The sequence below is a fragment of the Kribbella sp. NPDC004536 genome, from assembly GCF_042873835.1.
GTDB lineage: Bacteria > Actinomycetota > Actinomycetes > Propionibacteriales > Kribbellaceae > Kribbella.
In genome coordinates this window covers 1,010,803-1,066,331 of record NZ_JBIALY010000001.1, presented here as the reverse complement: position 1 = coordinate 1,066,331, position 55,529 = coordinate 1,010,803, and the positions used below count along the sequence as shown (strand labels likewise).

Sequence of the window (55,529 nt, the reverse complement as noted above, 5' to 3'; positions counted from 1 at the left end):
AATTCCTCGGACTCGCATCCTCGTCCCCGCCGCGTTGCTCGCGGTCGGCGCGCTCGTCGCTGTGCCGATCGTCGTCCACGCGAACAAGCAGCAGTCGGTCGCGACGGCGGACGCCGCCGACACCGCGACGGCCGCGCTGCCGAACGTCGGCCGCGTCGAGACCTGCGTGCTCGACAAGTACTCGGGATGTACGGTCCTGCACGGTTTCGGTCAGAAGCCGGTCGCGATCACCGCGACCGCGTCCGGTCCCGCGATCGTCTCGATCGACACCAGCCGTACGACCGACAAGTCGTACCGGCTGCGCGCGCTCCGGTACGACGGCAAGCCGTACGCCGCCGGCACCAAGCTCACGTACACCGTGCACTACGACTTCTCCCCGGTAGCGGGACAGCCCACCACACCGGCGCCCACGCCGACCCAGACGCCCACGCAGACTCCGACGCAGACGCAGTCGGCTCCACCGGTCACCACTACGCCGTCGCAGCCGCCCACGACGCCGACCAAGCCGCCGACGTCGACGCCGACCTCCACGAGCACGCCGACGAGCACCGGTAGCCCGAGCACCACCTGCACCAACCCCTCGTTCGTCACCACGTCCACCGACAACCAGGGCGAGGGCACGGACATGGGCGCGTACTACGTGCACAACAACATGTGGAACAACAGCAACGGCACGTACACGCTGTCGGCCTGCAACTACAACAACTGGTACGAGGACGTGACGCAGCCGCTTCCGGGCGACAACGGCGTGCAGGCGTACCCGAATGTGCACAAGGACTACAGCAACGTTCCGCTGAGCAAGATCAAGTCGGCGAACTTCGCCCACACCACGCCGGCGAACTGCCCCGCGTGCATCTACGACGTCGCGTTCGACGTCTGGATCGGTGACGGGCTGAACAACGAGCTGATGATCTGGACCGACAACAAGGGCCAGACCCCGTCCGGCGACAAGGTCGGCACGGTCACCTTCGGCGGCTTCAAGTACGACGTGTGGCACCAGAACGGCTACACCGCGTACGTGTCCCAGGTGACGCAGAAGTCCGGCACGATGCCGCTGGCCAGCTTCTTCAACGACATGACGACCCGCGGCTGGGTACCGAAGTCGACCACCTGGCAGGTCGACTACGGCGTCGAGGTCGTGTCCACCGGCGGCACCAAGCAGCGCTTCACCTTCAACGACTTCTCCATCGCGGAGAACTGACCCCCACACCCAAGGCGGCCATCGCAGCGATGCGGTGGCCGCTTAGGGTTTCGGTGTGACCGGACTGGTGATCTTCGACAACGACGGCGTGCTGGTGGATTCCGAGCGGCTGGCGAACACGATTCTTTCGGAGTTGCTGACCGAGGCCGGGCTGCCGTACACGTTCGAGGAGACGGTGCGGGACTTCATGGGCGGATCGATGGAGTCGATGCGCAAGAAGACCGAGGCCAAGCTCGGGCGGCCGTTGCCGGCCGACCTCGAGGACCGGTACCACCAGCGGTTGTTCGAAGGGTTCGCGCAACTCCGGGCGATCGAGGGCGTTGAGGCTGTCCTCGATCACCTGGACGAGCGCGGCGTCCCGTACTGCCTGGCCTCGTCCGGTACGCATCGCCGGATCCGTACCGCGCTGACCGCGGTCGGCTTCCTGGACCGGTTCGAGGGGCGGATCTTCAGCGCCGAGGACGTCGCGCACGGCAAGCCCGCGCCGGACCTGTTCCTGCACGCGGCCGCGACGATGGAGGTGAAGCCGGCCGACTGCCTGGTGATCGAGGACAGTCCGCTCGGCGTCGCTGCCGCGGTCGCCGCCGGGATGAAGGTCTTCGGGTACGCGGGCATGACCGACCCCGCGAAACTTGAAGATGCGGACACGGTTTTCCACAACATGGCGGCCCTGCCCGACCTCATCGACGGAGCCTGAGACACTGGAACGACCATGTCTACTCTCCAGTCACACCCGGTGCGGGCCGAGGCGGTCGTCGATCTGGCGGCGATTCGCCACAACGTGAGCACGCTGCGTGCTCGTGCCCACGGAGCGCAGTTGATGACCGTGGTGAAGGCGGACGGGTACGGGCACGGGATGGTCCCGGTCGCGCGGGCGGCCCGGGAGGCGGGCGCCGACTGGATCGGGGCCGCGGTGCTCGAGGAAGCGCTCGGGCTGCGGGCGGCCGGGGACACCGGGCCGATCTTCTGCTGGCTGACCACGCCGGGTGAGCCGCTCACCGACGCGATCGAGGCCGGCATCGACCTGTCCGCCGGCGCGCCGTGGGAGATCGACGAGCTGGCGGCCGCGGTGCAGGACCGCCCGGCGCGGGTGCATCTCAAGATCGACACCGGGATGTCGCGCGGCGGCGCCGTACCGGAGGAGTGGCCGGCGCTGATCCGGGCCGCGGTCCGCGAGCAGGCGACCGGGCGGATCGAGATCAAGGGCATCTGGTCGCACCTGGCGTCGTCGGACGAGCCGAAGAGCCCGGTGAACGAGACTCAGCTGGCCACATTCACCGAGGCGATCGAGGTGGCCGAGTCGTTCGGCATCGAGGCCGAGTTCAAGCACCTGGCGAACTCCGGCGCCACCCTCGCGCTGCCCGAGACACATTTCGACCTGGTCCGGCCGGGCGTCGCGACGTACGGGCTCTCGCCGTTCGGGCACGCGCTGCCGTCGGCCGAGCTCGGGCTGATCCCGGCGATGACGCTGAAGGCCCGGCTCGCGATGGTGAAGCGGGTGCCCGCGGGCGCCGGCGTCTCGTACGGGCTGACCTGGACCGCGCCACGGCCGTCGACGCTCGGCCTCATCCCGCTCGGGTACGGCGACGGCCTGCCGCGGCACGCCTCGAACGGCGGACCGGTCCAGGCCGGCGGACAGCGCCGTACGATCGTCGGCCGGATCTGCATGGACCAGTGCGTGCTGAACCTGGAGGACGACGAGGCGGCCGCGGGTGACGAGGTCGTGCTGTTCGGCCCTGGGACGGCGGGCGAGCCGACCGCGGACGACTGGGCCGATGCGGCCGGCACCATCAACTACGAGATCGTCACCCGCTTAGGTGCAAGGATTCCCCGCAGGTACATCGATAGCGAAAGGTAGATCAGCATGTCCAAAGCAGGGCGGACTGCTGGTCTGATCGGGGCCGCGGTCGGAGTGCTGGCCGCGGGAGCAGCGGCCGGCGTGGCGGTCGAACGTACGGTCATCGGCCGGCGGTCGGGTCAGCGCAAGCAGCTCGAGGCGGAGCCGTTCGGCTCGGAGCGCGGTACGCCGTACATCTTCACCGCCGACGACGGTGTCGAGCTGTACGTCGAGGTCGACGAGCTGAAGCGTTCACGCCGCCCGGCGCCACCGCCGAAGCGCCGGCTCGGCCTGACCGGGGCGGTGGGGCGGGGAAAGAATGTGCACAGCAAGCTGCCGGTGCCGCCCGAGGACCTGACGGTCATCTTCACGCACGGGTACGGGCTCAACCTGGATCTGTGGCACTTCGAGCGGCGCGACCTGGCCGGTATCGGCAAGATGGTGTTCTACGACCACCGCTCGCACGGGCGGTCCGGCCGGTCGCCGAAGGAACACGTCAGCATCGACCAGCTCGGCAGGGACCTGTACGGGATCGTCGAGCAGTTCGCGCCGACCGGCCCGGTGATCCTGATCGGGCACTCGATGGGCGGCATGACGATCATGGCGCTGGCCGAGCAGCACCCGGAGCTCTTCGGGGACCGGGTGATCGGCGTCGGTCTGTGCTCGACCAGTGCGGGCGGTCTGGACCAGGTCCCGATCGTGTTCCCGGGCCGGATCGGGATGTGGGCGCGGGCGCTCGCGACGCCGACGGTCGCGGCGCTGGCCCGGATCCCGGAGGTGGTCGAACGCAGCCGGAAGGCCGGTTCGGACCTCAGCTACCTGCTGACCCGGAAGTACTCGTTCGGCTCCGAGGTGCCGCCGGCGTTCACCGAGTTCGTCAACGAGATGATCGCGGCGACGCCGATCGAGGTGATCGCGGAGTTCTACCCGATCTTCGCGCTGCACGACAAGTACGACGCCCTCGAGCCGCTGCAGAAGGTCGAGTGCGTGGTGATCGGCGGCGACAAGGACGCGCTGACGCCGTTCGACCACGCCGAGGAGATCGTCCGCCGAGTCCCGGGCGCCGAGCTGGTCGAGGTGAAGAACTGCGGCCACCTCGGCCTGATCGAGCACCACCGTGAATTCACCGCGGCCCTCCTTGGGATGATCGAGCGAGCCGAACAATCTTTAGGGGGTGTCTGATGGTGTCACGTCTACTGCGGGGCACTCAGCACGGCACCTCGCCGCACGGGTGCAAAGGCCACGATGCTCCGCATCGAGTCCTTCGCCCCCGCACGCCGATGCACCGCACTGAGCACCTCCTCGCGACGGCGTGACACCATCAGACACCCCCTTGGGACCCCAATGACAGACCTGCACGTCGTCGACGCCACTCAGGACCATGTCGACGACATCGTGAATGTGATCCACCACGCCTTCTCCGCGCGGCGGGTGCTCGACCCGCCGTCGACCCAGCTGTCCGAGAACGCGGCGACCGTCGGTGCGGCGATCGCCGAGCACGGTGGGTTGCTGGTACTCAGCGACGGCGTACCGCTCGGCGCGATGCTGTTCGAGCAGGACGGCGACGTACTGCACCTGCGCCGCGTCTCGGTGGACCCGCGGTACCAGACCCGCGGCGTCGCGTCGGCGATGGTCGGCTGCGCCGAGGAGGTCGCCGTACGGCGTGGGTTCAACCGGGTGAACCTGATCGCGCGGGTCGAACTGCCGGACACGGTGGAGTTCTGGCGGCGTCGGGGGTACTCCGTCGTCGACCGGCAGGCGCACAACCTGATCTACGCGAAGGCGCTTCCGATCGAGCTGACGGTGCCGACAGCGGACGACATGCAGGCGATCGGCGAGGAGCTCGCGGGGCAGTTGCACGCGGGCGACGTACTCGTACTGTCCGGTGATCTGGGTGCCGGGAAGACGACATTCACGCAGGGGCTCGGCGTCGGGCTGAAGGTGCGTGGCGCGATCACCTCGCCGACGTTCGTGATCTCGCGGGTGCACCCGTCGCTGGGCGGTGGTCCGGCGCTCGTACACGTCGACGCGTACCGGATCGGTGGGTTCGCCGAGCTGGACGACCTCGACCTGGACGCGAGCCTGGAGGACGCGGTCACCGTGGTCGAGTGGGGCCACGGCTTGGCGGAGGCGCTCGCGCCTGACCGGCTCGACATCGTGGTCACCCGCGGCGACGACGACACCGACGAGACCCGCGCACTGCGGATCACGCCGGTCGGCCCACGCTGGGCCGCATCCGGGGTACGCGTTTCGGTACTGGAGAAGAACTGACATGTTGCTTGCCTTCGACACCTCGAGTGCCGCTGTCACCGTCGCGCTCGCCACGCCGGCGGGGGAGATCGTCGCCTCGTCGACGACCGTGGATGCGCTCCGGCACGGGGAGTTGCTCGCGCCCGCGATCGCGGGCGCGCTGGAGACCGCGGGCGTGACGCCGCGCGACCTGACCGGGATCGCGGTCGGGGTCGGGCCGGGTCCGTTCACCGGGTTGCGCGTCGGGCTGGTGACGGCGCGGACGATGGGTGAGGTACTCGGGATCGAGGTCGCCGGGGTGTGCAGCCTCGACATCCTCGCGCGCCAGTCCACGCTGACCCTCCCGGTCGCGGTCGCCACGGACGCCCGCCGCAAGGAGATCTACTGGGCCCTCTACGACGGCCCCGCCCCCGACGGCACCCGCCGCCGCCTCGAAGGCCCCGCAGTAGACAAGCCCGCCGAGGTCGCCCACGTACTGTCCGGCCTGCCGGTAATCGGCCGAGCCGCCGCGCTGTACGCCGACATCCTCACCACCGTGCCGCCGTCCGCCCCCACCTCCGCCACCACCGCCGGCACCTCCGCCACCACCGCCGGCACCTCCGCCACCACCGCCGGCACCTCCGCCACCACCGCCGGCACCTCCACCGCCGGCACCTCCGCCACCGGCACCTCCGCCATCGGCACCTCCACCACCTCCACCACCGGCACCTCCGCCGCCGACGCCGCCTCCTCCACCTCCCACACCGCCGGCGTAGCCGGCGCGGGTGGGGTTGGCGCGGTTGTGGAGTACCCGTCGGCGGAGGTGTTGGCGACGGGCGTCGCGACTCGGACGTTGGAGGTGGTTGCGCCGGAGCCGATGTATCTGCGGCGGCCGGACGTGACGATGTCTGCCGGGCCGAAGAGTGTGCTGTGAGACCTGCGATCCGGGCTGTTGTCGCTGACGACCTGCCTTCGCTGGTCGCGCTGGACGCGGTGTGCTTCGGGGCCGAGGCGTGGAGCGAGATCGCCTGGGTGGACGAGTTCGAGCGGTTGTCCGAGGACCGGGTCGTACTGGTCGCGGACGAGGGTGCTGTGGTCGGGTTCGTCGTACTGCTCCTGCCTCCTGTGGTGGAGGACGTGGTCGAGGTGTTGCGGATCGCGGTGGCGCCTGAGGAGCGGCGGACGGGCATTGGTGGGCAGCTGATGACGATAGCCCTGGAACGTTGTGCAGGCAGGACAGTTCTGCTGGAAGTTGCTGCTGGCAACGAGTCGGCCCGGGCGCTGTACGCCGGGTTCGGGTTCGAGGAGATCAGCCGGCGGCGCGGGTACTACGCCGGTGGCGAGGATGCGGTGATCATGCGGTGGCGGGAGGAAGTATGAAGCAGGAGCCCCTGATTCTGGGGATCGAGACGTCGTGCGACGAGACCGGGGTCGGGATCGTGCGTGGGCAGACGTTGCTCGCGGACGCGATCGCGTCCAGTGTCGAGGAGCACGCGCGGTTCGGTGGCGTGGTCCCCGAGGTGGCGAGTCGTGCGCACCTCGAGGCGATGGTGCCGACGATCCGCCGCGCCTGCGAGACGGCCGGGATCAAACCGACCGACGTGGACGCGGTAGCGGTCACGAGCGGCCCCGGTCTGGCCGGCGCGCTGCTGGTCGGCGTGGCCGCGGCGAAGGGCCTCGCGCTGTCGCTGGACAAGCCGATCTACGGCGTCAACCACCTCGCGGCACACGTCGCCGTCGACACCTTGGAGCACGGTGACCTGCCGAAGGGCTGCGTCGCGATGCTGGTGTCCGGCGGGCACTCGTCGCTGCTCGCGGTCGAGGACATCACCGACGGGGTCGTACCCATGGGCAGCACCATCGACGACGCGGCCGGCGAGGCGTTCGACAAGGTCGCGCGGGTGCTCGGGCTGCCGTTCCCCGGCGGTCCGTGGATCGACAAGGCGGCCCGGGACGGCGGCGACCGGCTGTACGTGACGTTCCCGCGCGGGCTGACCTCGCAGCGGGACCTCGAGCGGCACCGGTTCGACTTCTCGTTCTCCGGGCTGAAGACCGCGGTCGCGCGCTGGGTCGAGGCCAAGCGGCGCGACGGCGAGGACGTACCGGTGAACCACGTCGCGGCGGCCTTCCAGGAGGCCGTCTGCGACGTACTGACCCGCAAGGCGATCGACGCGTGCAAGGACCGCGGGTTCGAGCACCTGCTGATCGGTGGCGGCGTCGCGGCGAACTCGCGGCTCCGGGCGATGGCCGAGGAGCGCGCGAACGCAGCCGGGATCACGGTACGAGTGCCGCGGCCCGGGCTGTGCACGGACAACGGCGCGATGGTCGCCGCGCTCGGCTCGGAGCTGGTCCGCGCCGGTCGCGAGCCGTCCCCGCTGGATCTCCCGGCCGACTCCTCGATGCCGATCACGGAGGTACTGAACAAATGAAGTGGACCGGGCCGGACGGCTTCGAGGCGGACGACGACGCCGAACGGATCGACGCGACCGTCGTACAGGGCTTCCTGAGTACGTCGTACTGGGCGACCGGCATCCCGCACGAGGTCGTCGAGCGGGCGATCGCCGGTTCGCTGAACCTCGGGGTGTACGGCGCGGACGGTGCGATGGTCGCGTACGCGCGGATGGTGACGGACCGGGCCACGTTCGCGTGGCTGGCGGACGTGTTCGTCGTGGAGTCGCACCGCGGGCACGGCCTCGGACGGTTCGTCGTCTCGACGCTGCTGGAACACCCGGACCTGAAGGGTTTGCGGCAGGTCCTGCTGGCGACGGCCGACGCGCACGAGCTCTACCGTTCGTACGGCTTCACCGAGACGCCGCCGGGCCGGATGATGGCGATCCGCAAGGAACCGGCCGAGCTGTACGCACGGCCGTGAGGCGTCCGGGTGTCGACCTCGTCCGGCACCCGGCGGGGGCCGGCACCTTGGTGCTGCTCGCGCACGGCGGCGAGGAACACTCGCGCGCCGTGCCGCATCTGTGGCGGCCCGCGTTGCTGCGGATGTGGCCGTTCGCGGCGGTGGCACGGTCGGCCGCACCGGACGCCGCGATCGGGTTCGCCCGGTACCGCTTCCGCGGCTGGAACGACGACGGCGATCCGGCGGTCGACCTGCGTGCGGTGCTCGACGAGTTGCCGTACGAGCGGGTGCTGTTGATCGGGCATTCGATGGGCGGCCGAGCGGTGGTTGCGGCCGGTGATCACGCGCGGGTGGCGGGCGTGCTCGCGTTGGCGCCGTGGCTGCCCGCCGACGAGCCGCTCGTCGCGCTCCGTCCGCCGGTGACCTTCGTACACGGGGTTGACGACACAATCACGGATCCGGCGGGTACGGCGGCGTACGCCGAGCGGCTGCGGGCGACCGGGGTGCCGGTGACGACGTACTCGCTGGCCGGAGAAAGGCATGCGATGCTGCGCCGGCCGAGCGACTGGAACCGCCTGGTAGGCGAGTTCGTGCGCGGGGCCGCGACCGGCGGCGACGACGAGCACTTGCCGGCGACGGAGGCGCGGACGGCGCCGACGGCGGGTCGGAAGGAGCCGACGGGCGCGCGGACGGCGCCGACGGGGGGTCGGGAGGAGCCGACGGGTGCGGGGGTGGCGCCGGTGGGCGTCCAGGTGGTGTTGGCGGTGGCCGGGATCGCGGCGGCACGGCTGCGGCTGCCGGTGAAGGAACAGTGGCGGGCAGAGGCCTGGGGGTGATGCGCACCGCTTGCTCCCCAGGCGAACGGTCAGCGGCCAACCGATTCCACGCTCAGCCTCGCCGACCCAGGTGAACGAACGGTGACAGATTAGTGGCGGGTCTCCGGGGAGCGCGGCAACGAGCGCAGCACCTCGCTCGTCGGCAAGTCGCCCGGAGACCCGCACGCGAGATCGATCATATGTTCGAATGTGGGTCGAGCGCAAGTGCGCGATGCCGCCCGGGCGTGGTGCCGACAATAGCGGCGAACGCGGTGATGAAACCGCTCGGGTTCGCCCAGCCGCACGCGTGCGCGACGTACGTGGTGTCGTGACCGGCGGCCAGCAGGACGAGCGCGTGGTAGACGCGGAGCTGGGTGCGCCATTCGTAGTAGGTCATGCCGAGTTCGTTGCGGATGAGGCGGCTGAGGGTGCGGGCGCCGGCTCCGGCGTGGCGGCCGAGGTCGGCGAGTGGCATGTTGTCGGCGGGGTTGTCGTGCAGGTGCCGGGCGATCGCGCGCAGGCGGTCGTCCTGCGGTTCGGGCAGTTGAAGTGGTTGCTCGGTCGCTTCGTCGAGTTCGTCGACGAGCACCCGGTGCAGGCGGGCGCGAGCGGTTGTCTCGAGCTCGCGGCTCGTGAGGGCGAGCAGGACCTCGCGGGCCAGGCCGGAGGCGAGGAAGACGGCAGGACGGTCGGGCAGGTGCCGTGAGAGCGCGGGTGACAGGAAGACGATCCGCATGTCGGTCTCGCCGTGCGCGCGATGGTGGTGAGTGGTTCCGGCCGGCGTCCAGGCGACGCGGTTGGCCGGGACGATCGACGTACGTCGCTCGGTGTGGACGGACAGCACGCCGCGAGCCGCGTACACCAGATGTCCCTCGTCGTGGGTGTGGACCGGGCTGATGCCGCCGGATTCCCACTGGTGAGCGCCCGCGGACGGGAAGAGCTCCGATCGGACAGGTTGGCGGCCAATGGGCATAGCTTGGCATTCTATCGGTGGTCGGCCACCAGCTTCTCCGGCGACAGTGAACGCATGACAATGCGTGCGGCGGTGTGTGTACGGGCGGGTGGGCCGGAAGTGCTGGAGATCCGGGAGCTGCCGGTGCCGGCGGTACGGGACGGGTGGAGCCTGGTCCGGGTGTACGGCGCGGGGCTGAACCGGTCGGAGCTTCGTACCCGGCAGGGGCATTCGCCGTCGGTGGTGTTCCCGCGGGTCCTCGGGATCGAGTGTGTCGGGGTGGTCGAGGTCTCGACGGATCCCGCCGTACCGGAGGGGACGACGGTCGCGGCGGTGATGGGGGAGATGGGCCGGGCGTACGACGGTGGGTACGCGGAGTACGCATTGTTGCCCAACGCAACGTTGATGCCGCTCTCGAGTGCGTTGCCGTGGGAGGTGCTCGCGGCTTTGCCGGAGACCTACCTGACCGCGCAGGGCGCGCTCGATGCGCTGGGGATCGAGCGTGGTGGGCGGTTGCTGATCCGCGGCGGTACGTCGTCGGTCGGGATGGCTGCTGCCGCGATCGCGGCCGGGCACGGCGTGGAGACGGCGGTGACCACACGGCAGGCGTGGAAGGCTGCGGCGCTCACGGCCGATCACGTGCTGGTCGACGGATCTGTGCTGGAGGTCTGGCCGGACGGGCCGGACTACGTGCTCGATCTGGTCGGCGCGCGGACGGCGGTGGACTCGCTGCGGGTCGTACGGCGAGGTGGCACCGTCTGCGTCGCCGGATCGCTCAGCGGCTGGCTGATCGAGGCGTTCGAGCCGATCGCGATGATCCCGACCGGGACCCGGCTGACCGCGTTCCACAGCGAAACGATGAAGGGCCGGTCGGACGTCCTGCAGCGGATCGTCGACGAGGTCGAGGCAGGCGTCTACCGGCCGAACGTGGATCAGGTGTTCAAGCTGGACGAGATCGCCGCAGCGCACCAGTACATGGAGGACGATCAGGCGACCGGCAAGGTCGTCGTCACCCTGCGGCAGGAGTAGGCGACCGCGTCCCGGCCGATCCGCGTGACAATCAGCGTCGCCTGCTGTGAACCTTTGGGTGCGAGCTTCTTGCGCAGCTGGGCCGGGTCGAGGTCGACACCACGCTTCTTGATCTCCAACGTGCCGATGTCGTGTGTGCGTACCCAGGAGCGCAGTGCTTTCTCCTTGTAGGGCAGCTCTTCCAGGACCTCGTACGACGAGGCCAGTGGAGTCGCGACGTACTTCGCAGCCGTCACGTAGGCAATACGCGGGTCCAGCAGCCAGCCGTGCACCGCTGCAGCTACTGCAGTAACCAGGCCGGCCCTGACGACAGCACCGTCCGGCTCGTAGATGTACTGCCCTACCGGACCGCTGTCGGCGTCCGGTGCGTCCGTGACAGTGGCTCCGCCCGGCAGCAACGTGGCGCGGCGAGAGATGCCTGTGCAGAGCAGCCCTGACCACAGGGCGGCCTCCTTCACCTCACCGGCGTCGCTGATCCACTCTGCTTCCACACCGTCGGGGATCGCGTTGTGTGGGATACCAGGGGCGACCTTCACGCACGCGGTCCGTTCCAGAAGGCTGGTGACGAAGGACCACGGCGGCGAGTACGCGTTGTGGTCGAACACCCGGCGCCCGTCCGCACGACGAGCAGGGTCCGCGAAGACCACGTCGTACGGCGTGAGGTCCGTGGACTCGGCGTCACCTACTAGTACGTCTCCTGGCAGGCCCAGTGCGGACAGGTTGGCGCGGGCGGTGGCTGCCGTCTCCGGGTCGCGTTCTACGCCGGTGACACGGAGGCCGGCGCGCGCCGCGGTGACGAGATCGCCGCCGATACCGCAACCCAGGTCGACCACCCTGGCGCCAGGTATCGTCGTTGCGAGGCGGCTGGCTCGGTGCGTCGCGACTGTGGTGCGGGTTGCTTGTTCCAGGCCGTCTGGGGTGAAGTACATGCGCTCCGCGTCCGAGCCGAACTTAGCTACGGCGCGGTGGCGCAACGATGCTTGCGTGACAGCAGCCGTGACAAGCGTTGCGTCGTACTGACGTCTTAGCTTCTCCACCAGTTGCAGCTCGTTGCCCGGGCGAAACTCGGCGCAGGCAGCGGCCAGCACCTCGGCGCCCGGGCCGTCCAGCAACGCGGTGACAGTCACCTGGCAACTTTAGAGGGGGCTGGAACAGCTCCTGCTCCAGCTGCGGGTCGCCATCGAGTACAGGCGCCAGTTCATCGCGGAGCGGGTCATCGGGCCGTAGATGCCGTCCACCACGAGGTGGTGCTTGCTCTGGACCGCCTTGATCGCCGCGCGGGTCTTGCTGCCGTAGATGCCGTCCACAGCGAGCTTGCTGCCGTAGCAGAAGTTGAGATTGCGCTGCAGTACCAAGATGGCGGTCTCCGGGTCACCTGTCCGGTTGGAGCCGCGGTACGGGTCGTCGCCGTACATCAGGTTGCAGTTGGTGCTCGAGCTGCCGAGCAGGGAGGGCATCGGGATGCCCCAGCTGCGGTTCACCGGTACGAGCCTCGCAGACCTGCACTGGGGGAGCGCGGCGGCTGCCTTCAGCTCGGCCGCGGTAGCGTCGTGGGAGACGGGCTGGTCCGCATGCGGCTTGGACGGCGCTGGAGCGGCGGATGCGGGCGGGGAGTCGTGCTTCGAAGCGTTGGCTGCGACGGCCCCAACAGCCACTGCGCCGACCCCCGCCAGCACGACGAGGGCCTTGCCGGACAGCTTGGGTAGCCGCATAGCAACATTCTGTACTGAGGTGGTCACTCGGACCAGTGCGCCTCACGGTGAGATTCGTTTGGCACTCGAGTTGACCGAGTGCTAATCGCGGCCTAGATTCGGTGTTGGCACTCTCGGTGTGAGGGTGCCAGCGGTCCGGCCTCTGACCCCCGCGACGGCAGGGGAGCGCGACCACATGCCACAGACAAGCGAATTCGACCGTGGAGGTCAGCAAGTGTCGGTCACGATCAAGCCGCTCGAGGACCGCGTCCTCGTCGCGCCGCTCGAAGCCGAGCAGACCACGAAGTCCGGTCTGGTGATCCCGGACACCGCCAAGGAGAAGCCGCAGGAGGGCGAGATCCTCGCCGTCGGCCCGGGCCGGATCGACGACAACGGCAACCGCGTCCCGCTGGACGTCGCCGTCGGCGACAAGGTCATCTACTCCAAGTACGGCGGCACCGAGGTCAAGTACGACGGCCAGGACTACCTGATCCTGGGCGCCCGCGACATCCTCGCAGTCGTCAGCAAGTGACGTCCGCCCGCTGTTCCTGACTGACACCGCCCCGGGGCCTCTGGCACCGGGGCGGAGTGGGTCCGGACAGCGGGAGTTCGAGCCTGCAACGAGAGATATTCAGAAAAGGACTGGTTTTCTTCATGCCGAAGATCCTCGAGTTCGACGAGAACGCGCGGCGCGCGCTGGAGCGCGGCGTCGACAAGCTCGCGAACACGGTGAAGGTGACGCTGGGCCCGAAGGGCCGCTACGTCGTCCTGGACAAGAAGTGGGGCGCCCCGACCATCACCAACGACGGTGTCACCGTCGCCCGTGAGGTCGAGCTGGACGACCCGTTCGAGAACCTTGGTGCGCAGCTCACCAAGGAGGTCGCCACCAAGACCAACGACATCGCCGGTGACGGCACCACCACCGCGACGGTGCTGGCGCAGGCGCTGGTGCACGAGGGCCTGCGGGCGGTCGCCGCCGGCGCCAACCCGATGGGCCTCAAGCGCGGTATCGAGGCGGCCGTCGAGGCCGTGTCGGCCAAGCTGGTGGACACCGCGAAGCCGGTCGACGACAAGGGCGACATGGCCCACGTCGCGACCATCTCCGCCCGCGACGCCGAGATCGGCGCGCTGATCGCGGACGCGTTCGACAAGGTCGGCAAGGACGGTGTGATCACCGTCGAGGAGTCGAACACCTTCGGGACCGAGCTCGAGTTCACCGAGGGTATGCAGTTCGACAAGGGCTACATCTCGCCGTACTTCATCACCGACGCCGAGGCCGGCGAAGCGGTGCTGGAGGACCCGTACATCCTGATCCACCAGGGCAAGATCTCCGCGATCGCGGACCTGCTGCCGCTGCTGGAGAAGGTCGTGCAGTCCGGCAAGACGCTGCTGATCATCGCCGAGGACGTCGAGGCCGAGGCGCTGTCGACCTTGGTGGTCAACAAGATCCGCGGCAACTTCACCTCGGTCGCCGTCAAGGCGCCGGGCTTCGGTGACCGCCGCAAGGCGATGCTGGAGGACCTGGCCGCGCTCACCGGCGCGCAGGTCGTGGCCCCCGAGGTCGGGCTGAAGCTCGACCAGGTCGGTCTCGAGGTGCTCGGTTCGGCTCGCCGGATCGTCGTCTCCAAGGACAACACGACCGTCGTCGAGGGTTCCGGCAAGGCCGAGGACATCGAGGGCCGGGTCAACCAGATCAAGTCCGAGATCGAGCGCACCGACTCCGACTGGGACCGCGAGAAGCTGCAGGAGCGGCTGGCCAAGCTGGCCGGCGGCGTCTGCGTGATCAAGGTCGGCGCGGCCACCGAGGTCGAGCTGAAGGAGAAGAAGCACCGGATCGAGGACGCGGTGTCCGCGACCCGGGCCGCGATCGAGGAGGGCATCGTCGCCGGCGGCGGCTCCGCCCTGGTGCACGCGGCCACCGTCCTGGACAACGGCCTGGACCTGGAGGGCGACGAGCTCTCCGGCGTCAAGATCGTCCGCAAGGCGGTCGTCGAGCCGCTGCGCTGGATCGCCGAGAACGGCGGCTACGAGGGCTACGTCGTGGTCGCCAAGGTGTCCGAGCTGGAGTCCGGCAACGGCTTCAACGCGGCCACCGGCGAGTACGGCGACCTGCTCGGTAGCGGCGTACTGGACCCGGTCAAGGTGACGCGTTCCGCGCTCGCCAACGCCGGTTCGATCGCCGCGCTCCTGCTGACCACCGAGACCCTGGTGGTCGACAAGCCCGAGGACGAGGAACCCGCCGCAGCCGGCCACGGCCACGGCCACGGCCACTGACCCTCAGGCAGTAGTTCGACAGCACACACCCAGCACCGCCCGGCAGCCCCACTGCCGGGCGGTGCTCTGCTGCAAGCCGGACACCCCCGCCCACCCCACCCCACCACCCCACCCCTGCCCACCCACCCCCGCCGCCCCACGCCGGCCCGTTCAGCCACGCCGCTCCACCCCGCCAGGCTCGAGCACGCCATCCCGCCCCCGCGCTCAGCTACGCCGGTCCACGACGCGGTGCCCGGGTACGCCCGCCCCGCCCCGCCCCGCCGCGGCGCTCGGGTACGCCCGTCCGCCCCGCCGGGCTCGGGTACGCCGTCCGTCCTGCCGGGCTCGGGTACGCCGGGTTGCGCCACCATGCTCGGGTGCTGGCGTCTGCTCCGGACCCGCGCAGGGTCTGAAGACAGGCAATGGTGTCTGGGTATAGGCAATTGCCTGTCTCCAGACACCATTACCTGTCTCCAGTCCGCGTCGCGGTCCACGCCGCGGTGTTCGGGTACGCCGCACTGCGCCGGGCTCGGGTACGCCGGTCCACGCCGGAGTTTCGGGTACGCCGCGCCGCGCTCGGGTACGCCGACCCGCCGCCGCGCTCGGGTACGCCGACCCGCCACGGTGCTCGAGTACGCCCGTCCGCCCCTCTGGGCTCGGGTACGCCGGTACGCCGCGCTGGGCTCGGGTACGCCGGTACGCCGCGCTGGGCTCGGGTACGCCGGTGCGCCGCGCTGGGCTCGGGTACGCCGGTACGCCGCGCTGGGCTCGGGTACGCCGGTACGCCGCGCTGGGCTCGGGTACGCCGGTACGTGCCGCCGTGCTCGGGTGTTGGCGTCTGCTGCAGACCTGCGCAGGGTCTGGAGACGGGCAATGGTGTCTGGGAATAGGCAATTGCATGTCTCCAGACACCATTGCCTGTTTCCAGTCCGCGTCGCGGTCCAGGCCGCTACGCTCTGGTACGGCGGTCCACGCCGCCCGCGCGGGGTCTGGAGATAGGCGCTGGTGTCTGGGGACAGGCAATTGCGTGTCGCCAGACACCATTACCTCGCCTCGGTCCTCGGTTCTCGCTCCGGTTCTCGCTCCGGTTCCCGCTCCGGTCCTCGTCTCGGTCCCCCGGTCTGCGGCTTCGTCCTTGTGCCGGGTGGGGTGGTGGTGGGGAGGTCTGGTGGGATGGGTGGGTGTTGATTCGGGAGCGGTGTGGGGCGGATCTGGTTGTTTGTGTGGAGTTGCTGCGTTCGGTGCATGAACTGGCCGGGTATCCGATCAACTGGCCCGCGGACCCAGGACAGTGGTTGACACCGGAGGCTGCTCTTGGGTGTTGGGTTGCTGTGGACGGTGGGCGCGTGGTGGGGCATGTGGTGCTGACGGCTGTGGGGGAGCGGGCTGAGGTGGAGAGGTTGTTCGTGGATCCGGGGGTGGCTCGGCGGGGGATCGGGCGGGGGTTGCTGGAGCACTGTGTGGTGACTGCCGCGGGGCTGGGGCGGGAGCTTTCGCTGGAGGTCGTGGACAACCGCGGGCCTGCCGTACAGCTGTATCGGCGCGCCGGGTGGGTGGAGACGGGACGTACCGCGATCGACTGGGGCGGCGAATACGCCTCGGAACTGATCCGGTTCGCCGCACCTGCGGACCTGACTCGTGAGTAGTCACAGATCGTGATGAAAACATGCGCTTGACCACCAGTTGCCACTAGGCAACTGAGATTGAGCGCCGTACCATCTTTCAGGCTGACCGGTCTGAACACGAGGGGGCGAGGGGTGACAGAGGTCAAAGTGCCTGACACCCACGACCGGGTCGAGCTCAGGGATCTTGCCGCGCTGGCCGGCGACGGGGACCGCACAGCTCTCAACGACCTGCTCACAAGGGTGCGCGCTGTGGCGCACCGTTACGTACGGTCCCGTTTGTGGACCTATCCCGGCGGCGCCGACATGGTCGACGACGTCGCACAAGAAGTTTGTGTCGCGGTGTTCGGCGCGCTGGGCCGGTATCGTGACGAGGGGAGGCCTTTCGAGGCTTTCGTCTACGGCATCGCGGCCCGCAAGGTCGCCGATGCCCAGCGTGCGTTCGCGGTCGCCGACGTCTCGACGCCGGACCTGCCGGACGGCGCGGACGAGTCACCGACGCCGGAGGAGCGCGCAGTTCGGCAGTCCGAGGTCCAGCACATCATGGGACTGCTGGACAAGCTGCCGGAGAAACTGCGGGAGATCCTGCGCCTTCGCGTCGTTGCGGGGATGTCAGCCGAGGAGACCGGCCGGGCACTGGGGATGACACCGGGGGCGGTGAGGGTCGCACAGCATCGGGCGTTGAACACGCTCAGGGGGTTTGTGGGGCATGAAGCACAGCTGGAACGAGGAGCAGCAGGGGAGGGGCATCATGGCTGACCGTTTCGACCTGGACGCGATCGAGGCCGATGACGCACTGCTCGATCTGCTCGCCGCCGGTGGGGAGTCCGCCCGTGCGGCGGGCGAACACGACCCGGCCCTCGCGCTGCTGGCCGATCTACGGCTGGCCGTGGAGGTCGAGGACGAACTCCCGGTGGAAACCATCGACGATCCGGAGAGCTTCCTGGCGCGTTGCGCCGCGCTGAGCCCGATCACCGACCCGTTCGCCCGCAAGGTGGCGACCCGTGGTGTGGCGATCGGTGTCGCCGCGGTCGCCGCGCTGTCGGTCTCCGGGGTGGCAGCCGCGGTCAACGGTGACCCGCTGTCGCCGTACGAGAAGGTCATCGAGAAGATGGTCGACGCGGTCCGCCCGCAGACCAGCTTCCCGAAGGAGGACCTGGACGGCCTGCCGGTGGTCGACCGGTCGAAGATCGTCAAGGTCGGCAAGGACTTCGAGAAGAAGGCGAAGTCCGGGCAGCTCGGCACCGACGACTCCGGCGACGACCCGGCAGACGCGCTGCAGTCGCGGAAGGACGTCACTCCGCCGGCGGTGGTGCCGCCGGTCGCGGAGAAGCCGCTGGTGACGAACTTCGTCATCCCGTCGGAGCCGGCCCAGACGGAGGAGCCGACCGCCACCAAGACGACCGAGGAGCCGACCGGCACCACCACGACGGCTCCGGACGACACCAAGACGACGGAGCCGCCGCCCAGCACTCCGACGGAACCGCCGGCCACGACGACGACCGAGCCGCCGCCGGCCACGCCGACCGGCGACCCGACGAGCACGACCACGACGCCGCCGCCGTCGGACCCGACCACGGGTACGACGACTCCGCCGGCGACCGTGGACAACGGGACCGACAGCGGTACGCCGGCCGCCCCGGGTGCGGGCAACCCGACGACCGCACCGACCGGCGACCCGAACGCTCCGGCAGGTTCGACCGACGGTACCGGCGTACCGGCCGCGGGCGACACGACCGCGCCGACCGGCGACGGCACCGGCACTCCGCCGGCCGGCGGCACGACCGGCGACACCGGCACTACCGGAACCACCGGCACTACCGGCGACACGGGCGGCACCACCGGTACGACCACGCCGGGTGACCAGACGCCGGCAGGCGACGCCACGACGGTTCCGTCCGTCGTCGACGACCTGCTCAAGGTCACACTCGACTCGGTCGCGACCCAGGTCGTCCTGCCGACGCCGACCGGTGAGCCGCCGGCCGAGCTGGACAGCGCCAAGCAGTACTTCGGCAAGCCCGCGCCGGCCGTCCGGCCGGATGCCGTACGGCCCGACGCCACCGCGAAGACCGCGGGCAGCAAGGCGAAGGGCAAGGCGGAGAAGTCCGGGAAGCACTCCAGCGGCAAGGTGAACACGGGCTCGGTCCGCAAGACGTACGCCAAGGGCAAGCACTCCACCGGGGCGTACCCGGAGGGTAAGCACGCGGCGATCGCCCGGACCCACGGCTCGACCGACGACGCCAGCCTGCTCACCATCCTGGGCATCCTGAACGCACCGATCGATCCGAAGAAGTAACCAGCAGGTCACCGGCCGCCCGCCACGGGATCCGTGGCGGGCGGTTGCCTGTGGACGGCGGATTCGGGGCCTGGTAAGGGCGCGGATAGGATGGGGTTCCGTTCTCGCCGTACAAAGGTGCTCGTTTTCCCCATGGACATCACCCCCGCTGGAGTTCCCGACAAGTTCGCCGTCCTCGGCCTCACCTTCGACGACGTCCTGCTGCAGCCGAACGAGTCCGACGTCATCCCGTCCGAGGCGGTCACCCGGTCCCGGGTCAGCCGCAACGTCTGGGTGAACATCCCGCTGGTGTCCAGCGCGATGGACACCGTGACCGAGGCCCGGATGGCGATCGCCATGGCCCGGCAGGGTGGCCTCGGCGTCCTGCACCGCAACCTCTCGATCGAGGACCAGGCCCAGCAGGTCGACCTGGTCAAGCGCTCCGAGTCCGGGATGATCGCGCAGCCGATCACGATCGGCCCGGACGCCAGCATCGGCGAGGCCGACGCGCTCTGCGGGCAGTACCGGATCTCCGGTGTCCCGGTGGTGGACGACGCCGGCGTCCTGGTCGGCATCGTCACCAACCGTGACATGCGGTTCGAGACCGACCTGTCCCGGCCGGTCCGCGAGGTGATGACCAAGCAGCCGCTGATCACCGGCAAGCAGGGCATCGCCGCCGACGACGCGATGGCGCTGCTCAGCAAGCACAAGGTGGAGAAGCTGCCGCTGGTCGACGACGCCGGCAAGCTCACCGGCCTGATCACGCTGAAGGACTTCGTCAAGCGCGACAAGTTCCCGCTGTCCACCAAGGACGCCACCGGCCGGCTGATGGTCGGCGCCGCGATCGGCTTCTTCGGCGAGGCGTACAAGCGGGCCATGACGCTGGTCGAGGCCGGCGTCGACGTGCTGGTCGTGGACACCGCGCACGGGCACTCCAAGGCGCAGATCGAGATCATCCGCAAGCTGAAGGCCGACCCGGCGACCCGCGGCGTGGACATCGTCGGCGGCAACGTCGGCACCCGGGCCGGCGCGCAGGCGCTGGTCGACGCGGGCGCGGACGGCGTGAAGGTCGGCGTCGGTCCCGGTTCGATCTGTACGACCCGGGTCGTGTCCGGTGTCGGCGTTCCGCAGGTGACCGCGATCTACGAGGCGTCGCTGGCGTGCAAGCCGGCCGGTGTCCCGGTGATCGGCGACGGCGGCCTGCAGTACTCGGGCGACATCGCGAAGGCACTCGTCGCCGGTGCGGACACGGTCATGCTCGGCTCGCTGCTGGCCGGCTGCGAGGAGTCGCCGGGCGACCTGGTGTTCATCAACGGCAAGCAGTTCAAGGCGTACCGCGGGATGGGTTCGCTCGGCGCGATGTCCTCGTCCGGCGGCCTGCGCAAGTCGTACTCGAAGGACCGCTACTTCCAGCACGACGGCGGCACCGACGAGAAGCTGATCGCCGAGGGCGTCGAGGGCCAGGTGCCGTACCGCGGCCCGCTGTCCGCGGTCGCGCACCAGCTGGTCGGCGGCCTGCGCCAGTCGATGTGGTACACCGGCGCCCGCACGATCCCCGAGCTGCAGGAGAACGGGCGCTTCGTCCGGATCACCTCCGCCGGTCTCCAGGAGTCCCACCCGCACGACATCCAGATGACGGTCGAGGCCCCGAACTACTCCGGCCGCTGACACCGCCTGCCAACCGAAGGAACACCAGATGACCGAGATCGAGATCGGCCGGGCCAAGCGCGGCCGGCAGGCGTACGCGTTCGACGACATCGCGATCGTGCCGTCGCGCCGGACGCGGGATCCCGAGGAGGTCTCGGTCGCCTGGCAGATCGACGCGTACCGGTTCGAGCTGCCGATCCTGGCGGCGCCGATGGACTCGGTGATGTCGCCGGCGACCGCGATCGCGATCGGCAAGGCCGGCGGTCTCGGCGTGCTCAACCTCGAGGGCCTCTGGACCCGGTACGAGGACCCGTCGAGCCTGCTCGAGGAGATCATCAGCCTCGACGGCCGGCAGGCGACGCACCGGCTGCAGGAGATCTACGCGGCGCCGATCAAGCCAGAGCTGATCTCCCAGCGGGTGCAGGAGATCCGCGACTCCGGCGTCACCGTGGCCGGGGCGCTGTCGCCGCAGCGCACCAAGCAGTTCGCCAAGCATGTCGTGGACGCGGGCGTCGACCTGTTCGTCATCCGCGGTACGACGGTGTCCGCCGAGCACGTGTCCGGTCAGGCGGAGCCGCTGAACCTGAAGCAGTTCATCTACGACCTCGACGTCCCGGTGATCGTCGGTGGCTGCGCGACGCACCAGGCGGCGTTGCACCTGATGCGGACCGGCGCGGCCGGCGTACTCGTCGGGTTCGGAGGCGGCGCGGCGCACACCACCCGCAAGGTGCTCGGCGTTGCCGTGCCGATGGCTTCGGCCGTCGCGGACGTCGCCGCGGCGCGGCGGGACTACATGGACGAGTCCGGCGGTCGGTACGTGCACGTCATCGCGGACGGCTCGGTCGGCCGGTCCGGCGACGTGGCGAAGGCGATCGCGTGCGGCGCCGACGCGGTGATGGTCGGTTCGCCGCTGGCCCGCGCCAGCGACGCGCCCGGCGGCGGGTACCACTGGGGTGCCGAGGCCTGGCACCAGGACCTGCCCCGTGGCGAGCGCGTCGAGGTCGGCGTCACCGGCACGATGGAGCAGATCCTGTTCGGCCCGTCCTGGGTCCCGGACGGCACGATGAACCTGGTCGGCGCCCTCAAGCGCGCGATGGCGACGACGGGCTACACGGAGCTGAAGGAGTTCCAGCGGGTCGAGGTCGTCGTCGGTTGAGCACTGGCGTACTACTCCTGCACGGCTCGAGTGGTACGCCGGATCTCGAGCGTGCCCGGTTGCTCGAGGCCGAGGGGTACGACGTGGTCGCGCCGCGATGGTTCGACGGGCGGATCAGCCAGATCCCGCTGGAGTCGTTCCCGCTCGGTGGCCTGACCGCGCGGAACGACCGGATCGTGGTGATCGGCGTCTCCCGGGGTGCCGAGGCGGCGTTGCTGCTCGGTACCGTCGACCCGCGCATCGATGCCGTGGTGGCGATCTCGCCGAGCGCGTACGTCTGGCCGTGGATCGAGGACGAGCTGCAGACGTCGGCGTGGACGTGGAAGGACCAGCCGCTGCCGTACGTACCGTTCGATCTCGGCTGGGAGCCGGACGACGACCCGCCGAGCTACACGGAGTTCTACCGGCAGAGCCTGCGGGCGTACGGCGCCGACGCGGACACCGCGCGGATCCCGGCCGAGCGGTTCGCGGGTGAGCTGCTGCTGGTCGCGGGCGGCGACGACCGGGTCTGGCCGTCGGCCGACTTCGCCGAGGAGATCGCCGAGGCGCGCGAAGACCTGCCGACCCGGACGATCACGGTCGCGGCGGCCGGGCATCGTCCGCTCTTCCCGGGCGAGCAGCCGAAGACGGGCGGGCAACGGATGGCCCGCGGCGGTTCGGAGGCGGCCGACCGCGAGCTGGGCGAGCTCGCCTGGCGCGACATGCTGCGGTTGCTCACAGGCTGAGTGGAGCCGCGCGGCTTGAAAGGTTCTGGAAGGATTGCGGCATGGGATTGTTCAGCCGACGGACCAGCAGCCAGGACACGGACAATGTTGCCCTCGCCGCGGCGCGAGGTCAGCTGTCCCCCGACGACGTGGACCAGGTGCGGTTCCTGATCACCACGAAGAAGGTCGTGCACGCGGTCGCGCTCATCCGTGACCGTACCGGCCTCGGTCTGAAGGACTCCAAGGAGCTGGTCGAGGACATCCGGCTCGGCCGCTACGTGCCGCCGACGACCGGCACGCCGCTGGTCCGCCGGCCCGGTACGAACCTGGCCGAGCGCACGCGTGCCCTGAAGGCGGCCGGCGAGCTGCACCAGGCGACCGCGCTGGTCGTCTCCGAGACCGGCATGACCGAAGCCGAGGCCGGCCTGTTCGTCGGCGCGCTCCGCACCGACGTCCAGGACACCTGAGCCTCTAGGGATTCCTAGGCGGGACTCCAGTGCGGGTCGCGGCCGGAGGCGGCGATCAGCGCGTCGGCCGGTTCGGTGTAGCCGTCGATGTGGTCGCCGATGACGCCGACCGAACGGTAGAGCTCCTCGCGCTGCGCGAACCACGTTCCGACCTCGGTCACGAGTTCGGGCTCCATCCGTGGCGGTACGCCGATCGCGACGGCCAGGTCCCACCCGTGGATCAGGTGGTCCGCCGCGAGCTGGCGCAGGTACTCGGCCGGGTCCTCGTCGCCGTACGACAGGTGCACCTTCTCGACCGGCAGTGCCGCTGCGCCGGCTGCCTCCGCGGCCGCGGACGACGCCGCGCCGGCCGGGTCGTCCCCGAGCAGGTCGCCGTCGAGCGTGTCGCCGACCTCGGCGATCGTCTTGCCCTCCATCAGCGGTACGACCCAGCGCTCCTCACCGACGACATGGTTCACCAGTGCCCGGACGTCCCAGTCCGAGCACGGGGTCGGCGCCGACCACTGGTCCACCGCCACCCCGGAGACCAGCTCCGCGAAATTCGCGACCGTGCGGTTGTGCAACTCCACGACATCCATGACCGCACCCCCTCCCAAGCGTCAGCGTCCGCCGGGGCGCACCGGGCGTCAAGCGGCTGCGGCCTTACCGACCTCCAACGCCCGACGCCGTCAACGCCCGACGCCGTCAACGCCAGCGCCGTCGACGCCAGAGCCGTCGACGCCTGAGCCTCAGCGGCCGAGCTGGAGTTGCTCCGCGGCCTCGTGGGCGTGGTACGACGCCGCCAGGTCGCCGGTCGCCGCGAGCAGGTTGCCGTGGTGCCGGTAGCAGGCGCCGGCCAGGTCCTTCATCTTCGCGTTGTCGTCGGCGTACGGGATCAGCGCGGTCGCCACCTCGGCGCACCAGCCGCCGACGTCGAGCGCGATCTCCATCCGGCCGGCCTGGAAGTACGCCTCGGAGACGTCCAGCAGCAGCTGCGCCCAGATCGGTACGTACGTCGCGGTCTGGAACCGCATCTTGTGCGACTCGCGCTCGGAGGAGATCGCGAACAGGTAGTGCGCCTCCAGCCCGAGGGTCAGCGCGGTTTCGCCGTCCAGCGGCAGCAACGGCCGGACGAGTTCGGCGAGCTCGGTCGCGCGGACCGCCGCGGACTCCGGGTCGGTGCGACCGGAGACAGTCGCCAGCGTCATCCCCGGCGCGGGCTCGCTCAGTGCGACCAGCCGGTGGTACTGCTCGAACGGCCCGAGCTTGATCTCGGCGTTCTCCAGCGCCGCGACCAGCGTCAGCGGCAGCCCCCGGTCGAGCTCCTCGACGACGCGCGTCGCGGTCTCGGCATCGGTGTCGTACGCCGTCCGCAGGCAGGCCTCGCCTTCGAGACGGCCGATGCTGCCGAGGTGCTTGCCCTTGCGGACCAGCGCAGCGACGAGCGTACGCATGTCGGTCGCGGAGTCCGAGTCGGCGAGCGTGTCGGCGGTGGTCAGCCCGATCTCGTCCGCCTCGAGCGCGAGGTCCATCCGGCCCTCGGCAGCGTGGACGTCGGCCGACACCGCGGTAGCCGTGCACAGGTAGCGGGCGTACGACAGCGACTGCGGGCTCTCGTTGATCTGGTCCGCGAGCTGCAGGAACAACTGCGTCGCCGCGTCGGCGGAGGCGACCGCGAGCGCGGGGTCGCCGTACCGGCGCAGGATCAGCGCGTTCATCGCGAGCACCCGCGCGAAGTCCGGCTGATGCTTGAGTCCGTCCTCACCGCCGACCAGCTGGCCGTACGCGATCACTGCGCCGTCCATCTCGAGTACGGCGGTTGCCCCGTGGCCGCGGTGTGCCTGCGTCATGGCGCGGCGCGCGCGGACATCGGCAAGGAAGCAGGTGGCATCGAGTACGCCTGCGTCCTGCAGTTCGGTATAGCCCAGCTGTGCCTCGTGCAGCGCGGTCAGCGCTTCCTCGTGCCGTCCGGATGCGTTCAGCGACCCGGCCAGCTCGTATTGCGTCGCGGCCATCAGGTGTTTGGCCTCGTAGTGGTTCGGGCGCGCTTCGGCACGCTCCCTGGCCAGCTCGATGACCCGCTGCTGGTACGGCCCGGCCTCGTCGGCACGGCCCTCTTCGATCAGCACCTGGGCGGTCTGCAGTGCCTCACCGAGCTCGTCCTCAGGAGGCGTCCAGAGCCCCCCGCTGTCCACCATCTGTACGTTCCACCCCTTCACCTGTATCAGCGGATCAGCTTAACCATTCTCTGATACTGACAGCCGCTATTACCGGCAGGTAGCCTTCAGGTTATGAGCGAGCAGACGTCGATTCCCGCGGATCCGGAGCTCGACCCGACCGCGTCGTACGCGACCGACCAGTCGGTCATCCGCCGGTTGTCGGGGTTGCTGCGGGCCACCGCCGGCACCCGGACGTCGTACGCACCGGCCACCGGGCAGCCGATCGCGGACCTGCCGACCTCCAGCGAGGACGACGTGGTCGCGGCGGTTCGCGCGGCCCGGAAGACGCAAGCGACCTGGCGCCGGGTGCCGCTCGAGGAGCGCGCCGCGATCCTGCTGCGGTACCACGACCTGGTCCTCGACCACCGGCACGAGCTGGTCGACCTGATCATCCGCGAGTCCGGCAAGGCGCGGAAGCAGGCCTTCGAGGAGCTGGCGCATGTCGCGCTGACCGCGCGGTACTACGGCCGCAAGGCGTTCGAGCTGCTCGAGCCGCGGCGCAAGCTCGGGATCTTCCCGCTGCTGACCCGGGCCGAGGAACGCTTCGTCCCGAAGGGCGTCGTCGGCATCATCTCGCCGTGGAACTACCCGTTGACGATGGCGATCTCGGACGGCCTGCCCGCGATCCTGGCCGGCAACACGATCGTCCACAAACCCGACAGCCAGACCCCGCTGACCGCACTGCGCGGCATCGAGCTGCTGTACGAGGCCGGCCTCCCGCGCGAGGCGTGGCTCGCGGTGAACGGCGACGGCCCGACGGTCGGCGGCGCGCTGATCCAGAACGCCGACTACATCTGCTTCACCGGCTCGACGAAGACCGGTCGGCTGGTCGCGAAGCAGGCCGGTGAGCGCCTGATCGGCTGCAGTCTCGAGCTCGGCGGCAAGAACCCGATGCTGGTACTGCGGGACGCCGACATCAACCGCGCCGCCGAGGGCGCCGTCCGCGCCTGCTTCGCGAACGCCGGCCAGCTGTGCGTCTCGATGGAACGCCTGTACGTCGCCGACCAGGTGTACGACGCGTTCGTCACCGCGTTCGTCGACCGGGTGAAGAAGCTCAGGCTGTCCGCGGGCACCGGCTGGGACGTCGACATGGGCTCGCTGATCTCGAAGGCCCAGCTCGAGACGGTCACCCGGCACGTGGAAGACGCGAGGGAGAAGGGCGCCACCGTGCTGGCCGGCGGCAAGCCGCGCCCGGACATCGGCGAGCTGTTCTACGAGCCGACCGTGCTGTCCGGTGTCACCCCGGCGATGGAGTGCTTCGACAACGAGACGTTCGGGCCGGTCGTCTCGATCTACCGGTTCTCCGACGAGTCCGAGGCGGTGCAGCGCGCGAACGAGGGCGAGTACGGCCTGAACGCGAGCGTCTGGACCCGGGACGGCCGCCGCGGCCGCGCGGTCGCCGCGCAGCTGATGGCCGGTACGGTCAACGTCAACGAGGGGTACGGCGCGACGTTCGGGTCGATCGACACCCCGATGGGCGGGATGCGGTCGTCCGGCCTCGGCCGGCGGCAGGGCGTCGAGGGCATCCGCCGGTACGTCGAACCGCAGGCGATCGCGACCCAGCGGCTGATCCCGATCGCAGCCTCGCACGGCATCTCGGACGAGAAGTTCGCCAAGCTGATGACCGGCGCGCTGCGGGTGCTGAAGAAGATCGGCCGCCCATGACGTTCGACTACGACGTCGTCGTCATCGGGTCCGGCTTCGGTGGGTCGGTGTCGGCGCTGCGGCTGACCGAGAAAGGGTACCGGGTCGCCGTCCTGGAGGCCGGTGCCCGGTTCGACGATGCGTCGTACGCGAAGAACTCGTGGGACACCAAACGGTTTCTCTTCGCGCCGAAGTTGGGCATGTACGGGATCCAGCGGATCAGCGCGTTGCGGGACGTGATCATCCTGTCCGGCGCGGGCGTCGGCGGCGGCAGCCTGGTGTACGCGAACACGCTGTACGAACCGCTGCCCGCGTTCTACACCGATCGCGCCTGGTCGCACATCACCGACTGGAAGGCCGAACTCGCGCCGTACTACGACCAGGCGAAGCGGATGCTCGGCGTCACGACGTACCCGGGCTTCACGCCGGCCGACAAGGTGATGAAGCAGGTCGCGGAGGACATGGGCGTCGGCGAGACGTTCCACCCGACGCCGGTCGGCGTGTTCTTCGGCGAACCCGGCGTCGAGGTCGATGACCCGTACTTCGGCGGCGCCGGGCCTCGCCGGACGGGCTGCATCGACTGCGGCGAGTGCATGACGGGCTGCCGGCACAACGCGAAGAACACGCTGACGAAGAACTACCTCTACCTCGCCGAGAAGGCCGGCGCGGAGGTGTACTCGCTGACCACGGTCACCTCGGTCGAGCCGCTGCCCGAAGAGTCAGGCGGCGGGTACGCGATCGACACCCGCCGTACGTCGAACAAGAAGTCCACGCGCCGCTTCACCGCTCAGCAGGTGGTGTTCGCGGCGTCCGCACTCGGTACGGCGAAACTCCTGCACCGGCTGCGTGACGAGGGCAAGCTGCCGAAGCTGTCGGACCGTCTCGGTGTGCTGACCCGGACGAACTCCGAGTCGCTGCTCGGCGCGATCTCGCGGGAGACCGGCGTCGACTACACGCGCGGTGTCGCGATCACGTCGTCGTTCCACCCGGACGACATCACCCACATCGAGCCGGTCCGGTACGGGAAGGGCAGCAACGCGATGTCGCTGCTGCAGACCGTGCTGACCGACGGCGACGGCGACCGGCCGCGGTGGCGGACCTGGTTGCGCGAGCTCGGGGTGCAGCGGAAGAACATCCGCCGGCTGTACGACCTGAAACACTGGTCCGAGCGGACCGTGATCGCACTGGTGATGCAGACCGCGGACAACTCGATCACGACGTACGGCAAGCGGGACCGGCTCGGCCGCTGGAAGCTGACGTCCAAGCAGGGCCACGGCGCCCCGAACCCGTCCTGGATCCCGGTCGCGAACCAGGTCGTCCGGCGGATGGCCAAGCTGATGAACGGCACCCCGGGTGGCACGATCGGCGAGCCGTTCAACGTACCGATGACCGCGCACTTCATCGGCGGCTGCGCGATCGGCTCCGACGCGTCGACGGGCGTGGTGGATCCGTACCACCGGGTCTACGGGTACGACGGCCTGCACATCGTCGACGGCTCGACGATCTCCGCGAACCTCGGCGTCAACCCGTCGTTGACGATCACCGCGCAGGCGGAGCGGGCGCTGTCGTTCTGGCCGAACAAGGGCGCCGACGACCCACGACCGGCGGTCGGTACGGCGTACCAGCGGATCCAGCCGGTCAAGCCCGCGCGTCCGGTCGTACCGGAAGATGCTCCGGGGGCGTTGCGGCTCCCGATTTTCCCGAAGCAGTCTGTGACGGAGTCGTAACAGAACGCGGAATTCCGAGGCAAATGAAAAAGCCTCAGCAGTAAGTTTGCTGAGGCTTTGGTAATGCTCCAGAAAGGGAGCAGGTCCCTCGGGAACGTTTCCGCCCAAATCGTTTCCCGAGGGACCCACTCAAGCCGGGGTGAGGCGCCCGGCGCTTTGGGATCGGGTCACCAACCACAGCTGGCGACCCGAGCTCTTGGTCACTACCTTACCTCCGATTTCCGCGAGCTTCGGGCCTTGTGACCACTCTGCGTGCTGATCGTAATGAACAGCTTCCGTCGCTCTTGGTAATCGGGTGGCGGTCTTCCTTGCGGTAACCGCCTCTGCACACATCAACGAGCCCCTCTACGGGGGGTTACGAGGTTCCGCGGAAAAATCCAGAAACTTTTTCCGGGAAGTGCGGAGAGTGGCGGTGAGGCACTCCGGCCGGATGTGTTCCACGTGACGCCCGCCGCAGTACCGGCCCGCCCGCCTCGCTTAGTGTGAGCCCGACCGTTCTGATGAGGCAGGGGAAGCATGACTGAGATCCTGGACGTGGCACGTGAGCAGGTTCTGGAGCAGGGCGTCGGGCTGAGCCAGGAGCAATTGGTCGAGGTTCTCGGACTGCCCGACGAGCGACTGCCGGAATTGCTCGCGCTGGCGCACGACGTACGGGTGAAGTGGTGCGGCGAGGAGGTCGAGGTCGAGGGGATCATCTCGCTGAAGACCGGCGGCTGTCCCGAGGACTGTCACTTCTGCTCGCAGTCCGGCCAGTTCACCTCACCGGTCCGCGCGGTCTGGCTGAACATCCCGGAGCTGGTCGAGGCGGCCAAGGAGACCGCGAAGACCGGCGCGACCGAGTTCTGCATCGTGGCCGCCGTGCGTGGGCCGGACGAGCGGCTGATGTCCCAGGTGAAGGCCGGGATCGACGCGATCAACGCCGAGGTCGACATCAACATCGCCTGCTCGCTCGGCATGCTCACCCAGGCACAGGTGGACGAGCTGAAGTCGTGGGGCGTGCACCGGTACAACCACAACCTCGAGTCGGCCCGGTCGTACTTCGGCGACGTCGTCACCACGCACTCGTTCGAGGAGCGGTGGGAGACCTGCCTGATGGTGCGCGAGTCCGGCATGGAGCTGTGCTGCGGCGGGCTGGTCGGGATGGGCGAGAGCCTGGAGCAGCGCGCCGAGCTGGCCGCGCAGCTGGCCGAGCTCGACCCGCACGAGGTCCCGCTGAACTTCCTCAACCCGCGCCCGGGCACGCCGTTCGGCGACCTCGAGGTGATGGACGGCAAGGACGCGCTGCGGACGATCGCCGCGTTCCGGCTGGCGATGCCGCGGACGGTCCTGCGGTACGCCGGCGGCCGCGAGCTGACCCTCGGCGACCTGGGCACCCGCGACGGCCTGCTCGGCGGCATCAACGCGGTCATCGTCGGCAACTACCTGACCACCCTCGGCCGCCCGGCGACCGCCGACCTCGACCTGCTCGCCGAGCTGAAGATGCCGGTCAAGGAGCTGCAGAAGACGCTATGACGTACTGCGGGCGATGTGGCGAGGAGGGGCGGCACGAGGCGTGCGTACGGGCGCTGGTGCTGGAGCCGCCGCGGTACTGCACGGAGTGCCGGCGGCGGATGATCGTCCAGGTGCATCCGATGGGCTGGAGCGCTCGGTGCTCGGTCCATGGCTCGGTCCACGGTGAGGTTGTGTCCTGATGTCCGATCTGCTGGCCCGGGACGCCGAGTTGCTCTGGCATCCGTACTCGTCGCTGAGCTCGCCGTCGCCGGTGCGACTCGTCACGGGTGCTTCCGGCGTACGGCTGCAGTTCGACGGCGGAGTCGAGGCGATCGACGCGATGTCGTCGTGGTGGTGCATGATCCACGGCTACCGTCATCCGGTGCTCGACGCCGCGCTGAAGGAACAGGTCGACTCGTTCAGCCACGTGATGTTCGGTGGGCTCACCCACGAACCGGCGATCCGGCTCGCGGAACGGCTGGTCGAGATCACGCCGGACCCGCTGCGGCACGTGTTCTTCTGCGACTCGGGGTCGGTGTCGGTCGAGGTCGCGATCAAGCTGGCGCTGCAGTACCAGGTCGCGCGCGGGCGGGTCGGACGGACCCGGATGCTGACCGTCCGCGGCGGGTACCACGGCGACACCTTCTCCCCGATGAGCGTGTGCGATCCCGTCAACGGCATGCACTCCCTGTTCACCGGCGCGCTGAAGGAGCAAGTCTTCGGGCCGCAACCCCCGGCCGACTTCAACCGCCCTGCGGATGACCCCGAACTACTGTCCTGGGCCGAGGCAATGTCCGCACTGGCTGCTGAGCATTCGAACGAGGTCGCCGCCATCATCGTCGAGCCCGTGCTGCAAGGCGCCGGCGGCATGTACCCGTACAGCCCCGCCTGCCTGCAGGTACTCCGCGAACTGGCCGACCGCCACGGCTTCCTCCTGATCTTCGACGAGATCGCGACGGGCTTCGGCCGGACCGGTACGTTGTTCGCCTCCGAGCACGCAGGCGTCGATCCCGACATCCTCTGTGTCGGCAAGGCGCTGACCGGCGGCTACCTCACGCTGGCCGCGATGTTGTGTACGACGGACGTCGCTGCCACGGTTTCGAACGGCCCGGGCGGCGCCCTGATGCACGGCCCCACCTTCATGGCCAACCCCCTGGCTTGTGCGGTCGCCCTGGCATCACTGGACCTTCTGCTGTCCCAGGACTGGGTTGCTCGGGTCGACGCTATCTCTGCGGGGCTTGCGTCCGGTCTGCGCGCGGCGCGGGAGTTGCCTGGGGTGAAGGACGTACGGGTGATCGGCGCGGTCGGTGTCGTACAACTGGGTGGACCGGTGGACCTGCCAACGATGACGGCCGCGGCTTTGCGGCGCGGTGTGTGGGTGCGGCCGTTCCGGGACCTCGTCTACACGATGCCGCCGTACATCTGCACCGACGACGAGATCGCCACCATCGCGGCGGCGATCACCGGCGCGGTCGAGGAGGCCGGATGATGGCCGGAATTGGGGGCCGGACCCGCGTGGCGGGGGCCGTGAACAAGGTATTGCTGGTGCAACGGCACCGGTTCCTGTTCACGGCCACGAGAGTCGGGCGGCGCCGTGCGGGACGTGGTCTGCGGCTGGGAGGTGGATGGTGATGCTCGAGGACTGGATCGCTCCGAAGGCCGCGGCGCTGGAGTCGCGCGGTCTCACCCGGCGGCTGCGGCCGCGCGTGGCCGGCGACGACCTGATCGACCTCGCCGGCAACGACTACCTCGGCCTGGCCCGCGATCCGCGGGTCGTGGCGGCCGCAGCGGACGCCGTACGGACCTGGGGGACCGGATCGACGGCGTCCCGGCTGGTCACCGGTACGACGGAACTCCACGAGCAGCTCGAGTCCGCGCTGGCGGCGTACGCCGGGCAGGAGTCGGCGCTCGCGTTCTCGTCCGGGTACCTCGCGAACCTCGGCGTGGTCACCGCGCTCGGCGGCCCCGGCACGCTGCTGATCTCCGACGAACACATCCACGCCTCGCTCGTCGACGCGTGCCGGCTGTCCCGGTCCCGCGTCGAGGTCTTCCCGCACAACGACGTCACCGTCGTCGAGAAACTCCTTGCCGAACGCAACGAGCCGCACGCGGTGGTGATGACCGAGTCGGTCTTCTCCGTGCTCAGCGACGAGGCTCCGTTGACCGCGCTGGCGGCGACGGCCGCGGCGTACGACGCCGTACTGCTCGTCGACGAGGCGCACGGGTTGGGTGTCACCGGCGGCGGCCATGGTTCGGTCCACGCGTTGGGGCTGGCCGGCCTCGACCACGTGATCGTGACGATGACGCTGTCCAAGGCGATGGCCTCCCAAGGCGGCGTCGTACTCGGGCCGTCGTTGTTGCGTGACCACCTGATCAACCGGTCGCGGCCGTTCATCTACGACACCGGCCTCAACCCGGCCGCCTGCGCGGCCGCGCTCGCCGCGCTGCACGTCCTCGCGGCCGAGCCCGACCGCCCGTCCCGCATCCACGCCGCGACGGCCCGCCTTGCCGAGGCGACCGGTGTCCCGCCCGCCGCCGGCCCGGTTGTCTCGATCCCGATGCCGGGACCCCGCGAGGCGGTGGCCGCCGCCGAGTTGTGCTTCGAGAACGGTGCCCGGGTCGGCAGCTTCCGCCCACCGTCGACCCCCGACGGCATCAGCCGCCTCCGTCTCACCGCCCACGCCGGATTGTCAGCAACGGACCTCGATCACGCGTCCGCCGTGATCGTCGACGCGATCGGTCAGGTTTCATGATCACATTCGTCACCGGTACGGACACCGATATCGGTAAGACGGTCGTCACCGCGGCGCTTGCGGTGCTTGCCGGGGAGTCGGTCGCGGTGGTCAAGCCGGCCCAGACCGGCGTGGCGCCGGACGAGCCGGGCGACCTCGCGGAGGTCGAGCGGCTCAGCGGCGTGACCACCCTGCACGAAGGCGTGCGGCTGCCCGAACCGCTCGCGCCGACGACGGCGGCCCGCCGCGCCGGGATCAAGCTGCCGTCGGTGGAGGAGTGCGCCGCGTCGATCGACGAACTGGCCCGTACGTACGACACGGTGCTGGTCGAGGGCGCCGGCGGCCTCCTCGTCGGACTGGATGCCGACGGCAACAACCTGGCCGACCTCGCGGAACACCTGACCCAACCGTTCCGCTTCGTCGTCGTCGCCCGGGCCGGCCTCGGCACCCTGAACCACACCGGCCTGACCGTGGCTGCGCTGCGATCCCGCGGCCTCCCGGTCGAGGGCCTCGTCATCGGCTCGTGGCCGGCAGCGCCCGACCTGGCCGAACGCTGCAACCTCGAAGACCTGCCGACGACGTCCGGCGCGGCCATCCTCGGCAGGATCCCCGCCGACGCAGGCAAGCTCTCGCGGGAGGAGTTCCGCTCCGCAGCCCCCGGCTGGTTCGAGTGAATGGATGTCCGGCTCGGTTCGACACCGAGCTCGGATACTGGGTGGTCGACGATCCCGCGGTGGTGCGGGAGGTGCTGCTGCAGCCGGAGACGTTCCGGCCGGACAACGCCGTACTGGCTCATACGCCGTTGTCGGTGAAGGCGCTCCGGGTGCTGTCGGCGGTCGGGTTCGCGCTGCCGCCGACGCTGGCGAACAACGCCGGTACGTCACACCGCCCGATCCGGGCCGCCGTAGCACGGTTCTTCAGCCCGGCGCGGGTCGCCGCCGTCGAACCGCTGGCCCGCGAACTCAACACAGCCCGCGTCACGGCCGCCGAAGCCGCGCTCGCGACCGGTGCGGAGGTCGACCTTGTCCAGGCGATCGCCGCCGAGCCGCCCGCGCTCGTACTGCTCCACCTGCTCGGCCTCGAGCACGTCGACGTACCGGCCCTGAAAGCCTGGAGCCTCGACTCCCTGGAGCTCTTCTGGGGTACGCCCGACGAGGACCGCCAGCTGGAACTGGCCCACAGCGCGGCCGAGTTCTACGCCTGGCTCCGCGCCCGTACTACGGCTGCCCGCCGAACCCCCACCACCGACCTCTTCGGCGTCCTGGTCCAGCTGGGCCTCACCGACGAAGAGGTCTGCGCCGTGGGCTACTTCCTCCTCATCGCCGGCCAGGAAACCACCACCCAACTGATCTCCACCGCCTTCCTCCAGGCCCTGGGCACCCAGCTCACCCCCGCCGACCTGGTGGAACACGTACTCCGCACCTCCTCCTCAGTCCCCACCTGGCGCCGCGTGACCGCCACCCCCACCACCCTCGGCACAACCACCCTCCCCGCCCAAGCCCCCCTCCTCCTCACCCTCACCAACCAAGGCGGCCCCGCCGACCTAGCCTTCGGCCAAGGAATCCACCGCTGCCTAGGCGCCACCCTCACCCGCCTGGAGGCTCGAGTGGCGCTGGAGTGCGCTCATGAGCTGCTGGGCCGGATCCGCCTGGTGGAGGAGCCGCCGATGATCGAGCTGCTCTCGTTCCGGGCGCCGAAGCGTCTCCGGGCTGTAACGGACGGTAACACCGGCGACAACTGACGCCACTAGCGTCGCGTCTCGTGAGTACAACCTGCCGGTACCGGGTGCGGCTGTGGTTCGGCCCGCACCGGATCTCCGAGTACATCGGTGACGACGCGGCCGCGGTGCGGTACGAGGCTAAGATGCGGCGGCGGTTTCCGGGGCTGGAGGTGACCAGTGAGGCGTTGCCGGACGGTGCTGGTCCGGTGGATTACAGCCCGGCTGACCTGCACCGATAGGCTTTGGGCGTGGCGGAACATGAGCTGGTTCTGGTTGTCGACTTCGGGGCGCAGTACGCGCAGTTGATCGCGCGGCGGGTGCGTGAGGCGAAGGTGTACTCCGAGATCGTGCCGCACTCGATGCCGGTCGAGGAGATGCTGGCGAAGGGGCCGAAGGCGATCATCCTGTCCGGCGGGCCGCAGTCGGTGTACGCCGAGGGTGCGCCGCGGGTCGACTCCGGACTGTTCGACGCGGGCGTTCCGGCGTTCGGGATCTGCTACGGGTTCCAGGCGATGGCGCAGACGCTCGGCGGCGAGGTGCGCCGGACCGGGCTGCGGGAGTTCGGCCGTACGCCCGTCACCGTCAGCACGGCCGGGACGCTGCTCGCGGGCATCCCCGAGGACCTGAACGTCTGGATGTCACACGGTGACGCCGTCCACGCCCCGCCCGCCGGCTTCGCGGTACTCGCCGGGTCCGAGGGTGCGCCGGTCGCGGCGTTCGAGGACCTGGACCGCAAGCTCGCCGGGGTGCAGTGGCACCCGGAGGTCCTGCACTCGCAGGCCGGGCAGACCGTGCTGGAGCACTTCCTGTACGAGATCGCCGGCTGTACGGGCGACTGGACGACGACGAACGTGGTCGAGGAGCAGGTCGCGCTGATCCGCGAGCAGGTCGGCGACAAGCAGGTACTGTGCGCGCTGTCCGGCGGCGTCGACTCCGCGGTCGCGGCCGCCCTGGTGCACAAGGCGATCGGCGACCAGCTGACCTGTGTGTACGTCGACCACGGTCTGCAGCGGGCTGGCGAGTCCGAGCAGATCGAGAAGGACTTCGCCGCCGCGATCGGGATCCGGCTGGAGTCGATCGACGCGTCGGACCAGTTCCTGACCGCGCTCGCCGGCGTCACCGACCCGGAGCAGAAGCGCAAGATCATCGGCCGCGAGTTCATCCGCACCTTCGAGGCGACCGCGCGCAAGGTGGACGCCGAGCGGCACATCGAGTTCCTCGTCCAGGGCACGCTGTACCCGGACGTCGTCGAGTCCGGCGGTGGCGCCGGTACGGCGAACATCAAGTCCCACCACAACGTCGGCGGCCTGCCGGACGACATGCAGTTCAGCCTGATCGAGCCGCTCCGGACGCTGTTCAAGGACGAGGTCCGTGAGCTCGGCCTCGCGGTCGGCCTGCCGGAGACGATGGTCTACCGGCACCCGTTCCCGGGCCCGGGCCTGGGCATCCGGATCATCGGCGAGGTGACCCGCGAGCGCCTGGACATCCTCCGCGCCGCGGACCTGATCGCCCGCAACGAGCTGACCGCGGCCGGGCTCGACCGGGACATCTGGCAGTTCCCGGTCGTCCTGCTCGCCGACGTACGCTCGGTCGGCGTCCAGGGCGACGGCCGTACGTACGGTCACCCGGTCGTCCTGCGTCCGGTCACCAGCGAGGACGCGATGACCGCGGACTGGGCCCGGCTGCCGTACGACGTGATCGAACGCATCTCGACCCGCATCACCAACGAGGTCGACGAGATCAACCGGGTCACCCTCGACGTCACCAGCAAGCCCCCGGGCACCATCGAATGGGAGTAACACTGGGTGACCCCGGCGACTGTTAGAGTCACCGGGGTCGTTCGTAAACCACAGCGGGCGACTTTCCTCGGGGGAGGGCTCGTGGTGTTTCGCATTCATTTCGACTGCGCGGATCTGGCCAGGACGACGATTGCGCGGCAGCCGGATCCGTTGTGGGAGGTCCTGCTGGGCCTCCATGTCCTGCAAGGCGACGACGAACCGGAGACGTTCGGGACCTGGCGGGAACGGGCCCGGGCGCGGCTGACGACGCTCGAGCAGGACCTGCTCGCGCTCGCGCCACCGGTCGGGTACTCGCCGGACTTCATGACGCCTGGGGCGGCGGCGGGTGGACTCGAAGCGGGGCTGAACGCGGTCGCCGCGACTTCGACCGTGCGACTGACGACGGAGCTACGGCAACTGTCCGACAGCGTACGGCTGCCCGGCTGGACGCGACGGCTCGCGGCCGGCGAGACCGGTCCGATGAAACGGCTCGTGCAGGGGCTCCGGTCGTTCCACCGGACGAAGATCGCGCCGCAGATGCCGATGATCGCCGGCGCGGTCGAGCCTGCGGTCGCGAAGTACACGGAAACCGTTGCAAACAACGGGTTCGAGTCACTGTTGCCAGAGCTTCACCACACGCTCAGCTGGAACGTCCCGGTGCTGTCGGTCGACATGCCGCACATCGAGCGCGACCTGTACCTGAACGGCCGCGGCCTGCGGCTGGTGCCGTCGTTCTTCTGCTGGAAGTACCCGATGATGCTGCTCGACCCGGACCTGCCGCCGGTCCTGGTGTACCCAGTACGCCACGAGGCTGCGCGGCCAGGACTCGTCGTACGGCGACCGGACCGTGAGGGCGCCGTCGCGGACCTGCTCGGCAAGACGCGGGCACGGGTACTCAAGAGCATCTCGGTGGGCGCCTGCTCGACCAGTGAACTAGCAGCCCGCGCAGGCATCTCCCTGGCATCAGCCAGCGAACACGCCCGCGTCCTGCACGACACCGGCCTGGTCACCACCCACCGCACCGGCAGCTCGGTCCGCCACACCCTCAACCCCGTCGGCGCCCACGTACTGACCGGCGCCCGCTGCTAGGGCTGGATGCCGTCGAGTAGGCGGTCGAGTCCGTAGCGGTAGGCATCGTGGGCTGTGGACTTGTAGCCGTTGGCGTTCCAGATGGTTGTCATCGCGGGGTGCTGCTGTACGTCGAAGTACGTCTCCCACAGGTCGTTCCGCTCGTACCACCAGGCGTCGTTGGTCTGTCCGGTCGTCTGCTCGACCAGTCGGCTCTCCGCCTCCAGGCTGGCCGCGGAGTCTACGTACGTGGTGATCGCGAGCGCTGCGGTGTTCGTCTCGGTCGGCGTGAGTCGTAGACGGAGCAGCACGGACAGGAGGTACTCACGACCCGCCAGCATGCCCGGCCCGACGGGCGGGCGGATCGTGGAGACCTGTGACAACCACAGGTGCTTCTGGAACATCTGACGGGTCTCCACGGAGTACACCTCGACCTGCTCGCGCCAGTCGGCCGGCCGTGGTTCGCCAGGGCCGGGAAGACGGCGCTCTCCGAGCACCTGGTCGACCATGAGGTCCAGGAGCTCATCCTTGGACGGTACGTACGTGTAGAGCGTCATCGTGCCGACGCCGAGCTCCTTCGCGAGTCCGCCCATCGACGCGGCGGCCAGACCTTGTTCGTCCGCGAGCCGGATGCCCGCGTCGACGACGTCGTCGACGTTCAGCGAGGGGCGGCGTCCGGCGCCACGCTTCCGCTCGGGTTCCGCGGCCGGTTGACGGTGGTTGCGCCACAGCAACGCCAGCGTCCGGTCCGGCTGCCCCTCACCACTGCGCCGCTCACTCACCAGGCCAACGATAGGCGCTGGCCTGAATTATCGTATACCCTACGAGATTATGATCTTGGTGACGGGTGCGACGGCGAATGTCGGGCGGCTGCTGGTCGACGAGCTGGTGGCGGTGGGGGCGCCGGTGCGGGCGCTGACGAACGATCCGGCGCGGGCGGCGCTGCCGGACGGTGTGGAGGTTGCGCGCGGGTACCTCGGGAAGCCGCGGACGTTGCCCGCGGCGCTCGCCGGCGTCGACACGGTGTACCTCGCGCCGCTTCCGGCGTACGTCGACGAGTTCGTCCGTTGCGCGCGCGACGCCGGCGTGCGGCGGGTCGTCGTACTGTCCGGGGAGCCGGCCGAGTACGAGGCGCAGGGCGATCCGGCGACGTGGCACTACTACCGGCTGGAGCGGGCGATCGAGGCCGGTGGGTTCGAGTGGACGTTCCTGCGGCCGGGGCAGTTCATGAACAACACACTCGGCTGGGCGCCGACGATCAAGGCCGACGGGGTCGTACGGGCGCCGTACCCGAACGCCGTGCAGACGCCGATCGACCTCGCCGACATCGCCGCGGTGGCGCGGGTCGTGCTGCTGTCGGAGCGGTACGTCGGGCAGAAGATCGTGATGAGCGGGCCGGAGGGGATCACCCCACCGGAGCAGGTCGCGCAGCTCGCGGCGGCGATCGGCCGGGAGGTGCGCTTCGAGGAGCAGACACCTGCTGAGTACCTGGCGGGTCTGGCGCCGGTGATCGGTTCGGAGACGGCTCAGTGGTTGCTGGACGGGTTCCGGATGATGGCGGAACACCCGATGAAGCCGGAGCCGGCGGTCTTCGAACTGACCGGCCGGACGGGCACGACGTACGCCGAATGGGCAAAGGCGAATGCGGACGCCTTCCGCTGACTGGCATGATCGCGGATGTGAAGGATCTGATGCACGACTACCTCCGCAAGGCCCGTGAGGCGATGGTCTGGAAGCTCGACGGGCTCGGTGAGTACGACATCCGCCGGCCGCTGACGCCGACCGGGACCAACCTGCTCGGGCTGGTCAAGCACCTGTCGATCGTCGAGGCCTGGTACTTCGGCCAGACCTTCGACCGCCCGTTCACCGAGGAACTGTCCTGGTGGGACGACGACGCGGAGCCGAACGTCGACATGTGGGTGACCGCGGACGAGACCCGCGAGGACGTTGTCGGACTCTACCGTCGGGTCTGGGCGCACGCGGACGCGACGATCGAGGCGCTGCCGCTGGAAGCTCCGGGAGTGGTGCCGTGGTGGCGCAAGCCCGACACGACGCTGCACAGCATCCTCGTCCACGTGATCGCGGAGACGAACCGGCATGCGGGACACGCCGACATCCTGCGCGAGCAGGTCGACGGCGCTGCCGGCATGCGCGCGGACAACTCGAACCTGCCGGAGCAGGACGCCGAGTGGTGGGCGGCGTACCGGGCCCGCGTGGAGGAAGCCGCGCGGGCTGCCGCGGTTTGACTCTGGGTCGAACGTGTGTTCGACTGTGAGGCATGAGGTGGGCGGGTCAGCAACTCGACGTCGAGACCCCGGGGACGTTGCCGGGGCTCGGGTCGATCGCGGGCCTGGTCCGGTCGGTGACGACACCTGAGTTCCAGGGGATCACGTTCCACGAGGTGCTGGCGCGGTCCGCGCTGAACTCCGTCCCGGGTACGGCGCTGCCGTTCAACTGGACCGTCAACCCGTACCGCGGCTGCACCCACGCCTGCCGGTACTGTTTCGCCCGGCCAACCCACAAGTACCTGGAGCTCGACGCCGGGCAGGACTTCGACCGGCAGATCGTGGTGAAGACCAACGTCGCCGAGGTCCTGCGCCGGGAACTCGCCCGCCCGTCCTGGAAGCGCGAACCGGTTGCCCTAGGCACCAATACGGATCCGTACCAGCGCGCCGAGGGCCGCTACCGGCTGATGCCCGGCATCATCGAGGCGCTCGCCTCGTCGGGTACGCCGCTGTCCATCCTCACCAAGGGCACGTTGCTCCGCCGCGACCTGGGCCTGCTCACGGCTGCGGCTGCTGACGTATCGGTCGGTATCGGCGTCTCGCTCGCGCTGGGCGACGAGGTGCTACGCCGCCGTCTGGAGCCCGGCGTACCGTCCGTCCGCGGCCGCCTCGACTTCATCCGTACGATCCGCGACGCCGGCCTGCCGTGCGGCGTGATGGTCGCCCCCGTCCTCCCCTGGCTCACCGACTCGACCGAGCAGTTGGACCACCTACTCGGCCAGCTGTCCGAAGCAGGCGCCACCGGCGTCACCCCACTCGTCCTCCACCTACGCCCCGGGGTGAAGGAGTGGTTCATGCAATGGCTCGCCTACGACCACCCGGCCCTGGTAGCCCGCTACGAATCCCTCTACGCCCACGGCCCGTACGTAGCCCAGAGCTACCAACGCGCCTTTGACACCAAGCTCCGCCCCCTAATGACCAAACACGGCTTCGCCCGCCACTCTCCCCACCGCTCCGAACCCATTCGCGGCATGCACCCATCACCCCCTCCTCAGGACCCCTTGTTCTGAGGGCGATCTACGGGAGGGTGAGGATGCGGGGGCCGTCTGGGGTGATGGCTACGGTGTGTTCGGCGTGGGCGCCTCGGGTTTGGTCGGCGGAGCGTAGGGTCCAGCCGTCTTCGTCTATTTGGTAGGTGGAGCTCGGGCCGGTCCAGAACCAGGGTTCGATGGCGAAGACGTGGCCGGTTTGGAGTTTCAGGCCGCGGCCGGGGCGGCCGTTGTTGGGTATGTGCGGGTCCTGGTGCATGCGGCGGCCGATCCCGTGGCCGCCGAAGTCGAGGTTGGTGCCGAGGCCGGCCTGCCTACCGACCTGGCCGATGGCGGCGCCGATGTCGCCGATGCGATTGCCGGGGACCGCGGCGGCGATACCGGCGGCGAGCGCGCGTTCGGTGGTCGCGATCAGCTCGAGGTCCTCGGGGTGCGGCGTGCCGACGCAGAAGCTGATCGCCGAGTCGGCGCACCAGCCGTCGATCGACGCGCCGCAGTCGACGTTGAGGAGGTCGCCGTCCTGCAGCCGCAGCTCGTTCGGCAGGCCGTGCAGGACGGCGTCGTTCACCGACGTACAGATCACGCCGCGGAACGGCAAGGTCGAAAACCCCGGCTGGTAACCGTCGAACAACGACACCGCCCCGGCGGTACGCAGTACGTCCCGGGCCACCACGTCGAGTTCGAGCAGCGAGACGCCGGCGGTGGCGTGCTTCTTCACCGTCTGCAAGGCGTTGGCCACGACCCGTCCGGCGGCACGCATCTGCTCGATCTCCGCGGGCGTCTTCAACTCGACCATGGTTTCACTTACTACCACACGAGCTTTGGACACGATCCGATCTCCGTCCCAACCAACCTCGCGAACCGGGCGTCTTCAACGACGACAAAGGGGGCTGGGGATGGCTGTACGACGACGCGCAGTACTCGGGGGAGTTCTCGCCGGAGCCGCCGCGCTGGCGACGACAGGTTGTCTGGCGGACACGTTCGCCGACACGACCGATCGTCCGACCAAGAGCGCGGAACCGAAGCAGGGCAGGAAGTCCGACCGGATCACCGTGGTCGCGACCGGCGACGTATTGCTCCACGAGCGCCTGTGGACCACCGCGAAACGCGACGGTGACGGTGGGCAGTGGGACTTCGCTCCGCTGATGGCGAGCGTGAAACCCCTTGTGCAGAAGGCGGATCTCGCGATCGCGCATCTCGAGACGCCGCTCGCGAAACCCGGCGGGCCGTACCACGGCTACCCGCTCTTCCAGGGGCCGCCGCAGATCGCGACTGCGCTGAAGCAGACCGGGTACGACCTGTGCACCACCGCCAGCAACCACAGTTTCGACGGCGGCGCGGCCGGTGTGGACCGTACGCTCGACACGCTCGACGAGGCCGGCCTCAGGCACGCCGGAACGGCGCGGACGCGGTCCGAGGCCGAGGGGATCACGATCGTCGACGTGCACGGGGTGAAGGTCGCTTCGTTGAGCTTCACGTTCGGGTTCAACGGGCTGCCGTACCCGAACGGCGAGACGTGGCGCGCGGGCAAGATCAGCACGAAGTCGATCCGGCTGAAGGCGCAGGACGCCCGCGACCGCGGGGCCGACCTGGTGATCGTCAGCTGCCACTGGGGTACGGAGTACTCGGACAAGCTGAACGACCAACAGCGCGAGGTCGGTCCGGAACTGCTTGCCGACAGCAACATCGACCTGGTGATCGGGCATCACGCGCACGTCGTGCAGCCGATGCAGCAGATCGACGGGAAGTGGATTGCGTACGGGCACGGGAACCTGGTCGCGGCGCATCGCGAACCGAACAGTACGAAGGCGGAGGGGTTGCTGACGCGCTTCACGTTCACGCGCGACGGTGGCGGATGGCGGACCGAGGCCGAGTACGCGCCGCTGTTGATGACCGACGACCTGCCGGTGCGGGTTCTGGACGTACGACATGAACTCGCGAAGGACACGGCGCGGCGTGAGCGGTTGGAGTTGGCGCAGCGGCGGACTGCGGAGACCGTTACCGCGTTGGGGGCGGCGCCGAAAATGCTTTGAGGTAGAGGTGTTGGCGGCTCTAGGGTCGTCGCATGAATACGTACTTTGTGATGGTCCGTCGTGCCCGCCTCCGGGCAGGCGCGGGGTGCCTGGGGATGGCATCCGCTCGATAGTCGTTGGGCCGAACGGGTCGTGGACGCGGCCGGGATCAAACCCGGCGAACTCGTCCTCGACGTCGGGGCCGGGCTCGGTGCGCTGACCGCGCCACTGGTCCGGGCCGGCGCCCAGGTGGTCGCGGTCGAACTCCATCCAGGTCGTGCCGACCGGTTACGCCGGCGGTTCGCGGACGCGCCGGTGACGGTCGTCCGGGCCGATGCCGGTGATCTCCGGTTGCCGTCGCGGCCGTTCCGGGTGGTGTCGAGCCCGCCGTACAACATCTCCACGCTGTTGCTGAAACGCCTGCTGGCACAGGGTTCTCGCCTGGTTTCGGCCGATCTGGTGTTGCAGCGGCAGGTGGCGAACAGGTGGGTCCGCGGCCAAGCACCCGGGGCGAACCGGTGGCTGCGTCACTACACCCCCACCCTCGGCCTACGCCTTCCCCGCAAGGCTTTCACCCCACCACCCCACGTAGATTCCACAGTCCTCCTACTACGAAAGCGCTGATGGAACCCCCACCAACTGGTGGGGTTCTCAGCCGTGCCAGGAGTGCCAGAGGGCGGCGTAGGGGCCTTTGCGGGCTACTAGTTCGTCGTGGCTGCCTAGTTCGGAGATGCGGCCGTCTTCTACTACTGCTACCCGGTCTGCGTCGTGCGCTGTGTAGAGGCGGTGGGCGATTGCTATGACGGTGCGGCCTTCCAACACAGCTGCCAGGGAGCGCTCCATGTGCCTTGCGGCTCGGGGATCGATCAGGGAAGTTGCCTCGTCCAGCACGAGCGTGTGGGGATCAGCCAGGACCAGCCGCGCCAGTGCGAGCTGCTGCGCCTGAGCAGGGGTCAGCGACAGCTGGCCCGAACCGACGCGCGTATCCAGCCCGTCCGGCAAAGCCTCGGCCCACTCGCGAGCGTCCACCGCACCAAGCGCGTCCAGCAGTTCAGCGTCGGTCGCGGACGGACGCGCCATCGACAGGTTGTCGCGCAGCGTACCCACGAAGACATGGTGTTCCTGCGTCACCAGTGCGACCTGCTTGCGCAGCTCGTCCAACGGAAGGTCCGTCATGCCGACCCCGCCGACCGTCACCGAGCCGGTCCGCGGCGGGTGGATGCCCGCGACCAGCCGGCCCAGCGTGGACTTGCCTGCGCCGGACGGTCCGACCATCGCGATCCGCTCGCCCGGCTGGATCGTCAGGTCCACCCCGTGCAGCACATCGCGTCCCTCGACGTACGAGAAGCGCACGTCCCGCGCCTCGACCAGCTCACCGGACGGCTCGCGTCCCGATGGCGTACGGTCGTCCGGCACGTCGCTGATCCCGAGCAGCCGCGCGAACGCCGCACCACCCGACTGCAGCTCGTCCAGCCAGGACAGCAGCCGGTCGACCGGGTCGATCAGCTGGTTCACGTACAACACGGCCGCCGTGACCGCGCCGAGTGAGACATGCCCGTTCAGATGCAGCCACCCGCCGAACAGCAGCGTGCCCACGACCGGTACGAGATACCCGAGCTCAGCGGCCGGGAAGTACACCGTACGCAGGAACAACGTGTACCGCTCGGCGAGGAAGCTCCCGCGGATGTCCTCGTCCCCGCGCCGCACCCGGTCGTCGAACCGCCGCAGTGCCTCGACTGTCCGCGCACCCTCGACGGTCTCGGCGAGCGAGCTGGTCATCTGCGCGTACGCCGCGTTCTCCCGCAGGTAGCCGTCCTTGGCACGCCGCAGGTACCACTTCGTGCTCAACCACAGCAGCGGCACCATCGCCACCAACGGCACCAGCACCCATACGCCGACCAGCATCGTCGCGACCGCGGTGAACACCACGGTCACGAACGCGATGATCGTCTCCGGTACGGCGAACCGCACCGTCCGCGACAAGGTGTCCACATCTCGCGAGGTCCGCGACAGAAGGTCACCCGTGCCGGCCCGCTCGACCGTGCCGATCGGCAGCGCCAGCGCGTTGTCGACGAACTCCTCGCGCAGCTCGGCCAGCACCTGCTCGCCGAGTGCGAACGACTTGTACCGCGCCCAGCGGGTGAGCAGCGACTGCGCGACGATGAACCCGGCGATCACGACGATCACCAGGTTCACCTTGGCGGCGGTCGTGCCGTGCTGGACGTCCTCGACCAGGTCACCGATCAGCCGCGGCGCCGCGAGCCCGGACACCGCCGCCAGACCGTGCAACAGCAACGCGATCAGCAGCGTCCGCGGGTGCCGTCGCGCGAGCCGGCGGGCGTGCCGCCGGATCTCGGCCGGCCCGGCCACGGGCAGGATCTGCCTCATCGGAGGGCCTCCTCAGCTTCGGTCTCGCGGGTGACGGTCCGGCGGTACGCCGGGGTGGACTCGAGCAGCTCGCGGTGTTTGCCGGTGGCAACGACTCGCCCGGCGGCGACGAAGATCACCTCGTCGACGCGGTCCAGCAGCAGCGGGCTGGCGGTCAGTACGACGGTGCTCCGGCCGGCCCGGTGCGCGTGCAACCGGTCCGCGATCCGCGCCTCGGTGTGCGCGTCGACGGCGGACGTCGGCTCGACCAGGACCAGTACGGACGGGTCGGCGAGCAGCGCCCGGACCAGCACGAGCCGCTGCCGCTGGCCACCGGAGAACGAGCGTCCCTTCTCCTCCACCTCGGAGTCGAGGCCGTCCGCCAGCGCAACGAGCACGTCCTCGGCGGAGGCCGTACGGATAGCAGCCAGCAGCTCGTCGTCAGTACGGCGACCTGTTGGGTCCAGCTCCGTGCGGAGTACGCCGGTGAACAGCTGAGCGCCAGTGTCGCTCACCAGGATCCGCTCGCGGACGTCTGCCCGCGTAGCGCTCGCCAACGTCACACCGCCGTACCTGACCTCGCTGGCGTTCTCGTACCGACCCAGGCGATCAGCAAGCGTGCCGTAGGTGTCCGGCTCGGCGGCGACGATCGCGGTGAGCAGACCGTCGCGGGCGCGGACGCCGGAGACCGGGTCGACCAGGTCGCCGTGGTCCGGCAGCCGCACAGGCGTCTCCGGGTCGGTCACGTCCGGCTGCAGCTTCAGCACCCGGATCACACGGCCCGCGGCGACGAGCCCTCGCATCAGCTGGTTCGCGAACTCGGTCGCGGTCCGCAGCGGCAGCACCAGGAACGTCGCGTAGCCGTAGAACGCGACCAGCGAACCCGCGCTCAGGTCACCGCGCAGCGCGAAGTGCGCACCGAGCCCGACGACGAGTACGACGAAGACGCCGGGCAGCAGCACCTGTGCCGCGTCGAGCACCGACTGGATGCCCGCGACCCGCACGCCGGCCTTCCGCACCTGCTGCGACTCGCTCCGGTACCGCCGGGAGAACGACTCCTCGCCGCCGATCCCGCGCAGCACCCGCAGGCCGGCAACGATGTCGGAACCCAGCGAGTTCAGCTCGCCGACCGCCTCGCGCTGCGCGGACTGCCGCTTGTGCAGCGGGCGCAGCATCGGGCCGAGCGCGAACAGCATCACCGGCACGCCGATCAGCACGACCAGGCCCAGCACGGTCGAGGACGACAGCAGGATCACCGCGACCACGAAGAACGCCACGATCGCGCCGGCGAACCGGGCCGAGATCTCCATCAGGTTCCCGATGTAGGACAGGTCACCGGCGCCGATGCTGACCACCTCGCCGGTGGCCAGCTGCTTCGGCAGCGTCGCACCGAGGTCGGCCGACTTCCGGGTCACCACCTGGACCGTCCGGTACGCCGCGGTCAGCCAGTTGGTGACCGCGAACCGGTGCCGCATGATGCCCGCGGTCGCCTGCACGACGCCGACCGCGAACAGCAGCGCCGTCCAGCGCAGCAGCCGCTCGCCGTCCCGCGCCGCGATGCCCTCGTCGATGGCCCGGCCGAGGATCGCCGGGATGAAGGCCTGCGCGGCCATCCACAGGATGCCGAACGTCATCCCGCCCGCGAGCGTGCGGGCCTGACCGCCCGCGACCCACCACAGGTAGCGGGCCGGTGAACGGTGATTCGGGACGCCGGGATCGGCGAGCGGCAGTTGTCTCATGGCCCACTCAGGCTAGGTCCCCGCTCCGACAGTTCGCATGCGAATTACTCGCACCTGTGGACCCCTCGAACCGGCACCATCTACTTCCATGAACAGGGGACGGACCTGGCTGATCGCGTACGGCGTACTCGCCGTCGTCCACCTCGGCACGATCGCGATCGGCGAGACGTGGTCGCAGCTGATCACCAAGGTGCTGCTGATGCCCGTGCTCGCGGTGTGGGTGCGGCTCAACCGCGGTCCGACGACGCTGCTGGTCGCACTAGTCGCTTCCTTCGCCGGGGACTTCCTGCTGCAGGTGGACCAGCTCCTGCCGGGCATGGCTGCGTTTGGTGTCGCACATGTGTGCTACGTCATGCTGTTCAACCACCGTGCTCGTAGGCGCTCGCTCGTGGTGGTAGCGGCGTACGGCGTGGTCTGGCTGGGTGTGCTGGTGCTGCTGTGGTCCGGCCTGGGTGACAACCGGATCCCCGTGGCGCTCTACTCGTTGCTGGTCACCGCCACGGCTGTCACGAGCGCGTGGAACGGCTGGCGCGCCGGACTGGGCGGTGCACTGTTCCTGATCTCGGACGGGCTGATCGGCGTGGGTTTGGCAGGACATGACTTCGCCGGGCATGACTATCTGGTGATGGCGACGTACTGCGTCGCGCAGTACCTGCTCTCGAGCAGCGTGCTGCGTGGTGACGGACGGTAGACCTTCACCTTGCGTTGGGCAACGGGTTCCCGTCGGGCAATGTCAGACCCCTGTCCTGGATCCATGTTGGTGATCGCGCATCGGGGAGCGAGTGGCTACCGCCCGGAACACACACCGGCGGCGTATCGGCTCGCCGCAGCCCAGGGGGCCGACTACCTGGAGCCGGACCTGGTCGCCACGCTCGACGGCGTACTGGTGTGCCGGCACGAGAACGAGATCTCCGGTACGACGGACGTCGCGGAGCACCCGGTCTTCGCGGACCGGAAGATCACCAAGATCGTCGACGGGACCGCTGTCACCGGCTGGTTCGTCGAGGACTTCACGTACGCCGAGCTACGCACGCTGCGGGCCCGTGAGCGGATGCCCGCGCTCCGGGCGAACAACACGGCGTACGACGGACTCGAGGAGATCCCCACGTTCGACGACGTGGTCGACCTGGCGCGTCGCGAGTCCGTACGGCTCGGCCGGCCGATCGGGGTGATCCCGGAGATCAAGCACCCGGCGTACTTCCGGCGCCTCGGCCTGCCGCTGGAGGAACTGCTCACGGAGCGGATCCTGGCGCTGCGGCTACGCCCTGACGAGATCATGGTGCAGTCGTTCGAGCCGACGAGCCTACGGCGGCTGTCGGTGATGGCACAGGTCCCGCTGGTGCAGCTGGTCGACTCCGAGAGCGCACCGAACGACTTCCTGCGTACAGGGGACGGGCGGACGTACGCAGACCTCATCGAGCCGCGGGGTCTGCGGGAGATCGCGACGTACGCGCAGGTGCTGGCGCCGCATAAGGACCTCGTCGTACCGCGTACAGCTGACGGCTGCCTGGGTGAACCGACCAATCTGGTCGACCACGCGCACCGTGCCGGGCTGGGAGTTCAGGCGTGGACCTTCCGCGCGGAGCGCCGCTTCCTGCCGACAGCGACCGACTTCGCGACAGAGCTGACCCGCTTCGCGGCCCTGGGCCTCCAAGGCGTCTTCACCGACCACCCGGACCAGGCCATAGCCGCCCTGCGCAAGCACTCTCTGAACGTGTAGCAGCGGGGCAACCGCTGCTGCGGTCACCCCGCCTGGGGTCCTGCGCCTCCGGCGGGCGCAGCTGCTGTCACGCCGCCGGGGGCTTGTTGTTGGTGTCGTCGTAGATGCGGGAGGCGATGTCCTGCTCGGTGGTGTCCTGGTGCTGGTTCACCGACTGCTGGACGTTCTGCCAGACGGCCTTGCCGTCGGACTCGGGGATCACGATCCAGGCGACCGCGTAGCCGATCAGCGCGGCGCCGCCGGTGATCAGCGTGAGGCCGACCCAGCCGAGACGGACCAGGGTCACGTCGACGTTCAGGTACTCGGCGATGCCGCCGGAGACACCCGAGAGCATCCGCTGGTTCGAGGAGCGACGCAGGGTCTTGCCGGAGAGGTTCTGGAACGGTGCGTTGGAGTTCGTCATGGCTCTACTGTCCCGTTCCGGCACCCCCCGCCACATCAGGATCGGTACCGACCGACCCCTGACCCACCCCTGACGACTTTCGTGGTCACCCGGTGGTCGCAGACGTCCGCAGCGCCCAGACTGTAAGGGTCGACGAAGTGCGAGACGCCATGGACCAACCTGAGCTCCGCGACCGGCTGGCGACGGCTGCGGTGGTAGTCACCGTGGTCGCTGTGATCGGCGTGACCAATGCCCTGGCGGCCGGCCGCGGGTCAGGGACCGGACCCCTGCCAGGCCCGGAGCCCGCGCCGATCGTCATGCGGCAGGTCGGCTACGGGCACGCGGCGATCGCCGTACCGAGGGTGTGGGGTACGAACGTCAGCCGGTGCGGCGTACCGCGCCGTGACACCGTACTGATCGACGACCCGAGCGCGGCCGGCGACTGCGACCTACCCCGCCCGGAGGACGTGAGCAGCGTCGAGCTGGCCACCGCGCCACCGGTCGGTTTCCGTCTCGACGACACGTTCATGGTGAATGGGGTACGGGCCGAGCGCAGCTGGACCACCTGTTCGGACGACGACGTGTGCTGGGGTGCGGTGGGGTTGCCGTCGCTCAAGGTCTGGTTCCGCGCCTCGTCGTCCAGGAGCGCTGCCGAGGTGGACCAGATCCTCAGCCGGATCGCGGTCCTGCGGGACCGCGTCGGAGTGCCCAGTACTCAGTCGCTCGATTCCGCGGCGTACGCGGACCAGTTGCGGCGGTTGGGGCTCAAGGTGGAGTTCCGGACTCGTACGTCGGTTGTCTCCAAGCCTGGCCGCCTGGTTGGGGTCTCACCCGAACCAGGGACCGTACTGGCGCCCGGGGACGCTGTGACGCTCACGGTGATCAAGTAGGAACCTCGGCCGACCGTCACCCTGTCTATAGGGGTGAGGAGGGGAGATGGACGAGTTCACCGAGTACGTGACTGCACGCTAGTCCACGCTGGTCCGGTCGGCGGTGCTGCTCGGTTGTACGCCGGCCGAAGCCGAGGACCTGGTGCAGTCCGCGCTGGAACGGTGCCTCGTCAAGTGGAACCGGGTGCGCGTCGCGGAGGACCGTGACGCGTACGTACATCGCGTACTGGTCAACTGCTTCCGCTCCTCCCGCAGACGCCGCTGGCACGGGGAGCTCCCGTCAGCGTCGCTCCCGGAAACCACGGGCACCGACGAGACCACAGAGGTCGACGACAGCGACGCGGTGATGCGCGCACTGGACAGACTGCCCGGTGACCAGCGCACAGCCGTCGTACTGCGGTACTACGCACACCTGTCCGAACAGCAGATGGCCACCGTCCTGGGAGTAGCCACCGGCACCGTCAAAAGCCGCCTGTCCCGCGCCGTGAAGGCCCTCTCCCAGGACCCCCACCTGGCAGAACTGCGAGAACCCCGATGACCGACCTGACAAACCTCCTGACCCGCACCGCCGCCCGAACCCCCGTAGGCCCACCCCCACTAGCGGCGCTCCACACAGGCGCCAAACGCCGCAGGCGCCGCCGTACGGCGACAAGCATGGGAGCGGCCGCCGCAGCAGTCGGCGCAGTCATTGGCGCGACGACCCTCCTCACCCCGCACCCACCAACCACAGCGGCCGCCCCACCTCCTACCCGCCTGGTGGGCCTCGGGCACGCTGTCATCGCTGTCCCTGCGGACTGGCCCACCAACAAGAGCAACTGCGGCACACCACGTCAGGACACCCTCCTGCTCGATGATCCGACCGAGGCGCAGCTCTGCATGTTCTATCGCCCGGCCGGTGTCGAGAGCGTCCAGTTGGCCAACGGGGGCCCGAGAGCAGACTTCCGCGCCGACCGGACGTTGGAGATCGACGGCGTGCCGGCCGAGAGGCAGCAGACGACGTGCGCGGTGTCCAAACGACTCAAGACCAGCGTGACCTTCTGTTCGGGCACGGTGTTCATTCCGTCGTTGCTGGTGTGGTTCCGCGCGGAGTCGTCCACCGACGCGGCTGAAGTCGACCGGATGCTCGACCGGATCCAGATCCTGTCGGAGCAGTCGGGCGTACCCAGCTACTGGTCTCTCGGCGGTGCACCCACAGGTCCGGTCGTCGGCAAGTACACGCCGCTGCTGGCGGTGGCCGGGCTCAAGGCGCGCTACAAGCAGGTCAAATCACCCAGCTACCCGACCGGCACGATCCTCGGCGTCTCGCCCGCCGCCGGTACGGTGCTGCCCGTCGGCTCGACCGTGACGGTCACTGTGGCGAAGTAAAGTGTCGGTGCGGCCGCCTAGCGTTTGGGGGTATGGATGTGGTGGCGGTGGTGAAGGTGATGGTGGGGTTGCCGGGGGTGGAGGAGCAGGAGGGGTGGGCCGGGCAGCCGGTGTTCAAGGTGCGGAACAAGAGTTTCGCGTACTTGTCCGAGGACCAGAGCTGGATGCATCTCAAGGCGCTGCGCGAGGAGCAGGAGGCGCTGGTCGCGGAGAACCCGGAGGTGTACGAGCCGTCCTGGGAGGGCGGGCGGTTCGCCTGGGTCCGGATCCAGCTGGAGCCGGCGGACGACGAGGAACTGGCGGAGCTGATCACGGAGGCCTGGCGGCTGACGGCGCCGAAGTACCTGATCGCCCAGCTGGACGCCTGACCCTGGCTTGCACTCGTTTGAGGCGAGTGCTAATACTTGGTTAGCACTCCAAGGGCGAGAGTGATAACTCGCGCCCGGCGGGGTGTGTCAGAAAGACGGCCTCGATGAGGTGCCGGGCAGCGGCGGGACATGAGCGTCGCGGTGTCGGCGCCGTCCGTCGCGGGCATCGGAGCCGGCTGAACCACCAAGACTCGACGCGGGAGGACTCGCGGAGAATGCCCAAGCTGATTGCTTTCGATGAAGAGGCGCGCCGCGGCCTCGAGCGGGGGATGAACACCCTCGCCGATGCCGTCAAGGTGACGCTCGGCCCGAAGGGCCGCAACGTCGTGCTGGAGAAGAAGTGGGGCGCACCCACGATCACCAACGACGGCGTCTCCATCGCCAAGGAGATCGAGCTCGAGGACCCGTACGAGAAGATCGGGGCCGAGCTCGTCAAGGAAGTTGCCAAGAAGACCGACGACGTCGCGGGTGACGGTACGACCACCGCCACCGTGCTGGCCCAGGCTCTCGTCCGCGAGGGTCTGCGCAACGTCGCGGCCGGCGCCAACCCGATGGGCCTGAAGAAGGGCATCGAGAAGGCGACCGAGGCCGTCAGCGAGCAGCTGCTGTCGCTGGCCAAGGACGTCGAGACCCGTGAGCAGATCGCGTCGACCGCGTCGATCTCCGCCGCGGACACCCAGGTCGGCCAGATCATCGCCGAGGCGATGGACAAGGTCGGCAAGGAAGGCGTCATCACCGTCGAGGAGAGCAACACCTTCGGCCTCGAGCTCGAGCTCACCGAGGGTATGCGCTTCGACAAGGGCTACATCTCGCCGTACTTCGTGACCGACACCGACCGGATGGAGGCCGTCCTCGACGACCCGTACATCCTGGTCGTGAACAGCAAGATCGGCAGCATCAAGGACCTCGTCCCGGTGCTGGAGAAGGTCATGCAGACCGGCAAGCCGCTGGCGATCATCGCCGAGGACGTCGAGGGCGAGGCCCTGGCCACCCTGGTCGTCAACAAGATCAAGGGCACCTTCAAGGCCGTCGCCGTCAAGGCGCCGGGCTTCGGTGACCGCCGCAAGGCGATGCTCGTCGACATCGCGGTGCTGACCGGCGGCGAGGTGATCTCCGAGGAGGTCGGCCTCAAGCTGGACACCGTCGACCTGGAGCTGCTCGGCCAGGCCCGCAAGATCGTCGTCACCAAGGACGAGACGACCATCGTCGAGGGCTCGGGCGACGCCGACCAGATCACCGGCCGGGTGAACCAGATCCGCGCCGAGATCGCGAAGTCGGACTCCGACTACGACCGCGAGAAGCTGCAGGAGCGGCTGGCCAAGCTGGCCGGTGGCGTTGCGGTGATCAAGGTCGGCGCGGCCACCGAGGTCGAGCTGAAGGAGCGCAAGCACCGCATCGAGGACGCCGTTCGGAACGCGAAGGCGGCCGTCGAGGAGGGCATCGTCGCCGGTGGTGGCGTCGCGCTGCTGCAGGCGTCGGTTGCGGCGTTCGAGAAGCTGGAGCTCGAGGGTGACGAGGCGACCGGTGCGCAGATCGTGCGTTCGGCCGTCGAGGCGCCGCTGAAGCAGATCGCCGTGAACGCCGGCCTCGAGGGCGGCGTCGTGGTGGAGAAGGTCCGCAACCTCGAGCCGGGTCACGGTCTGAACGCCGCGACCGGTGAGTACGTCGACCTGATCAAGACCGGCATCATCGACCCGGCCAAGGTGACGCGCTCGGCGCTGCAGAACGCGGCGTCGATCGCGGCCCTGTTCCTCACCACCGAGGCCGTCATCGCCGACAAGCCGGAGAAGGCCGCGGCCGCTCCGGGCGGCGCGCCCGACATGGGCGGCATGGACTTCTGATCCAGTAGTCCGTGTAGTTCGACAGCACACGTAGTACCCCCAAGCGGCTCCGAACCTCCGGGTTCGGGGCCGCTTGCTATGTGCCGGTGATGAGGTGGTGGGCTAGGAGGGGGGAGAAGGTTCTGGCCGGGAGGGTGGGGGTTTGGCCGCAGGGGCCGTCGGAGGCTCCGGGGGTGCGGAGCCAGAGGTGTAGGTCTACCGGGGCGGCGGCCGGGGCGGGTGGGGTGCCCAGTTTGCGGGCGGGCGGGTTGCAGGAGCTGCCGTCGGAGCCGTTGCCGTTGCGGGCCGTGTCGATCACGTAGTGGCTGCCGCCGCCCAGCGCGGCCAGGATCTCGTTGCCGCGAGCAACCGACTGTTCGGTGCCGAAGTAGTTCGCCGTGTTCAGCGCGAACCCGCGAACCTTCCCGACGTCCGCGAGCCGCAACCGCCGCGCGATCTCCTTCGCGTCCCCCGACGTCACGTTCCCGGCGTCGAGGTACGTCCACGTGTTCGGGTTCTTCGCCGCCAGCACACCCACCGCGTACTTCAGCAGTGCGATCCGCCCGGCCCACTCCGACGTCGGGTAGCAGTCCAGCCGCGCCAGCGCATCCGGCTCCAGTACGACCACCGCCGGCCGCGTCCCGATCCCGGCCGAGACCCCCGCGATCCAGGTCCGGTACGCCGCGTCCGACGTGGCGCCGCCGCCGATCCCGCACTGGCGCCCCGGGAGGTTGTCGGTCACCAGTACCGGCAGCTTGTCCGCCTTCGCGGCCGCTGTCGTGTACGCCGTGACGCCCGCCTGCACGTCTCCGCTCCAAGCGCCGATCCAGCGCGCCGACGGCTGCGCGGCGATCTTCGACGCGACCGCGGTGTCCTCGGGATGCCGTCGTACGTAGGCCGCCGCGTCCGAGGACGGATCGACGTACAGCCCACTCGTCAGCTCGAGCGGGTTGCCGGTCGCTCCGGCCAGCCCGGACTCGGGCCGGCCGAAGACGAGCAGCGCGGCGGTCAGCAACAGCCCGGCGGCCACCGGACGCAAGGTCGGCATCGCGAACAATCCTCCCGATCACTCAACGTGCCGACCACACTACCCTCAGCTGTTCTCGTCGACTTCGCAGAACGAGGCGTAGTGGTCGCCGGTGTAGTAGACGTGGGCGGGCGTGGTCTTCGCGCCGCCGCCGATCAGCCGGCGGGCGCCGCGGTCCGGGGAACCGGGCGTGATCACGGTGTACTCGTGGTAGTAGCCGGAGGACTCCGACGGCAGGATGCCCTCCCGGTTGGAGAAGACGGTGCCGTCCTGCCGGTACGGGAACGGCCCGCCGGAGTGGATCAGGTCGAGGGTGTCGGCGGCCTGCGACGGCAGCGAGCTGAGCGCGCAGGTGTCGATCGTCGTGGCGCTGTAGGGCGCAACATAAGTGGTTGGGGCGGCGTACGCCGTGGACCCGAGGACAGCGGTGGATGCCAGGGTCACGGCAGCGATGAGGGTTCTCATGCCCGGAACCTTCCCCGCCGGAACGAACGCGGTACATCCCAGTTGTGAATAACAGCTGGACTATGACCCCGTCGTGCCTCTAATGTCTGGCCCGGCGAGAGACATCCCGGAGTGGAAGGAGCGACCGATGAACACACCGACTTGTTTCCCGGCGCGCCCGATCCGCTCGCACAGCTCGCACTGAGCGGAGCCCGCGCCTCCTGCTGGAGGATTCGTGACCATCCGCAACACCGTCGAGGCCGACCTCGACACCATCTTTGCTCTCATCGAGCAGAAGTCCGTCAACACCGTCACCGCCGAGCGCTACCGCGACTCCGTTGCCGCCGGCTACTACAAGCACGAATGGACCTGGGTCGCCGAGGAGAACGGCGAGATCCGGGCGCTGGCGATCTGGTGGGGCGTACCGGGTGAGCAGCACCCGTACAGCATCGACGGCCTGTACTACGTCGGCGACGACGACCCGGTACCGACCTGGACCGAGCTGCTGAAGCACGCCGTGGCGTCCCGCCCGGACGGTCAGGAGCCGCCGGAGTACCACTTCTTCCTGGACAGCGACTGGGAGGACAAGCCGGACGTGGTCGCGGCGCTCGAGCCGCGGGCGCAGGCGGCCGCGGCGGTCGGGATGACCACCGTCACCGACCGGCTGCGGTACGAGTGGAAGCCGGCGTACGGCCTGCCGCCGCGCTCGACCCGGCTGCGGTTCGAGCCGGCCGACGACGAGGCGTTCGTCGACGTGTTCATGCGGGTCAGCACGGGCAGCCTGGACGCCGCGACCGCTCGGGAGATCGCCCGGGTCGGCGTCGAACAAGCTGCCCGCGAGGAGCTCGCGGGTTACAAGTCGATGCCGGGTGACCGCGGGCTGTGGCGGCTCGCGTACGACGGCGCGGAGCTGGTCGGGTTCGCGATGCCGTCGGCGAACGCGGGCGGGCCGGTCGTCGGGTACCTCGGGGTCGTGCCGGAGCAGCGCGGGCGCGGGCTGAGCGACGACCTGCTGGCCGAGATCACCCACCTGC

General features: G+C 69.4%; 57 protein-coding genes (2 of these 57 only partly in view). 45 read left to right on the top strand and 12 right to left on the bottom strand.

Features of this window, described 5'->3' with window-relative positions; translation table 11 throughout:
- The 10 genes from ACFYRU_RS05195 to ACFYRU_RS05150 all read left to right on the top strand — a co-directional run.
- A protein-coding gene (locus ACFYRU_RS05195; protein ID WP_387653136.1) for a hypothetical protein crosses the window boundary here: on the top strand, nt 1-1,201 show its 3' portion. It extends 14 nt beyond the left edge of the window; 1,201 of the gene's 1,215 nt are visible here — the last part of the coding sequence; its start codon lies off the left edge, out of view; its stop codon occupies nt 1,199-1,201.
- A gap of 55 nt (nt 1,202-1,256) precedes the next feature.
- Complete coding sequence (locus tag ACFYRU_RS05190; protein ID WP_387653134.1) at nt 1,257-1,898, top strand: HAD family hydrolase; 642 nt, start codon at nt 1,257-1,259, stop codon at nt 1,896-1,898.
- A 15-nt stretch (nt 1,899-1,913) separates the two neighbouring features.
- Nucleotides 1,914-3,059 (top strand): alanine racemase, encoded by a 1,146-nt coding sequence (alr, locus tag ACFYRU_RS05185; RefSeq protein ID WP_387653133.1) that lies wholly within the window; start codon nt 1,914-1,916, stop codon nt 3,057-3,059.
- A gap of 6 nt (nt 3,060-3,065) precedes the next feature.
- Entirely contained in the window at nt 3,066-4,220 is a 1,155-nt protein-coding gene (locus ACFYRU_RS05180; protein ID WP_387653132.1) for an alpha/beta fold hydrolase, read from the top strand.
- Nucleotides 4,221-4,382: 162 nt separating this feature from the next.
- A complete protein-coding gene (gene tsaE / locus ACFYRU_RS05175; RefSeq protein WP_387653131.1) occupies nt 4,383-5,309 on the top strand; it encodes a tRNA (adenosine(37)-N6)-threonylcarbamoyltransferase complex ATPase subunit type 1 TsaE in 927 nt (308 codons plus the stop codon).
- 1 nt (nt 5,310) lies between these two features.
- A complete protein-coding gene (gene tsaB, locus ACFYRU_RS05170) occupies nt 5,311-6,201 on the top strand; it encodes a tRNA (adenosine(37)-N6)-threonylcarbamoyltransferase complex dimerization subunit type 1 TsaB (RefSeq protein ID WP_387653129.1) in 891 nt (296 codons plus the stop codon).
- A complete protein-coding gene (locus ACFYRU_RS05165; RefSeq protein WP_387653128.1) occupies nt 6,198-6,647 on the top strand; it encodes a GNAT family N-acetyltransferase in 450 nt (149 codons plus the stop codon). Before tsaB ends, ACFYRU_RS05165 begins: the two co-directional genes overlap by 4 nt.
- Nucleotides 6,644-7,696, top strand: a complete 1,053-nt coding sequence (tsaD, locus tag ACFYRU_RS05160; RefSeq protein ID WP_387653126.1) for a tRNA (adenosine(37)-N6)-threonylcarbamoyltransferase complex transferase subunit TsaD — start codon at nt 6,644-6,646, stop codon at nt 7,694-7,696. Before ACFYRU_RS05165 ends, tsaD begins: the two co-directional genes overlap by 4 nt.
- The gene (locus ACFYRU_RS05155) at nt 7,693-8,139 is read left to right on the top strand and encodes a GNAT family N-acetyltransferase (protein ID WP_387653124.1); all 447 of its coding nucleotides are present in this window, start codon (nt 7,693-7,695) and stop codon (nt 8,137-8,139) included. Before tsaD ends, ACFYRU_RS05155 begins: the two co-directional genes overlap by 4 nt.
- Entirely contained in the window at nt 8,136-8,954 is an 819-nt protein-coding gene (locus tag ACFYRU_RS05150) for an alpha/beta hydrolase (RefSeq protein WP_387653122.1), read from the top strand. The genes ACFYRU_RS05155 and ACFYRU_RS05150 overlap by 4 nt, the downstream gene beginning before the upstream one ends.
- Nucleotides 8,955-9,129: 175 nt before the next feature.
- Here the strand turns inward: ACFYRU_RS05150 and ACFYRU_RS05145 are convergent, their stop codons facing one another.
- Nucleotides 9,130-9,906 (bottom strand): AraC family transcriptional regulator, encoded by a 777-nt coding sequence (locus ACFYRU_RS05145; protein WP_387653118.1) that lies wholly within the window; start codon nt 9,904-9,906, stop codon nt 9,130-9,132.
- Nucleotides 9,907-9,960: 54 nt separating this feature from the next.
- Between ACFYRU_RS05145 and ACFYRU_RS05140 the strand changes: the two genes are divergently transcribed.
- On the top strand, nt 9,961-10,914 hold the full coding sequence (locus ACFYRU_RS05140) for a zinc-binding dehydrogenase (RefSeq protein WP_387653116.1): 954 nt from the start codon (nt 9,961-9,963) through the stop codon (nt 10,912-10,914).
- On the opposite strand, the gene ACFYRU_RS05135 is transcribed toward ACFYRU_RS05140, so the two are convergent.
- Nucleotides 10,872-12,041: a methyltransferase domain-containing protein gene (locus tag ACFYRU_RS05135; RefSeq protein WP_387653114.1), complete on the bottom strand. Its 1,170-nt coding sequence runs from the start codon at nt 12,039-12,041 to the stop codon at nt 10,872-10,874. The genes ACFYRU_RS05140 and ACFYRU_RS05135 overlap by 43 nt on opposite strands.
- A gap of 9 nt (nt 12,042-12,050) precedes the next feature.
- Nucleotides 12,051-12,626, bottom strand: coding sequence for a peptidoglycan-binding protein (locus tag ACFYRU_RS05130; RefSeq protein ID WP_387653112.1), 576 nt, complete (start codon nt 12,624-12,626; stop codon nt 12,051-12,053).
- 214 nt (nt 12,627-12,840) lie between these two features.
- Here ACFYRU_RS05130 and groES point away from each other — a divergent pair, with 214 nt between their 5' ends.
- The 10 genes from groES (at nt 12,841) to ACFYRU_RS05080 (ending at nt 22,729) form a co-directional block, all read left to right on the top strand.
- Nucleotides 12,841-13,137, top strand: a complete 297-nt coding sequence (groES, locus tag ACFYRU_RS05125; protein WP_130384566.1) for a co-chaperone GroES — start codon at nt 12,841-12,843, stop codon at nt 13,135-13,137.
- Between the two features lie 122 nt (nt 13,138-13,259).
- Entirely contained in the window at nt 13,260-14,879 is a 1,620-nt protein-coding gene (gene groL, locus ACFYRU_RS05120; protein ID WP_387653109.1) for a chaperonin GroEL, read from the top strand.
- Nucleotides 14,880-15,301: 422 nt separating this feature from the next.
- Complete coding sequence (locus tag ACFYRU_RS05115) at nt 15,302-15,748, top strand: hypothetical protein (protein WP_387653107.1); 447 nt, start codon at nt 15,302-15,304, stop codon at nt 15,746-15,748.
- A gap of 291 nt (nt 15,749-16,039) precedes the next feature.
- A complete protein-coding gene (locus ACFYRU_RS05110) occupies nt 16,040-16,504 on the top strand; it encodes a GNAT family N-acetyltransferase (RefSeq protein ID WP_387653105.1) in 465 nt (154 codons plus the stop codon).
- Nucleotides 16,505-16,615: 111 nt separating this feature from the next.
- Entirely contained in the window at nt 16,616-17,239 is a 624-nt protein-coding gene (shbA, locus tag ACFYRU_RS05105; protein ID WP_387653103.1) for an RNA polymerase sigma factor ShbA, read from the top strand.
- Nucleotides 17,232-18,776, top strand: a complete 1,545-nt coding sequence (locus ACFYRU_RS05100; RefSeq protein ID WP_387653101.1) for a hypothetical protein — start codon at nt 17,232-17,234, stop codon at nt 18,774-18,776. Before shbA ends, ACFYRU_RS05100 begins: the two co-directional genes overlap by 8 nt.
- A 132-nt stretch (nt 18,777-18,908) precedes the next feature.
- Nucleotides 18,909-20,423, top strand: coding sequence for an IMP dehydrogenase (gene guaB / locus ACFYRU_RS05095; protein ID WP_387653099.1), 1,515 nt, complete (start codon nt 18,909-18,911; stop codon nt 20,421-20,423).
- Nucleotides 20,424-20,451: 28 nt separating this feature from the next.
- Complete coding sequence (locus tag ACFYRU_RS05090; RefSeq protein ID WP_387653097.1) at nt 20,452-21,558, top strand: GuaB3 family IMP dehydrogenase-related protein; 1,107 nt, start codon at nt 20,452-20,454, stop codon at nt 21,556-21,558.
- Nucleotides 21,555-22,283 carry an alpha/beta fold hydrolase gene (locus ACFYRU_RS05085; protein ID WP_387653096.1) on the top strand — a complete coding sequence of 243 codons (729 nt, stop codon included), beginning with the start codon at nt 21,555-21,557 and terminating at the stop codon, nt 22,281-22,283. Before ACFYRU_RS05090 ends, ACFYRU_RS05085 begins: the two co-directional genes overlap by 4 nt.
- 41 nt (nt 22,284-22,324) lie before the next feature.
- Nucleotides 22,325-22,729, top strand: coding sequence for a hypothetical protein (locus tag ACFYRU_RS05080; protein WP_387653094.1), 405 nt, complete (start codon nt 22,325-22,327; stop codon nt 22,727-22,729).
- Between the two features lie 14 nt (nt 22,730-22,743).
- Here the strand turns inward: ACFYRU_RS05080 and ACFYRU_RS05075 are convergent, their stop codons facing one another.
- Both ACFYRU_RS05075 and ACFYRU_RS05070 read right to left on the bottom strand, forming a co-directional pair.
- Nucleotides 22,744-23,307 (bottom strand): TIGR03086 family metal-binding protein, encoded by a 564-nt coding sequence (locus tag ACFYRU_RS05075; protein WP_387653092.1) that lies wholly within the window; start codon nt 23,305-23,307, stop codon nt 22,744-22,746.
- 150 nt (nt 23,308-23,457) lie between these two features.
- Entirely contained in the window at nt 23,458-24,906 is a 1,449-nt protein-coding gene (locus ACFYRU_RS05070) for a hypothetical protein (protein WP_387653090.1), read from the bottom strand.
- 93 nt (nt 24,907-24,999) lie between these two features.
- Between ACFYRU_RS05070 and ACFYRU_RS05065 the strand changes: the two genes are divergently transcribed.
- From ACFYRU_RS05065 to ACFYRU_RS05015, 11 genes are all read left to right on the top strand, one after another.
- A complete protein-coding gene (locus tag ACFYRU_RS05065; RefSeq protein ID WP_387653088.1) occupies nt 25,000-26,592 on the top strand; it encodes a succinic semialdehyde dehydrogenase in 1,593 nt (530 codons plus the stop codon).
- Nucleotides 26,589-28,298 (top strand): GMC oxidoreductase, encoded by a 1,710-nt coding sequence (locus tag ACFYRU_RS05060; RefSeq protein WP_387653086.1) that lies wholly within the window; start codon nt 26,589-26,591, stop codon nt 28,296-28,298. Before ACFYRU_RS05065 ends, ACFYRU_RS05060 begins: the two co-directional genes overlap by 4 nt.
- A gap of 516 nt (nt 28,299-28,814) precedes the next feature.
- Nucleotides 28,815-29,810: a biotin synthase BioB gene (gene bioB, locus ACFYRU_RS05055; protein WP_387653084.1), complete on the top strand. Its 996-nt coding sequence runs from the start codon at nt 28,815-28,817 to the stop codon at nt 29,808-29,810.
- Nucleotides 29,807-29,989 (top strand): hypothetical protein, encoded by a 183-nt coding sequence (locus ACFYRU_RS05050; protein WP_387653082.1) that lies wholly within the window; start codon nt 29,807-29,809, stop codon nt 29,987-29,989. Before bioB ends, ACFYRU_RS05050 begins: the two co-directional genes overlap by 4 nt.
- Nucleotides 29,989-31,278, top strand: a complete 1,290-nt coding sequence (locus ACFYRU_RS05045) for an adenosylmethionine--8-amino-7-oxononanoate transaminase (protein ID WP_387653080.1) — start codon at nt 29,989-29,991, stop codon at nt 31,276-31,278. The genes ACFYRU_RS05050 and ACFYRU_RS05045 overlap by 1 nt, the downstream gene beginning before the upstream one ends.
- Before the next feature lie 142 nt (nt 31,279-31,420).
- A complete protein-coding gene (locus ACFYRU_RS05040; protein ID WP_387653078.1) occupies nt 31,421-32,542 on the top strand; it encodes an 8-amino-7-oxononanoate synthase in 1,122 nt (373 codons plus the stop codon).
- Nucleotides 32,539-33,195, top strand: a complete 657-nt coding sequence (gene bioD, locus ACFYRU_RS05035) for a dethiobiotin synthase (protein WP_387653077.1) — start codon at nt 32,539-32,541, stop codon at nt 33,193-33,195. Before ACFYRU_RS05040 ends, bioD begins: the two co-directional genes overlap by 4 nt.
- Before the next feature lie 41 nt (nt 33,196-33,236).
- Entirely contained in the window at nt 33,237-34,262 is a 1,026-nt protein-coding gene (locus tag ACFYRU_RS05030) for a hypothetical protein (protein ID WP_387653075.1), read from the top strand.
- A gap of 20 nt (nt 34,263-34,282) precedes the next feature.
- Nucleotides 34,283-34,480: a hypothetical protein gene (locus ACFYRU_RS05025; protein ID WP_387653073.1), complete on the top strand. Its 198-nt coding sequence runs from the start codon at nt 34,283-34,285 to the stop codon at nt 34,478-34,480.
- 9 nt (nt 34,481-34,489) lie between these two features.
- A complete protein-coding gene (guaA, locus tag ACFYRU_RS05020; RefSeq protein ID WP_387653071.1) occupies nt 34,490-36,040 on the top strand; it encodes a glutamine-hydrolyzing GMP synthase in 1,551 nt (516 codons plus the stop codon).
- Nucleotides 36,041-36,121: 81 nt separating this feature from the next.
- Complete coding sequence (locus ACFYRU_RS05015) at nt 36,122-37,108, top strand: ArsR/SmtB family transcription factor (protein WP_387653069.1); 987 nt, start codon at nt 36,122-36,124, stop codon at nt 37,106-37,108.
- Here ACFYRU_RS05015 and ACFYRU_RS05010 read toward each other — a convergent pair.
- A complete protein-coding gene (locus ACFYRU_RS05010) occupies nt 37,105-37,869 on the bottom strand; it encodes a TetR/AcrR family transcriptional regulator (RefSeq protein ID WP_387653068.1) in 765 nt (254 codons plus the stop codon). The two genes, ACFYRU_RS05015 and ACFYRU_RS05010, sit on opposite strands and share 4 nt — an antisense overlap.
- 49 nt (nt 37,870-37,918) lie before the next feature.
- Between ACFYRU_RS05010 and ACFYRU_RS05005 the strand changes: the two genes are divergently transcribed.
- Genes ACFYRU_RS05005 through ACFYRU_RS04995 form a run of 3 tightly spaced genes read left to right on the top strand, consistent with a single transcriptional unit; the run spans nt 37,919 to nt 40,382 of the window.
- The gene (locus tag ACFYRU_RS05005; protein ID WP_387653066.1) at nt 37,919-38,749 is read left to right on the top strand and encodes an SDR family oxidoreductase; all 831 of its coding nucleotides are present in this window, start codon (nt 37,919-37,921) and stop codon (nt 38,747-38,749) included.
- Nucleotides 38,750-38,754: 5 nt separating this feature from the next.
- A complete protein-coding gene (locus tag ACFYRU_RS05000) occupies nt 38,755-39,333 on the top strand; it encodes a DinB family protein (RefSeq protein WP_387653064.1) in 579 nt (192 codons plus the stop codon).
- Between the two features lie 32 nt (nt 39,334-39,365).
- Nucleotides 39,366-40,382 carry an Rv2578c family radical SAM protein gene (locus ACFYRU_RS04995; RefSeq protein ID WP_387653062.1) on the top strand — a complete coding sequence of 339 codons (1,017 nt, stop codon included), beginning with the start codon at nt 39,366-39,368 and terminating at the stop codon, nt 40,380-40,382.
- A gap of 7 nt (nt 40,383-40,389) precedes the next feature.
- Here ACFYRU_RS04995 and map read toward each other — a convergent pair whose 3' ends face one another.
- Nucleotides 40,390-41,157: a type I methionyl aminopeptidase gene (gene map, locus ACFYRU_RS04990; RefSeq protein WP_387653061.1), complete on the bottom strand. Its 768-nt coding sequence runs from the start codon at nt 41,155-41,157 to the stop codon at nt 40,390-40,392.
- Nucleotides 41,158-41,257: 100 nt separating this feature from the next.
- On the opposite strand from map, the gene ACFYRU_RS04985 reads away from it, so the two are divergent.
- Nucleotides 41,258-42,394, top strand: a complete 1,137-nt coding sequence (locus tag ACFYRU_RS04985; RefSeq protein WP_387653059.1) for a CapA family protein — start codon at nt 41,258-41,260, stop codon at nt 42,392-42,394.
- 60 nt (nt 42,395-42,454) lie between these two features.
- Nucleotides 42,455-42,997: an rRNA adenine N-6-methyltransferase family protein gene (locus ACFYRU_RS04980; RefSeq protein WP_387653057.1), complete on the top strand. Its 543-nt coding sequence runs from the start codon at nt 42,455-42,457 to the stop codon at nt 42,995-42,997.
- Between the two features lie 27 nt (nt 42,998-43,024).
- Here the strand turns inward: ACFYRU_RS04980 and ACFYRU_RS04975 are convergent, their stop codons facing one another.
- Nucleotides 43,025-44,761, bottom strand: coding sequence for an ABC transporter ATP-binding protein (locus tag ACFYRU_RS04975; RefSeq protein ID WP_387653055.1), 1,737 nt, complete (start codon nt 44,759-44,761; stop codon nt 43,025-43,027).
- The gene (locus tag ACFYRU_RS04970) at nt 44,758-46,479 is read right to left on the bottom strand and encodes an ABC transporter ATP-binding protein (RefSeq protein ID WP_387653053.1); all 1,722 of its coding nucleotides are present in this window, start codon (nt 46,477-46,479) and stop codon (nt 44,758-44,760) included. The genes ACFYRU_RS04975 and ACFYRU_RS04970 overlap by 4 nt, the downstream gene beginning before the upstream one ends.
- A gap of 88 nt (nt 46,480-46,567) precedes the next feature.
- Here ACFYRU_RS04970 and ACFYRU_RS04965 point away from each other — a divergent pair, with 88 nt between their 5' ends.
- Together ACFYRU_RS04965 and ACFYRU_RS04960 are read left to right on the top strand one after the other, a co-directional pair.
- Nucleotides 46,568-47,170: a lysoplasmalogenase gene (locus tag ACFYRU_RS04965; RefSeq protein ID WP_387653051.1), complete on the top strand. Its 603-nt coding sequence runs from the start codon at nt 46,568-46,570 to the stop codon at nt 47,168-47,170.
- 63 nt (nt 47,171-47,233) lie between these two features.
- Nucleotides 47,234-48,199 carry a glycerophosphodiester phosphodiesterase gene (locus tag ACFYRU_RS04960; protein WP_387653049.1) on the top strand — a complete coding sequence of 322 codons (966 nt, stop codon included), beginning with the start codon at nt 47,234-47,236 and terminating at the stop codon, nt 48,197-48,199.
- 67 nt (nt 48,200-48,266) lie between these two features.
- On the opposite strand, the gene ACFYRU_RS04955 is transcribed toward ACFYRU_RS04960, so the two are convergent.
- Complete coding sequence (locus tag ACFYRU_RS04955) at nt 48,267-48,602, bottom strand: PspC domain-containing protein (protein WP_141854607.1); 336 nt, start codon at nt 48,600-48,602, stop codon at nt 48,267-48,269.
- Between the two features lie 149 nt (nt 48,603-48,751).
- Between ACFYRU_RS04955 and ACFYRU_RS04950 the strand changes: the two genes are divergently transcribed.
- The 5 genes from ACFYRU_RS04950 (at nt 48,752) to groL (ACFYRU_RS04930) (ending at nt 53,045) form a co-directional block, all read left to right on the top strand.
- Nucleotides 48,752-49,471: a PASTA domain-containing protein gene (locus tag ACFYRU_RS04950; RefSeq protein ID WP_387653047.1), complete on the top strand. Its 720-nt coding sequence runs from the start codon at nt 48,752-48,754 to the stop codon at nt 49,469-49,471.
- Nucleotides 49,472-49,559: 88 nt separating this feature from the next.
- Nucleotides 49,560-50,009 carry a SigE family RNA polymerase sigma factor gene (locus tag ACFYRU_RS04945; protein ID WP_387658013.1) on the top strand — a complete coding sequence of 150 codons (450 nt, stop codon included), beginning with the start codon at nt 49,560-49,562 and terminating at the stop codon, nt 50,007-50,009.
- Nucleotides 50,006-50,836, top strand: a complete 831-nt coding sequence (locus ACFYRU_RS04940) for a PASTA domain-containing protein (protein WP_387653046.1) — start codon at nt 50,006-50,008, stop codon at nt 50,834-50,836. The genes ACFYRU_RS04945 and ACFYRU_RS04940 overlap by 4 nt, the downstream gene beginning before the upstream one ends.
- A gap of 32 nt (nt 50,837-50,868) precedes the next feature.
- On the top strand, nt 50,869-51,204 hold the full coding sequence (locus ACFYRU_RS04935; protein ID WP_387653044.1) for an MmcQ/YjbR family DNA-binding protein: 336 nt from the start codon (nt 50,869-50,871) through the stop codon (nt 51,202-51,204).
- 215 nt (nt 51,205-51,419) lie between these two features.
- On the top strand, nt 51,420-53,045 hold the full coding sequence (gene groL / locus ACFYRU_RS04930) for a chaperonin GroEL (RefSeq protein ID WP_387653042.1): 1,626 nt from the start codon (nt 51,420-51,422) through the stop codon (nt 53,043-53,045).
- Between the two features lie 76 nt (nt 53,046-53,121).
- Here the strand turns inward: groL (ACFYRU_RS04930) and ACFYRU_RS04925 are convergent, their stop codons facing one another.
- Together ACFYRU_RS04925 and ACFYRU_RS04920 are read right to left on the bottom strand one after the other, a co-directional pair.
- Complete coding sequence (locus ACFYRU_RS04925) at nt 53,122-54,072, bottom strand: glycoside hydrolase family 6 protein (RefSeq protein WP_387653040.1); 951 nt, start codon at nt 54,070-54,072, stop codon at nt 53,122-53,124.
- A gap of 45 nt (nt 54,073-54,117) precedes the next feature.
- Nucleotides 54,118-54,516: a ribonuclease domain-containing protein gene (locus tag ACFYRU_RS04920; RefSeq protein ID WP_387653038.1), complete on the bottom strand. Its 399-nt coding sequence runs from the start codon at nt 54,514-54,516 to the stop codon at nt 54,118-54,120.
- Nucleotides 54,517-54,730: 214 nt separating this feature from the next.
- Between ACFYRU_RS04920 and ACFYRU_RS04915 the strand changes: the two genes are divergently transcribed.
- A protein-coding gene (locus ACFYRU_RS04915) for a GNAT family N-acetyltransferase (protein ID WP_387653036.1) crosses the window boundary here: on the top strand, nt 54,731-55,529 show its 5' portion. Its footprint extends 131 nt past the window's final position; only the first 799 of its 930 coding nucleotides appear in the window; the start codon lies at nt 54,731-54,733; its stop codon lies off the right edge, out of view.

Coding starts and splice junctions, on each gene's coding strand:
- alr (WP_387653133.1), top strand. CDS start 1,914: ATGTCTACTCTCCAGTCACACCCGGTGCGGGCCGAGGCGGTCGTCGAT.
- ACFYRU_RS05180 (WP_387653132.1), top strand. CDS start 3,066: ATGTCCAAAGCAGGGCGGACTGCTGGTCTGATCGGGGCCGCGGTCGGA.
- tsaE (WP_387653131.1), top strand. CDS start 4,383: ATGACAGACCTGCACGTCGTCGACGCCACTCAGGACCATGTCGACGAC.
- tsaB (WP_387653129.1), top strand. CDS start 5,311: ATGTTGCTTGCCTTCGACACCTCGAGTGCCGCTGTCACCGTCGCGCTC.
- tsaD (WP_387653126.1), top strand. CDS start 6,644: ATGAAGCAGGAGCCCCTGATTCTGGGGATCGAGACGTCGTGCGACGAG.
- ACFYRU_RS05155 (WP_387653124.1), top strand. CDS start 7,693: ATGAAGTGGACCGGGCCGGACGGCTTCGAGGCGGACGACGACGCCGAA.
- ACFYRU_RS05145 (WP_387653118.1), bottom strand. CDS start 9,906: ATGCCCATTGGCCGCCAACCTGTCCGATCGGAGCTCTTCCCGTCCGCG.
- ACFYRU_RS05140 (WP_387653116.1), top strand. CDS start 9,961: ATGACAATGCGTGCGGCGGTGTGTGTACGGGCGGGTGGGCCGGAAGTG.
- ACFYRU_RS05130 (WP_387653112.1), bottom strand. CDS start 12,626: ATGCGGCTACCCAAGCTGTCCGGCAAGGCCCTCGTCGTGCTGGCGGGG.
- groL (WP_387653109.1), top strand. CDS start 13,260: ATGCCGAAGATCCTCGAGTTCGACGAGAACGCGCGGCGCGCGCTGGAG.
- ACFYRU_RS05100 (WP_387653101.1), top strand. CDS start 17,232: ATGGCTGACCGTTTCGACCTGGACGCGATCGAGGCCGATGACGCACTG.
- guaB (WP_387653099.1), top strand. CDS start 18,909: ATGGACATCACCCCCGCTGGAGTTCCCGACAAGTTCGCCGTCCTCGGC.
- ACFYRU_RS05090 (WP_387653097.1), top strand. CDS start 20,452: ATGACCGAGATCGAGATCGGCCGGGCCAAGCGCGGCCGGCAGGCGTAC.
- ACFYRU_RS05080 (WP_387653094.1), top strand. CDS start 22,325: ATGGGATTGTTCAGCCGACGGACCAGCAGCCAGGACACGGACAATGTT.
- ACFYRU_RS05075 (WP_387653092.1), bottom strand. CDS start 23,307: ATGGATGTCGTGGAGTTGCACAACCGCACGGTCGCGAATTTCGCGGAG.
- ACFYRU_RS05070 (WP_387653090.1), bottom strand. CDS start 24,906: ATGGTGGACAGCGGGGGGCTCTGGACGCCTCCTGAGGACGAGCTCGGT.
- ACFYRU_RS05065 (WP_387653088.1), top strand. CDS start 25,000: ATGAGCGAGCAGACGTCGATTCCCGCGGATCCGGAGCTCGACCCGACC.
- ACFYRU_RS05060 (WP_387653086.1), top strand. CDS start 26,589: ATGACGTTCGACTACGACGTCGTCGTCATCGGGTCCGGCTTCGGTGGG.
- bioB (WP_387653084.1), top strand. CDS start 28,815: ATGACTGAGATCCTGGACGTGGCACGTGAGCAGGTTCTGGAGCAGGGC.
- ACFYRU_RS05050 (WP_387653082.1), top strand. CDS start 29,807: ATGACGTACTGCGGGCGATGTGGCGAGGAGGGGCGGCACGAGGCGTGC.
- ACFYRU_RS05045 (WP_387653080.1), top strand. CDS start 29,989: ATGTCCGATCTGCTGGCCCGGGACGCCGAGTTGCTCTGGCATCCGTAC.
- ACFYRU_RS05040 (WP_387653078.1), top strand. CDS start 31,421: ATGCTCGAGGACTGGATCGCTCCGAAGGCCGCGGCGCTGGAGTCGCGC.
- bioD (WP_387653077.1), top strand. CDS start 32,539: ATGATCACATTCGTCACCGGTACGGACACCGATATCGGTAAGACGGTC.
- ACFYRU_RS05005 (WP_387653066.1), top strand. CDS start 37,919: ATGATCTTGGTGACGGGTGCGACGGCGAATGTCGGGCGGCTGCTGGTC.
- ACFYRU_RS05000 (WP_387653064.1), top strand. CDS start 38,755: ATGATCGCGGATGTGAAGGATCTGATGCACGACTACCTCCGCAAGGCC.
- ACFYRU_RS04995 (WP_387653062.1), top strand. CDS start 39,366: ATGAGGTGGGCGGGTCAGCAACTCGACGTCGAGACCCCGGGGACGTTG.
- map (WP_387653061.1), bottom strand. CDS start 41,157: ATGGTCGAGTTGAAGACGCCCGCGGAGATCGAGCAGATGCGTGCCGCC.
- ACFYRU_RS04985 (WP_387653059.1), top strand. CDS start 41,258: ATGGCTGTACGACGACGCGCAGTACTCGGGGGAGTTCTCGCCGGAGCC.
- ACFYRU_RS04975 (WP_387653055.1), bottom strand. CDS start 44,761: ATGAGGCAGATCCTGCCCGTGGCCGGGCCGGCCGAGATCCGGCGGCAC.
- ACFYRU_RS04970 (WP_387653053.1), bottom strand. CDS start 46,479: ATGAGACAACTGCCGCTCGCCGATCCCGGCGTCCCGAATCACCGTTCA.
- ACFYRU_RS04965 (WP_387653051.1), top strand. CDS start 46,568: ATGAACAGGGGACGGACCTGGCTGATCGCGTACGGCGTACTCGCCGTC.
- ACFYRU_RS04960 (WP_387653049.1), top strand. CDS start 47,234: ATGTTGGTGATCGCGCATCGGGGAGCGAGTGGCTACCGCCCGGAACAC.
- ACFYRU_RS04955 (WP_141854607.1), bottom strand. CDS start 48,602: ATGACGAACTCCAACGCACCGTTCCAGAACCTCTCCGGCAAGACCCTG.
- ACFYRU_RS04950 (WP_387653047.1), top strand. CDS start 48,752: ATGGACCAACCTGAGCTCCGCGACCGGCTGGCGACGGCTGCGGTGGTA.
- ACFYRU_RS04940 (WP_387653046.1), top strand. CDS start 50,006: ATGACCGACCTGACAAACCTCCTGACCCGCACCGCCGCCCGAACCCCC.
- ACFYRU_RS04935 (WP_387653044.1), top strand. CDS start 50,869: ATGGATGTGGTGGCGGTGGTGAAGGTGATGGTGGGGTTGCCGGGGGTG.
- groL (WP_387653042.1), top strand. CDS start 51,420: ATGCCCAAGCTGATTGCTTTCGATGAAGAGGCGCGCCGCGGCCTCGAG.
- ACFYRU_RS04925 (WP_387653040.1), bottom strand. CDS start 54,072: ATGCCGACCTTGCGTCCGGTGGCCGCCGGGCTGTTGCTGACCGCCGCG.
- ACFYRU_RS04920 (WP_387653038.1), bottom strand. CDS start 54,516: ATGAGAACCCTCATCGCTGCCGTGACCCTGGCATCCACCGCTGTCCTC.